Below are 54,986 nucleotides of genomic sequence, written 5' to 3'. Positions count from 1 at the left end.
TCCTGGCTTGCCGGCAGCCGCCGCCTGCACCGGCGCTACGAACGGAAACCCGAGCACTTCCTCGCGTTCACAGCCATCGCCACCAGCCTCATCAACTACCGACGACTCACCAAATGAAACGACGTCTAACCGGGGCAACACCTGAAAGGCACCGGCGTCCACGCGAAACCGGGCCGGCGTCCAGGTCACGGCGACCCGGGTGCCGCGCACGGTGGTCATTCCGGACGCTCACTCATTCAGCCGACGGGTGGAATCACCGTAAGGCAATTTCCGGCACTTACTCTGCGAAAACCCCCGTCGGTGCCCACTCCATCGGAGACCGAAATGCCTGACCAGCAGAATGCGAAGGAAGTCCCCCGGCGTCAATTCGTCGCGCTGTCCGGTGCCCTCGGTGCCGCGACGGTCCTGACGGGCGCGGCCGCGACGGTCGGCGCACCCGCTGCGGCGGCGAGCGGTGTCGACGCTGGTCCGGCCCCCGACTCGTGCCCCACCACGCCTCCCCCGGGCGGCACCAGCTCATGCCCGCCCACCAGCCTCCAGGGCATCTGCGGCAGGCCCACCGACAACGACCCGCTGTGGCACGACGTCCAGTACTGCACCAGCGGGATCGTCCCCCCGCCGCCGCAGACAAAGCCGGACTGCCTGAAGATGACCCCGAATTACGTCGTGCTGCACGGAAAGCCGGAGACGACGCACAACTATCTCCTGCTGCCGTCGTGCCGCGTCACGGGCATCGAATGTCCGTTTCTCGTGACCAGCGGGCCGCCGAACTACTGGCACGAGGCGTGGGAGAACGCCCGCGGCGGCGGCGACGTCCCCGTGCAGTACCCGAACATCGGCCTGGGCATCAACTCGCAGAGCGCCCGCCGCTACAACCAGCTCCACATCCACATGGCCGGCGTCCGGGCGAGCACGCAGCGGCGCCTCCAGGAACTGGAATCGCAGGGCCGCATGGCCACGTCCCCCGCACAGTGGGCCAACCCGGCCAACCAGGCCGCGGTCACGGGCTCCGCGGGCGACCGCGTGTACCGCGTCCTCCGGCTCCCCAACCTCCGGGACAACCTCTTCAACCTGCTCTACACGAACGTCGTCCGCCCCAACTCGCTGAACATGGCCGACCAGACGATGATCGTGGTCCCGAAGACGACCGCCGCCGGGTTCGCCGGTGCCTTCTACGTCCTCAACAGCGACACGTCGATCCACGACGGCACGAGCACATGCGACTACCTGCTCGTGTACAGCTGACACCCATGTGCATGGGCGACCACTACGGGTCGTCCAGCACCTCGCCGGCCCGCTCCTCCAGCACGCCCGCCAGGGCCGATGCGACGAGGGCGACCGTGCGGTCCTCGTCGCGGGCGAGTTGGCGCAGGATCTCCAGCGGGGTGGTTCCCTCCAGTTCGACGAGCGCCTGGATCAGACGGATTCGGGTCGCGGAGTCGGCGGTGGGGGCGGCCAGCTGTTCGGCCAGGAGGCCCGTGATGCGAGTCGCGGAGGTGGGGTCCCGGGAGAGGGTGCCCAGGGCTTCGGCCGCGTCCACGTCGTTGGTTCCTTCCACGACCATGCGGACGAGCGTCGGCACGGCCGCCGGCACTCCGTGTCCGCCCAGCGCGAGGGCGGCCTGTCGGCGGACGAGGGCATCCGGGTCCTCCAGCCGGTCCGTGAGCACCCGAATCGCGCCCGGCACCTCGGCCATCCCGGCGATCGCCAGTACCGCGCGCCGCCGGATGTCGACGTCCTCGGAACACGCGGCGGCCGCCAGCGCCGTCACGCCGTCGTCGCCGGTCCGGGCCAGGGCCCAGCGCAGCGCGCCCGCGACATGGGGGTCCGACTCGGTGAGTACCGCCCCGGCCAACAGCTCCGCCGGAACCGGCACGCCCTCCGGCCGGGTGAGGACGGCCTGCTGTCTGCGGGCGGCGCTGGTCGAGTCGAGTTCCCGCATGAGTTCGACGACGCGGAGGACGTCCTGCCAGCCGGTGGGCGCGGAGGCATTGATCACCCGAAGCCGTTCGAGCAGTTCCCGCTCGCGCGCCAGGCGGTCCTCCGTCCACTGGATGAGGTCGCCGACCAGGGCGGACGGCGTGAAGGCCGGGTCCTCCAGCGCGCGCCCGATCTGCTTGAGCGACAGCCCGAGAGACCGCAGGCTCTCGACATGGAAGATCCTTCGGACATCGTCGGCCGAGTACTCGCGATACCCGCCGACGGTCCGCCCGGTCGGCCGCACCAGACCCAGGGCGTCATAGTGCCGCAGCATCCGCGCGCTCACCCCGGACCGCCGAGCCACCTCCCCGATGAGCAACGTACGCCCTCCTATGCCTCGGCCACCCTGCGCTCCGGACCGAGCACGACCGTACGCTTCGCTTCCTCGACCGCCGCGTCGAAACCGGCCTCCGGGTTCTGCCTCAGCACCTCGGTGGCCCGTGCGTGCGCCGCGACGACCGGGTCCGGGTGCTCGGCGGCCTCCGCCAGCGCGGGCCGGCTCTCCTCGCCGAGGTCGACGAGTGCCCGGCTCAGGCTCAACCGCATGTCACGATCACCACGCCCGAGCTGTCGGACCAGCTCGTCGGCCAAGGTCCGCTCCTCCCCGTCGGGCACGAGCACGACGGCCACCCGCCAAGCGGTCCGCGCCACTTCGTCGTCGGCGTCGCGCAGGAGGTCACGGGTGATCCAGCCCCACGTGCTCTTGTCGTCGACCTTGGAGAGCGTGTGCAACGCCTGGCTACGGGCCTGACCGCACTCGGAGCCCAGTTCCTTGTGGAGCCGAGGCAAGGTGATGTCGGACGGCAGACGCGTCAACGCCCAGGAAAGCATGTCTCGCACGAAGAAGTCGGGCTCGACGGCACAGCGCTCGACGAGCGTCTCCAGGAAGACGGGATCGGCACGCGAACCGACCGCCATGGCCGCCTGAAGCCGAACGGATGTGTCCTCGGCACCCATGGCCTTGACCAAATGAGTGTGCTGAGCGGTCATGTCGATGGGGACCACCTCCAGCACCCCAGTGGAAACCCTCCCACTGTGTCAGGGTCAAGCCGGGCGTGCTCCGGGCAGCGCACGGGTCGGTACACGCGGCGCAGCGGCGCTGGAGCCGCACGTCCGCGGGGGCGGCGCCCCGGTGGACGCCGCCCCCGTACCGGACCGGTCGGGTCAGACCCGGTCGACCACGATGAGCAGGTACTGGAAGCTGCCGTTGCGGTAGGCGTCCAGGAAGGCGTCCTCGATCCCCGTGACCAGGTGGTCCGCCTCCTTGCGCAGTTCCCAGTAGGGGATGGTCGCCGCGGTGAGGTCCTCGACGTGGACCGGCACAAGGCGGTTGCGGGCCATCGCCTTGAAGTACTCCGAGCGCGGATGGATGTCGCAGATGTAGTGCGCGTTGATCAGTGACACCTCGCGCGAGGCCTGCCCGTAGGTGTTGTTGTAGCAGCCGGTGATCGTCACATACCGTCCGCCGCGGCGCAGCAGCCGGGCGTGCTCGGCGAAGAGCAGGTCCAGCTCGACGTACATCGTGGACTCGTTGTTCCACGACGCCGCGTACGCGCCCGTCTCGAAGCCGGTGTCGAGCATGTTGCGGTGGTGGTAGCGCACCTTGGCGTCGATGCCCCGGGCGCGGGCCTGCTCGTTGGCGAAGTCGCACTGCTTGGCGGAGATGGTGACGCCGTCGGCGTGGCAGCCGTAGCGCAGATGTGCCGTGACGCTGCCGCCGCCGCGCCCGCAGCCCGCGTCGAAGACCCGGTCGGCCGGGGAGAGCGGCCCGAGGTGCGCGGCGAGCAGCTCGGCCTGGGCGTGCTCCAGGCGGTGCAACTCGGCGGTGATCCGCTCCCTGCGCCGGCCCGGGTCGGGCTCGTCGAGGACCGACAGGTCGGCGGCACCGATGCCGTAGTGGTGGTGGTAGAGGTCGTCCACCTTTCCGAGTTCGAGGTTGACCGGGTTCTCCTCGGCGTTCCAGTACTCCGCGACTCGGTGCTGGTACGTGGACTGCGCCGGCACGGCGACGGCCGGTGCGGTCGGGGCGGGGACGGTCGTCAAGGGTGACTCCTTGGTGCACAGGTGACGGTGTTCAGGGACAGCGGTGACGGTTGCCCTTGAGGGGCCGTCACCAGTAGTCCGGCAGGTGGTAGCGATGGGTGTTGGTGGCATGCCACTCGTGGTTGCCGGACACCCAGGCGGCGAGACCCTGGACGTAGCGCTCCACGAGGGGCGAGCCGGCGGAGAGGAGCGCCGACTCCTCCTCGAAGGCCGCCATGATCCGGTTGTGGATCTCGACGGACTTCAGATAGGCGGCCTTCAGTCCGCGCCGGTCGTTGGCCGCGACCACCTGGGGCAGATTGAGATGGTCGGGGTCGCCGGCCAGCTCCTTGGTGAAGGAGTACAGGTCGTTGACGATCGTCGTGGCGTTGCAGGCCAGGGCGGTGACCCGCTGGATCTCGGGACGGGCGTAGATCTGCTCGGGCAGTTCGTAGCCGTCCACCGCGTCGACGATCGACAGACAGGGGCGGAAGTTGTTGAACTGCCGCATCACGAGGTACTCCCAGACCTGGGGCACGTACCGGGTCTCGGCCCAGGCGGCCTCCGCGAGGTAACCCATGTGCAGCCGGGCGATGTCGTGCACGAACCGGTCCGTCTGGCTGGAGGTGGCGAAGCCGGCGTAGTCGGCGAGGGCGAAGTGGTACGAGCGCAGGGGGCCGTCGGCCCGCATGCCCGCACGCCACTCCTCTTCCAGTTCCGGGACGCCGTGGTAGGGGTCGATCGCCGACTGGGCCATGATCAGCCGGGCCCCGAGCCCGCGCCGCGCGCCGCCGCGGCCCTCGTCCTCCTCGCAGTAGCAGGAGTCGACGACGTTCTCCGCGGGCAGCAGCTTTCCCGCGACCGTCAGCCGGTCCAGGTCCAGGGCGCCCGGATGCTGGAGCGCGACGGCCCGCCCGAACTGGAAGCCCGAGAAGTCGCCCTTCCAGGCTTCGGGGAACAGGTCCAGGCCGCGCGCCCAGGTCTCCAGCCGGCGGTCGATCTCGGCCGCCTTGACCGGGTCGGCGGGTGCGGCCGGGCGGTGGTGCAGTCCGGGGACCACCCCTGTGCGCCGCTCCCGGCGCAGGCTCCGGGCGATGTCGGGCGGGCCGGGCAGCGCGTAGGAGTCGGTGGATGTGCTCATGGCGTGCTCCAGACCGTCACTCGGCCGTCCGGCCGATCTGTACGTTCTCCAGGACTCCCGCCGCGTCGGGGACGAGGATGGCGAGCGAGTAGTAGGCCGTGACGAGGTAGTTGACGATCGCGGCGCGGTCGATCCCCATGAAGCGCACGTTCAGACCCGGCTGGTACTCCTCGGGGATGCCGGTCTGGTACAGGCCGATGACCCCTTGGTTGGCCTCACCGGTGCGCAGCGCGATGATGCTGCTGGTGTGGTCCTCGGCGACGGGGATCTTGCCGCACGGGAGGATGGGCACACCGCGCCAGGCCGGCACCTCGCGCCCGTCGACGTTCGCCGTGCCCGGCACCAGCCCGCGCCGGTTGCACTGCCGGAAGAACGCCGCGATCGCCTTCGGATGCGCGAGGAACACCTTGGTGCTGCGACGCATCGTCAGCAGCTCGTCCAGGTCGTCCGGCGTCGGCGCGCCGCTGTGGGTGCTGATCCGCTGGCCGTAGTCGATGTTGTGGAGCAGCCCGAACTCGCGGTTGTTGACCAGCTCCCACTCCTGCCGTTCGCGGATCTCCTCCACGGTCAGCCGCAACTGCTCCGCGGTCTGGTCCATCGGCTCGTTGTAGAGGTCGGCGACGCGGGTGTGGACCCGCAGTACGGTCTGGGTGAGCGACAACTCGTATTCACGGGGCGCGAGTTCGTAGTCCACGAAGCCGCCTCGCAGCGTCTCCTCGCCCACGTGACCGGCCTGGACGGGCACCTCGGCCTCGCCCTTGCGGTTCATGGGCCTGGCCTCCCGCTCGGCGTACGCCCGCAGATGGCTGTCGAGGGACGGCACCCGGTCGGTCAGCTCCCGCACGGCCGCCCAGGGCAGCACCAGTACGACGCCGGCGGTCTCCGCCCGGACCGAGGTCGGCCACAGCGGGTCGGACTGCCCGACCGCCTCGTCCCCCAGCTGCCCGCCGTCGGTGACGACCCCGAGGATCTCCTCCTCCCCGTACTTGCCCGCCGTGTACCGCGTGAAGCGGCCGTGCACCACCAGGTACACCTCGGTGACCGGCTGCCCGGCCTCGAACAGCACCTGTCCGGGCCGCACCTCCCGCGGCCGGAAACGGGAGGCCAGCTCCCGCAGTACGTCGAGGTCCGGGTAACCGCGCAGGACCGGCAGCTCGGTCAGCGTCTGCGGGACGACCCGGATGTCGTCCGCGCCGTTCTGCGCGAAGTGCACGCGCCCCCGGCCGGTGCGCAGTTGGAGGCGTCGGTTGACCCGGTAGGTACCGCCCCGCACGTCCACCCACGGCAGCGACTTCAGCAGCCACCGCGAGGAGATGCCCTGCATCTGCGGTCGCGACTTGGTGGTGGTGGCGAGCTGGCGGGCCGCCCGGGTGCCCAGGCTGGTGGCCGGCCTGCCGGCCGGGGGGCCGGGTTCGGGCCCGTCGACGGCGGAAGCGGTGACGATGTCCGGTGTGGACACTTTCCTCCCATCACAGAGGTGAGCAGGTGGCGGCGAACGGCTGTGGCGGACGGTGGCGGATGACGGCGCCGGAGAACACTGCGGGCGACGGTGAACGGATCGGCCGGTGGTGCTCCGGATACCGGTGTGCTGTGCCAAGCGAACCAGCGCGCGTGATCTACGGATACAGCGCGCAGGGGGCGGATTCGATCTTGGCGTTGCGCAAACCTGCTGTTGGAAGCACTCGGGGTAGCGCCAGTGATCACGCGCCGGTCTTCCGCCGCGGAGCGTGGAGGGGGCGTCGTGGCGGGGGCCTTCATCGGCAAGGGCGAGCGCGCGGGCTCGTTGGCGACGCTGCGTCTGCTCCCTGCCAGCCCGAGCGTCACGACCCGCTGAGCCGGGTCAAGGCTCGGTCCCCAACTGGCCCCCCGACAACGGACGGGGGCCGGTTGCGGATTTCTCCGTACCCGGCCCTCACCAGCGACTTCGTAAAGCCGGGACGACAGGATTTGAACCTGCGACCCCTTGACCCCCAGTAGACGACCGTCAGACGACGCAGCCCCGGCTCGGTGGAGTTCACCGACCGGGGCTTCGCCGCGCCTTGGGGCGGTCAGTTCTGCTCGTGGTCCTCGGCCTCTCCGCCGACGGCGGGCGGCCCGGGTTCAGCAGGGGCCGTACTGATCCGCAGGCATCCGTCCGTACCGAACAGCTCGATCAACTGCGACAGATGGGCGCGCGCCGCGCTGCGGGCGGGGGCCTCTCCCGTGGTCACCCGCGCCCCTCCAGGTCTGCCCACACGATCTTGCCCCAGCGCCGTTCGTCGGTGCCCCAGTCGGCGGCCAGCGCCGCCACGAGACGCAGACCACGCCCGCCCTCGTTGTTTTCGTCGGCTTCTTGCTGCACCGGCCGCGCCCGGGAGAGATCGGCGACGCCGACACGCACCCGCGCGGCGTCGGGGCGATCGATGACAACCCGGATGGACTCCCGCCGGGCGTGCTGCACGGCGTTGGCCACCAACTCGGAGACGATCAGCGCCCCGTCCTCGGCCAATGCGTCCAGCCCCCAGACGGCACAGGCAGCACGAAGCAGGCGCCGCGCGGTGGCTGCGCTCTCGGGCTGCCTCGGCAGGGTCTCGCTGTACCCGGGGTGCCCGGTCTGGCGGGCGCGGGTTGTAGGTTGCGGCATGTCGGTCTGCTTCCTTCAGATCGGCCAGCCCCGGGGCCGGTCGCACGGCCGCCGGGGCGCTGTCCGCTCATGTAAGCGACATGCCTGGAACGCTGACAGGGGCGCAACGTCCCACTTTCACCACGCTATTCGCAGATCCCCAGGAACTCCGCCAACGATCGCAGGCCGGGAGGGTGATTGGGGAGCGCCCACAGGTCGCGCACGATCGCCACGGCCAAGGTGTGGTGCTGCATCCACGTCGGCGCCACACGACGCAGGGACTCCAGGGTCTTCACCGCTCCGGCCGCATCCCCAGTGTCCGTGTGTGCTCGGGCCACGTCCAGCAGCAGCCAGGTGCGCCACGACGGAGGCGTGTCCTTGCTGAGCCGCATCCCCTTTGCCAGAGCCAGGGCCTCTTGCGGGTGCCCGTACTGCACGGCGAGCCGGACGCGTTCGATGCGGACCGACGACGGGCTGAAGACGCTGACCATGCGGTTGTCTCCGCCGTCCGGCAACTTCGAGACGCGGGCGGCTTCCTTCTCGGCCGTCTCCATCATCGCGGCTGCGCGCTCGTAGTCGCCGCTGCGCGCGGCGGATGTGGCGGCGCTCATGGTCAGCGCACCCCACACCCTCAGACCATCGGCCGTATCCGTATGGCCCGCGTTCGCCATGTCGGCGGCGGCCCGGAGGGCGATACCCAACGCGTCTTCCAGACGGCCTTGCCGCTGGTACGTCCACGCCGTGGAGTTGACGATCATTGGCAGTAGCAGCGGATCGGAAGACTGTCCGGCAGCGTCTATGGCGCGTTCGAGGCTGATCAGAGCGAGGTCTGTCTTGCCCATCCGTACGGCTACGTGCCCGGCGAGCTGAAGTGCCTTCCCCAGAGCGGCGAAACCGGCCCTGCGCGCGTCGTCGCTGCCGAATGCGGTGGCGGAGCGCGCATCCGAGATCAGGTCCGGCAGCGCCTTCATCACCGGGTCGAACTCGGCAGAGTGGTACTGCGTCCAGCCGTCCGCGATCTCCTCACGCAGGCTGTTCATGGAGAAGTCGGGCCCGGGCGGCTCGGGCGCCGGTCCCCAAAGCGCGGGCATGATGGCACGGCGCACCGCCACGAAGCGGGGACCGTCGTTCTCCCCGGAGGTGGACACGGCAGGCGGGTCCCCGAGAAGCGTGGTCAGCTCCACACCGAGACCATTCGCCAGGGCGTGCAGCGTGGGCAGACGCGCCGAATGCTTCCGGCCCTGTTCGAGCTGACGGATCACGTCAACGGATACGCCGGAGCGCTCGGCCAGCTCTTCTTGGGTGAGGGAGGCCAGACGGCGCAGGCGGCGCAGAGTCTTCCCCAGGTCTTCGTTCGCCACGCTGCCACGGTACGCCCGCCGTGCGCAGGACAGGGTGCTGATGGCGCCACCGTTCGCGCGCTAGGCAGGGCCGTCCGCGTAGAGCCCTCGGAGATGGCGGCTCAGCCGGTCCTGAAGCGCATCGAGCGCCGCCCGTGCTGCTGCCGCATTCCGGTGCGTCAGCAGCCACTCCAGCACACTGGCGGCAAGTTCGCGGTCTTGAAGCCGGGCGGTGTGGGCAGGGAGATGCAGCGCGGATTCCGTTGCCGCTGCCCGGAATTGCTCACTCGTCCTGGCCACGGGCGGCAGCTCGTCGGCGGCCATCCGCTGTGAAGCCGCCCCGGCGGACGGCGCCTCCGCCCGAGGTGGGCGAGCCCCGACGGTCGGCAGTGGCGTGCGCCGCGGCGCATAGCCTCGGGGCCAGTACCGCGCGCAGCGCCGGGGTCAGGCTGTGACGGATCTCGGACGGGGTGAGGGCGGCGGGGGTGGGGAGGGGGTTGAGGTAGCGGGTGTAGATGAGGCCGCCGAGGATCGTCACTACGGCCGTGGCGCGGGCGGTCGCGTCCCGGCCGCCGAGAAATTCAACAAGCCGGGCCAGCAGCTCGCGTTCCAGGTATTCGCGGATCACCTCGGCGGCTTCGTCGCCCTGGGTGGTGAGCTGCTGGAAGTCGGCGTCCTCCCACAGGCCGGTCACCGCGTCGATCAGGCGGTCGGGGAGGGTGGCCGGATCGCCGCCGAGGACCTCGTCCCTCGCCAGCGCATTGGCGCACTGGAACTGCATCACGTCCGCGAACAGGCCCTTTTTCGAGCCGAAGTGGTACACGATCAGCGCCGGGTCGACTCCGACGGCCCCCGCCACCGCGCGCAGGGTGGTGCTCCGGTAGCCGTGCTCCAGGAACAGCGAACGGGCCGCCGAGACGATCGACTCACGGGTCGGCGGGTTGCCGCGGGGGCGGCCTCGGGTGCGGGCGGGGGCAGGTAAGGCGTTATTCATCAGCATTGAGCCTGCGTTGAGTGAGCAGCACAGTCAAGGGCGTTCCCGCTACCCCACGAAGGGATGACCCGACACCGTGCGTATCGCAGTCTTCGGCGCCAACGGACCGACCGGCCGCCGCCTCATCGAACAGGCCCTTGCCGCCGGCCACGAGGTCGTCGCCGTGACCCGCAGACCCGGCTCCCTGTCCGCGCGGCCCGGCCTTGCCGTGGCCGTCGCCGACGCCACCGACCCGGCGGCTGTCGACGCCGCGATCGACGGCACGGACGCCGTCCTCTCCGCGCTGGGCGCGCGCTTCAGCAAGGGGACCATCACCACGTACTCCGCGAGCGCCACCGTCATCACCGGGGCCATGGCCCGCCACGGCATCAAGCGGCTGCTCGCCGTCAGCTCCAGCGTCGCCGACCCGAACTGGCGCCCTACCGGCGCGCATTTCTTCAACCATGTGCTCGACCCGCTGGTGAACCGACGTCTCGGCCGTACCCTCCACGAGGACATGCGCCGTATGGAGGCCGTGATCCGTCAGACGGGCCTCGACTGGACCTTCGTCCGGCCTTCGGGCCTGTTCGAGCACCCCGTCGTCACGGACTACCACACTGCCGAGACCAGCGCCGACGGCGTCTTCACCGCCCGTGCCGACCTCGCCGCGAGCATGCTGCGCGAAATGACGGAGCGGCGGTACGTCCGTACGGCCATGGGCGTCATCACCACGGCCGTGAAGCCGAACATCGCCAAGCTGGTCTGGAACGAGGGCGTGAAGAAGAAGTGAGCCGCCCCACCTTCCAACTTTCGTCCGTCACACGAGCGTTCCTCACTCTCCCGCACACGGCCACCCTCACCACCCTCCGTCCCGACGGCACTCCGCACGTCACCCCCGTCCGCTTCACCTTCGACGCGGCCACCGGCCTGGTCCGGGTGACCACCCGGGCGGGGTCCCGCAAGGCCCGGAACGTGAAGGCGGCCGGGCCGGCGGCCCGTGTAGCGCTCTGTCAGGCGGAGGGCATCCGCTGGATCACACTCGAAGGCCGGGCCGCCGTCACCCATGCCCCCGCTCATCTGGCCGAGGCGGTCCGCCGCTATACCGTCCGCTACCGCGCGGACCCGCCCACCCCGCTGGACCTGGTGTCGTCGAGATCGCCGTCGACCGCGTCCTGGACCTCAACCTCTGAATCCCCGGTACCGAAAGCGGAGTGACACCGCCATGCCCACCCTCCCCGTCCTCGATTCCACCCTCTACTACCGCGAGTCCGGCGACCCCGACGGGCTGCCCTTCGTCTTCCTTCACGGCAACCCCACCTCCTCCCACCTGTGGCGGAACGTCCTGCCTGGGGTGGCCGCGCCCGGCCGCCGCCTTCTGGCCCCCGACCTCATCGGCATGGGTGACTCGGGCAAGCCCGACCTCGCCTACTCCTTCGACGACCACGCCCGCTACCTCGACGCATGGTTCGACGCCCTCGGCCTTGCCGACGCCGTCCTCGTCGGCCATGACTGGGGCGGCGCGCTCGCTTTCGACCGCGCCGCCCGCCTCCCGGGCACCGTCCGCGGCCTCGCCTTCACGGAGACCATCATCAAGCCGCTGGTCGGCGACGAATTCCCGGAAGCCGGGCGGAAGTTGTTCGCTCTCCTACGCACCCCCGGGGTAGGCGAGGAGATGATCCTGGAGAAGTCGCTGTTCATCGAGGGGCTCCCGGACACACTCGTCACCCCGCTCGACCCTGCCGACCTGGATGTCTACCGCCGCCCCTTCCCGACCCCGCACAGCCGCCGCCCGGTACTGGCGTGGACGCGCATGATGCCGCTGGACGCCGAGCCCGCCGACGTCGTGGCCCGCATCGAGCGGTACGACGCCTGGCTGGCCGCCAGCCCCGAAGTCCCCAAACTGCTCGCCGCGTTCGAGCCGGGACCGGGCTCGATGACCGACCAGGGGACCGTGGCCTGGTGCGAGGAGAACATCGCGTGCCTGGAGGTCTCCCGCCACGGCCTGGCCGGCCACCACTCCCCGGAGGACCGCCCCGAGGAGCTGGCCTCGGCGATCAACGACTGGGCCGACCGTCACGGGCTGGCACGCCCGTAGGCGTCCTCGGTCACGGCGGTGCCGATCCGCGCCGCCCGCGACCTCCTGCCCGACCCCGGCAACCCTCTACAACCACATCCCGTCCCGGACGTGCGCGAACTACGCGCCGGCGTCGCCCTCCCCGCTCGAAGCCTCCACGCAGCGCACCTCGACCGGGTCAAGGTGCGCCACAGCCCCTTCAATACGCACCGGTTCCCAAGCGGTCCCCAGGAATGATCAAGGGGCCGCTTCAGATATCCTCTGAAACAGCCCCTGACCTGCGACTTCGAAAAGTCGGGACGACAGGATTTGAACCTGCGACCCCTTGACCCCCAGTCAAGTGCGCTACCAAGCTGCGCCACGTCCCGAGGTGATCCGGCGGAGTGTTCCGCGTGATCACGCAGGTCAACCCTACCGCACCCGCGCCGGTGCCCGGTCACTTGATGAGGGCGTTGGCGATGACGACGACGAAGCCGAGGAGGGCGTCGGCGAGACCGATGAGGAGGGCGGAGGGCCAGCGGCGGGAGGCCCAGCGGGCGGTGAGGACGCCGAGGGCGAAGAGGATGGCGATGTTGAGGTAGAGGGCGGGGTACTCGACCTCCCCGGGCGGCCACCACCCCCACCCCGCCCCGGCCAGCAGGAACACGGTCGGCAGGACGGCCGCGACGAGCGGCCACTCGTCGCGGAGGGCGCGCAGCACCTCGCCCCGGCGCCGGGGGCCGCGTTCGGCGATGTGGTGGGCGTAGCCGTGGGCGAAGGCGGACGCGAACGCGGTGACCAGCACCCACAGCGCGTCGTAGCGCCGGCTGGCCGCCGAGCTGTGCCCGTGCTGGGTGAGCGCGGCGACCAGGGAGCTGGCCAGGACGGCGCCGTACACCCCGCCGAACAGGACGGATTCGCGGGTGGAGCGCCGCGGCCGGGGTGGGCCGGTCTCCGCGGTCGGGTCAGCAGCCATGCCTCCCACGATCACCCGCTCCCCACGCCCCCGCACGCCGGTGTGCACCGGTCGGGGCTGCGCACCAGGGTTGACACCCGGTATTTGTCCGCACAAAGGTGGGGCCCGGCAGATGTGGATCTGGTCCCGGGAAGGGCTGTCATCGTGGATGCGCTGGGTGTCGCCGTCGTCGGTTTCGGCTGGATGGGCCGGGTGCACACCCGGGCGTACGCCCGCCTCCCGCACCACTACCCCCGGCTCCCCCTGCGCCCCGAGCTGGTGACGGTCGCCGAGGAGGTACCGGGTCTCGCGCAGGAGGCGGCCGCGCAGTACGGCTTCGCCACCGCCACCCGCGACTGGCGCGAGGTCGCCGCCGACCCCCGCGTGCGCGCGGTCAGCATCACCGCGCCCAACTTCCTGCACCGCGAGATCGGCGTGGCGATGGCGGAGGCGGGCAAGCACCTCTGGATCGAGAAGCCGGTCGGGCTGAGCGGGGCGGACGCCCGCGCGGTCGCGGACGCGGTCGCCGCGGCCGGTGTCCAGGCCGCGGTCGGGTTCAACTACCGCAACGCGCCCGCCGTGGAGTCCGCCCGCGAGCTGATCGCCTCCGGCGGGCTCGGCCGGATCACACATGCCCGCATCCGGCTGCTCAGCGACTACGCCGCGCACCCCGATGGCGCCCTGACCTGGCGGTACGAGCGGAGTCGGGGCGGCAGCGGAGTGCTGGGCGACCTGGCCTCGCACGGCGCCGACCTCGCGTACTTCCTGCTCGGGGACATCGCGTCGCTGGCCGCCGACACGGCGGTGTTCGTCCCGGAGCGCTCGCGGCCCACCGGCGCGACCGCCGGGCACACCCTCGCAGCGGGCGGCGAGCGGGGCCCGGTGGAGAACGAGGACTACGTGAGCTGTCTGCTGCGCTTCGCCTCGGGCGCCCGTGGCGTGCTGGAGGCGTGCCGGGTGTCGGTCGGCGAGCAGAACAACTACGGCTTCGAGGCGCACGGCACCGAGGGCGCGGTGTCCTGGGACTTCCGCCGGATGAACGAACTCCGCGTCAGCCGGGGCGGGTTGTACCAGGACCAGCCGGTGAGCACGGTGTACGTCGGCCCGGGCGACGGCGAGTTCGCCGCGTTCCAGCCCGGCGCGGCCAACGCGATGGGGTACGACGACCTCAAGGTCATCGAGGCGTACCGCTTCCTCCGCTCGGTCGCGGAGAACAAGCCGTACGGCGCCACGCTCGCGGACGCGGTGCGTGCGGCCGGTGTGCTGGACGCGATGGCGGTGTCGGCAGAGAGCCGGGGGTGGGTCGATCTGCCGGTGAGCTGAAGCGCGGCCCCTGTCCCAGCACACGCGAGGAGCACTCGAGCACATGCGTATCGGAATTCTCGGCCTCGGCCGCATCGGCGCCTTCCACACGGAAACCCTGTCCGCGCTGGACGCCGTCACCTCCCTCGTCGTCGCCGACCCGGTCGCGGACGCGGCGAAGGCGGCCGCCGAACGGTACGGGGCCCAGGTCGCGGACTCCCCCGAGGCGCTGCTGGCAGGCGGGGTGGACGGCCTGGTGATCGCGGCCGCCACCGACGCCCACCCGGCGCTGATCCGGGCCGGGGTCGCGGCGGGCGTGCCGGTGTTCTGCGAGAAGCCGGTGGCCCGCACCATCGCGGAGGGCGTGGCGGTGCTGGACGGCGTGCGGGAGAGCGGGGTGCCGGTCCAGATCGGCTTCAACCGCCGTTTCGACGCCGGCTTCATGGCCGCCCGCGCCGCCGTCCGCTCCGGCGAGCTGGGCAAACTGCACACGGTGCGCTCCACCACGCTTGACCCGGCGCCGCCGCCCGCCGCGTACGTCGCCGCGTCCGGTGGCATCTTCCGCGACTGCTCCGTGCACGATTTCGACATGATCCGCTGGGTGACCGGCCGCGAGGTGACCGAGGTGTACGCGGTGGGCGGCAACCGGGGGGCCGCGTACATCGGGGAGGCGGGCGACGCCGACACCACGAGCGCGGTCCTCACGCTGGATGACGGCACGATCGCGGTGGTCTCCAACTCCCGCCACAACGCCCGGGGTCACGACGTGCGGATGGAGCTGCTCGGGTTCGCGGACTCCCTCGCGGTGGGTCTGGACGACCGGCTGCCGCTCCGCTCGGCGGAGCCCGGCGTCACCTTCCCCTCGGGCACCCCGCACGACTTCTTCATGGACCGCTTCACCGACGCCTACCGCGCCGAACTCACCGCCTTCACCGAGGTGGTGGCCGGTACCCGGCACTCCCCCTGCACTGTCGAGGAGGCACTGGAGGCGGGCTGGATCGCGGAGGCGTGCACGCTTTCGCTGCGCGAACACCGGCCGGTGACCCTGACGGAGGTCCGCACCGGCTGAGGGCTCAGGCACGGTCTGCGGCGGCGGAGTCGAAGCCTCAGCGGTCGACGGGCGGTATCCGGTCCAGCCCGGATTCGCGCATGATGCGCGTCACCGTGTCCGCCAGGGCACTGCTCGCGTCGATGACGGTCTCGAGTCCGCCGGGGAGCAGGTCCCGTTCGCGGTACCAGTCGCGCAGGTGGTCGTCGGTGACCTGGGCCAGATAGGCCGCGTCGCCCTTCGTCGCGTGCCGGGCGACGGTCTCGGTGAGTGGCACGTCCAGGTAGTAGCAGCGGGACACGCCCCGGTGCTCGCGTACGAGGTCCGTCAGCATCGTGGCGTAGCGGTCGGCGTAGAGGATGCCCTCGACGACCGTGTGGAATCCCGCGTCCAGCGCGTAGCGGGCCGTCAGACCGATCAGGCCGATGTTGGCGGCGCCGGGGCGGTCGTGTTCGCGGAGTACGTCCCGGCGGAGGTTGTCCTGGCCGACGACGGCGAGGTTGCGGCCGAACCGTTGACGGAGCCCGGCCGCGATCGAGGACTTGCCCGAGGCGCTGTTGCCCCGGATGACGATCAGCCGGGTTTCTTCGGTGCCGGCCGTCATGACGAGGCATGCGCGTGCTGGGGCGCGGTCATGTCGAGCAGGAGGAGCGCGTCGTGTTCGGGGGTGCCGGGTTCGGCGGTGTAGACGCCGACGCGCTGGCCGGGGGTGGCTTCGACATGCAGGACCTGGGAGGTGAGGGTGAGAGTGCCGACCTGGGGGTGGTGGAACGTCTTGGTGGCGGGTTTGCGCCGGGTGACCTCGTAGCGCTCCCACAGACCGGCGAACTCCGGGCTCTTGAGAAGGAGTTCACCGACGAGCCGGGTGAGATCGGGGGCGTCCGGGGCGGTTCCGGCGACGGCGCGCAGGCGGGAGACGCAGCCGGCGATCTGCTGCTCCCAGTCGGTGAAGAGGTCGCGGGACGCGGGGTGCAGGAAGAAGTAGCGGGCGAGGTTGCGCTGGGTGGCGGGCCAGTCGGCGATGCCCGCGTAGAGGGCGAGGCCGCCGGGGTTCCAGGCGAGCAGGTCCATGCTGCGGCTGATCACGTAGGCCGGGTACGGGCGCAGCGATTCGAGCAGCAGCTTGAGGTGCGGGCGTACCGTGCGGCTGGGTGCGGGCGGCGGCCCGGGGGTGTAGCGGGCGGCACGGGCGGCGAGTTCGCGCAGGTGGTGGTGCTCCTGGTCGCCCATGCGCAGGGCACGCGCCAGCGAGTCGAGCACGGCGGGGCCGGGCCGGGTCTCCTTGCCGCGTTCCAGGCGTACGTAGTAGTCGATGCTGATGCCGGCGAGCGTGGCGAGCTCCTCGCGGCGCAGGCCGGGGGTACGGCGGATGCCGGGGCCGACGGTGAGGCCGACGTGCTGGGGGCTGGTCCGGGTGCGGCGGGCGCGCAGGAAGCGGCCCAGTTCGGCGCTCTCGCTGTCTGATGCCATTCCCCCAGTCTCCCCCGGCGCGGCGCGTACGAGAGGGGCCCTGTCGTTACCCCCGAAGATCCCGCCCTGCCACCCGGACGGCGACCGGGTGAAGGTGGAGTCCCCCTCCCCAAGGAGCACTCATGCGTGCAGCAGTGATGTACGGAGCCGGAGACGTCCGCGTCGAGGACCGGCCCGACCCGAAGATCGCCGAGCCCACCGACGCCGTGATCCGGACGGTCGCCGCGTGCGTCTGCGGCAGCGACCTGTGGCCCTACGGCTCGATGCCCGCCACCGACAACGGTCGCCCCATGGGCCACGAGTTCCTCGGCGTGGTCGAGGAGACCGGCGCGGAGGTGACCGGGCTGCAGGCGGGCGACCTGGTCGTCGCCCCCTTCACCTATTGCGACAACACCTGCGACTACTGCGCCAGGGGCCTGCACATCGCATGCCGCGCCGGCGGCCGGTACGGTTTCGACGGCGTCGACGGCGGCCAGGGCGAAGCGGTCCGCGTCCCCTACGCGGACGGCACCCTGGTGAAGCTGCCCGTGGCCGCCGACTCCGCCCTGGTGCCCTCGCTGCTGGCCCTCTCGGACGTGATGACCACCGGCCACCACGGCGCGGTCACCGCGGGCGTCGGACGCGGTGACACGGTGCTGGTCATCGGGGACGGCGCGGTCGGGCTCTGCGCGGTGATCGCCGCCAGGCGGCTGGGCGCCGAGCGGATCGTCCTCGCCGGCCGTCACGGACAACGTACGGACCTGGGCAAGGAGTTCGGCGCCACCGACGTCGTCGCCGAGCGCGGCGCGGAGGGTGTCGCCCGCATCCGCGACCTCACCGGCGGAGTCGGCAAGGTGATCGAGGCCGTCGGCACCCGTGAGGCCCTCGACACCGCCCTCGGTACGGTCCTGGACGGCGGCGTGATCAGCCGCCTCGGCGTACCCCAGTACGAGCAAGGGCCCCTCGGACGGACGGAGTTCCGGCGCAACATCACCCTGACCGGCGGAGCGAGCCCCGCCCGCGCCTACATCGAGCACCTGCTGCCCGACGTCCTGGACGGCACGATCGACCCCGGCCGTGTCTTCGACCGCCGGTTCGCCCTTGACCAGGCACCCGACGCCTACCGGGCCATGGCCGAACGCCGGGTCCTCAAGGCGCTCATCCACCCATGAGCCGGCGTCACGGCAGCTCCGCCACGTCCACCCCCCGCACCTGAGCCAGCTCATGCTTGAGCGCCGCGAGTTCCGCGCCGCCCGCCATGTGGTTGGTCAGGTCCTCCAGCGTGATGTCCCCCCGTGCCGCGCTGAGTTCGAGCGTACCGAGGCGCAGGACGCTGAAGTGGTCGCCGACCATGTAGGCGTGGTGGGGGTTGTGGGTGATGAAGATGACCCCGAGACCCCGGTCGCGGGCGGCGGCGATGTACTTGAGGACCACCCCGGACTGCTTGACGCCGAGCGCGGCGGTCGGCTCGTCCAGGATCAGCACGCGGGCGCCGAAGTGGACGGCGCGGGCGATGGCCACGCACTGCCGCTGGCCGCCGGAGAGGGTGCCGATGGGCTGTTCCAGGTCGTCCAGGGCGATGCCCATCTCCCGGAGTTCGCGGTCGGCGGTCTCCTTCATCCGGGCGATGTCCAGTCGGCGCAACGGCCAGGGTCCCTTGGTGAGTTCCGAGCCGAGGAAGAAGTTCCGCCAGACCGGCATCAGCGGGATGGTGGCGAGGTCCTGGTAGACGGCGGCGATTCCCTTGGCGAGGGCGTCGCGCGGGCTGTCGAACCGCACCGGCTCGCCGTCCACCAGGAACTCGCCTTCGGTGTGCCGGTGCAGGCCCGAAATGATTTTGATCAGGGTGGACTTGCCCGCACCGTTGTCGCCGAGCACACAGGTGACCCGGCCCGCGTGCACGGTCAGGTCGACGCCGTGCAGGGCGCGTACATTGCCGTACGACTTGCCCGCGTCACGCAACTCCACCAGCGGGGCGGTGCTCTGGTCGGTCATCTCACTCACCTCCGGGTCGCCGTGCGCTGGACCCACAGATTGATCAGGACGGCGCCGAGCAGCATCACGCCGAGGAACGCCTTGAACCAGTCGGGGTTCCAGCCCGCGAAGACGATCCCCTGGTTGACCATGCCGAACATGAAGGCCCCGAAGACGGGCCCGATCGCGGAGCCCGAGCCGCCGGTGAGCAGACAGCCGCCGATCACCGCGGCCGCGATGTAGATCAGCTCCTGGCCCACACCCTCGCCGGACTGCACGGTGTTGAAGGCGAACAGGTTGTGCATCCCGACGAACCACGCGCCGAAGCTCACCAGCATGAACAGCGTGATCTTGGTGAAGTCCACCCGGACACCGACCGCGCGGGCGCTCTCCTTGCTGCCGCCGACGGCGAAGATCCAGTTGCCGTACTTGGTGCGCAGCAGCACCCAGGTGGCGAGCGCGGCGAAGGCCAGCCAGTAGAAGACGGTGATCTTCACCTGGACGCCACCGATGTCGACCGAGGACGCGAAGACCGCCTTGGCCTGCCCGAAGCCGTCCATGTCGCTGATGTCGTCGGTGGCGACATTGCCGGTGACCAGCTTGGTGACCGCGAGGTTGACGCCCTGGAGGATCAGGAAGGTGCCGAGGGTGACGAGGAAGCTGGGCAGCCCGGTGCGCACCACCATCCAGCCGTTGAACGCGCCGATGGCCAGGGACAGGACGAGGGAGACGAGGACGCCGGTCCAGACGTTCACCGTCAGTTGGTAGCTGAGCATGCTCGCGGTGAGCGCCGAGGTGATGACGGCGACACCGGAGGACAGGTCGAACTCCCCGCCGATCATCAGCAGGGCGACCGGCAGCGCCATCAGCCCGATGGTGGAGCACTGGTAGAGCACGGTGGCCATCGAGTCGCCCTGGCGCAGCGTGGGCGCCGCGACGAGGAAGAACACCATGACCGCCAAGGCGCCCAGGAAGACGCCCACTTCGGGCCGGGCCACCAGCCGCAGCGCGAGCGGGCGCCCGGCGCCCCGCACCGGGCCGGACACCGGGGGCGGCCCGGAGGCCGGTTCCGTCCGCTGGGCAGTGCTCATCAGCGGGTGCCCTTCGCCGCGAACTCGGCGACCCGGTCCACGTTGGACTTGTCCACGAAGGCCGGACCGGTGAGCACCGGCTGCTCGCCGCCGCCGCTGTAGTTGCCGTTGTTCTTGTACAGCCACAGCGAATCCACGGCCAGGTAGCCCTGGAGGTACGGCTGCTGGTCGACGGCGAACTCGATGGTGCCCTTCTTGACGGCGCCGGTGAGGTCCTTGTTGAGGTCGAAGGTGGCGACCTTGGCCTTGCCGCCCGCGTCGGCGACGGACTGCACGGCGGTCAGCGCGAAGGGCGCGCCGAGGGTGACGACATGGTCGAGGGAGCTGTCCTGCTTCAGCTTGGCGGTGATGGTGGACTGCACGGAGGGCCGGTCGGTGCCGTTGACGTACAGCGTCTCGGTCTTGCCGGAGAAGGTCTTCCTCACCCCGTCGCAGCGCTGGGTGAGACCGACGTTGCCCTGCTCGTGGATCACACAGACGATCCTCTTGGCGCCGACCTCGTTCAGCTTCTTGCCGAGCGCCTCGCCCGCGACGCTCTCGTCCTGCCCGAAGAACTGGAGCAGTCCGAGCTTCTTCCAGTCGCTGAGCCCGGAGTTGAGGCCGACCACGGGTATCTTCGCCAGGTTCGCCCTGGCGACGACGTCCTTCATCGCGCCGGGCTTGGCCAGGGTGAGCGCGATGCCGTCGACCTTCTGGTCGACGGCGTTCTGCACCAGGTTGGCCTGGGTGCCCGCGCTGGGGTCGGCGGAGTAGACGAGCTTGATGTTGTCCTTGGCGGCGGCGGCCTCGGCGCCCTTGCGGACGATGTCCCAGAAGGTGTCGCCGGGTGCCTGGTGGGTGACCAGGGCGACCGTCATCCGGGGAGTGCCGGCCTTGCCGGCCGGTGCCCCCGACCCGCCCTCCGCCGCCTTCTTCCCGCCGGAGTCGCTGGAGCAGCCGGCGAGGGTGAGGGCCGCGGCGGCGGCCACCGCGACGACGGGGGCCAGTCGGCGCGAGCGCGAGCGAGAAGAGCGGTCCATCTGTCCTGCACCTCACTGTGCTGGGGAGGGTGAGCGCTGTTGCGTCGGGACGGGATACAAGCCCCTGCCGGGTCCGGTGTCAATGGTTTGTCCAGACATGACGGCCGGGGGCGGCCGGGTCGTCGGCACAAAGGGGTGTTTCCCCGGTCAGCCGGTGAGAGCGGCGAGTTCACCGAGGACGCGGGCGGCCGGTGCCGGGTCGACCAGCCACTTCAGATGGCTGCCCGCGAGCGTGCGTACGTCGTAGGGGTTGTCCGGGGTCAGCGCGTCGCCCTCGCGGATGAGCCGGTCCTGAAGGGCGGGCGGCAGGCTCGCGTCGTCGGCCAGGCGGACGTAGGTCCTCGGTACGCGGCCCCAGGTCTCCGCCCGGGCGCGGTCGGCCGGGGTGCCCGTGTCCAGGCTCTCGTCGGGCTGGAAGGTGCTGAGGAAGACGAGGAACTCGTCGTCGGTGCCGTCCGCGAAGAAGGCGGCCTTGAACGTGGCGAGGGCTTCCGGGTCCGCGGTGCGGAAGTTGACGCGGAGCAGGCCCAGTTCGGCCGGGTTTCCGACCAGGGCGCTGGCGAGCGAGGCGGGGTCGACCGTCGCCATCTCCGGCTCGGCGTAGTACTGGCCGGGTTCCAGCTCGACCGGCGCCCAGGCCGAGACGTACACCAGCCGGTCGATCAGGTCCGGCCGCGCGTTGGCGGCGGCGGTGGCGGTGATGCCGCCCCGGCTGTGCGCGACGAGAAGGACGGGACCGTTCGCCCTGGCCCGCTCCAGCACCCCGATCAGCTGGGCCACGTTGTCGGCGAGCGTGATGCCCTTCATCACACCGGGCGCGGCGGCGAGTCCTTCGGGGTCCTGCGGTGCCTGGTAGGCGTGCGGACACGTGGCGGCGAAGCCGTGGCCGGGCAGGTCGACGGCGACCGAGCGGTGCCCGAGCAGGCCCAGCTCGGCCTGGAGCGGCGCGAAGCAGAAGGAGTTGGCGAAGGCGCCATGCACCAGTACGAACGTCGGCTGCACCGTCTGATCACTCCTGCCCGTGAGACCGGTCATCGGTGGGCCACCGTACGCAGCCGAAGATCACCGGCACCAGCGGTAGGAGGTGTTCCGCTTGTGCGTGTGGCGGGGACGCCGAAGCCCGGCGGCCCCTGGGGGGAGGCCGCCGGGCTCGGGGGGAGTGGATCAGCCTTCGGCGCGGCGCCGCCGTCCGGCCATCACGGCGTAGACCAGGATGCCGACGAACAGGAACAGCACGCCCTGGTAGACCGCCGCGTATCCCGCGCCCGCGACCAGCCAGATGGAGAAGCCCGCGGCGACGGCGGCGATCACCGCGTCGCGCACCAGCCTGCGGCCGTCGACCTCGTCGCGGCGGCCGGAGGCGAGGTGGTGGAGCTGCGCGGCCGTGGCCAGCAGGTACGGCACGGTCGCGGTGAAGGTGGTGACCAGCACCAGGACCTCGAAGACGTGTGCCGAGCCCGCCATGAAGTTGTAGACGGTCAGCAGCGAGGAGAGGACGACCGTCACACCGACGCCCACGGTCGGCACCCCGCGCCGGCGCCGGGTGAAGGCGGCCGGGAAGAGCCCGTCGCGCGCGGCGGCGTACGGGGTCTGGGCGCTGAGCAGGGTCCAGCCGTTGAGGCAGCCGGTCATCGAGACCAGCGCGGCCAGCGCCACGGCCCAGCCGCCCCAGGTGCCGCCGAACATGGCGTTCACGGCGTCGGAGAAGGGCGCGGTCGACTTGACCAGGCTGTTGTGGGCGACGGTGCCGAAGACGGAGACGGTGCCGAGCAGGTAGACGAGCGCGGCGCCGGCGGTGCCGATCACGGTGGCCCGGCCGACGTTGCGACGGGCGTCGCGGACCTCGCCCGCGCTGACGGCGGCGGACTCCACGCCGAGGTAGGAGTACAGCAGCAGCGCGGCGGACGCGGAGATCGCGCCGATCGGGCTGCCCCCGCCCGCGTTGAACGGGCCCATCTTGTGCGGGTCGAAGAAGAACAGCCCGCCGACCGCCACGAGCAGCAGCGGTACGAACTTCAGCACCGTGGAGACGAGCTGCACGGCGCCCACCCAGCGGGTGCCCGCGAAGTTGGCGAGGGCCGGGAGCCACTGGATGACCAGGGCCGCGAGGCACGCGGTCCAGCGGTGGTGGCTGACCGGGATCAATACGTCGAGGTAGCCCACGGCGGCGACGGCGAGCGCCGCGTTGGACACCCAGGTGGTGATCCAGTAGGCCCAGGCCGCGAGGAACCCGGCGAAGTCACCGAACGCCTCGCGGGCGTAGACGTACGGGCCGCCGGTGCGCGGGTCGCGCTGGGCGAGCCGGCCGAAGACCAGGGCGAGCGTGATGGCGCCGACGGTGAGGACGCCGAGGGCGACCAGGCTGACCGTGCCGTAGGGGGCGACGGAGGCGGGGAGCAGGAAGATGCCTCCGCCGATGATGTTGCCCATGACCAGGGCGGTCGCCACGGGCAGCCCGAAGCGGCGGGCGTGCTTGGTCGCGCTGCCGCCCGGTTCCTCGGCCGGGGCGCCGAGGGGACCCGTCGCGGCCTGCGTCGTGGCGGTCCCGGTGACCTGCATGGGGGGTTACCTCTCGCGGAACTGGCCGTGACCGGCACAGAGGGGGGACGGGCGGTGACCTGGCTCACGAGAAAAGGCCAGGTGAACGGCCTTCCCGGAGCACCGGGCCAGACCCAATGGTCGGGGATGCCCCGAGTCGTCGCCAAATCGCCGCTTCTTGTCCCGTCCCGTCCATGCGATCACGCAAAAACCGCGCTTATGGGGGCTTGATACCGACAGATGTTCGCCCATTCCGGTGACCCCCGCAGTCCGCCTCAGGCCCGCCTCGGCCCTCTCTCAGGTCGCCGTCGCCGCGGCCGCCGCCCGGCCCGCCTGGCGTCCGGAGAAGAGGCAGCCGCCGAGGAAGGTGCCCTCCAGCGAGCGGTAGCCGTGCACTCCTCCGCCACCGAAGCCCGCGACCTCCCCGGCCGCGTACAGCCCCGGCACCGGTTCCCCGGAGGCGCCGAGCACGCGCCCGGAGAGGTCGGTCTGGAGCCCGCCGAGGGTCTTGCGGGTGAGCACGTTGAGCCGTACGGCGATCAGCGGGCCGGCCGACGGATCGAGGATCTTGTGCGCGGGCGCGGTCCGGCTGAGCGAGTCCCCGATGTAGGAGAGGGCGTTGCGAATGCCCATGACCTGCACGTCCTTGGTGTACGGGTTGTCCATCTCCCGGTCGCGCGCCTCGATCTGCGCCTTCAGCCGGGCCAGGTCGATCAGGTTGTCGCCGGTCAGTTTGTTCATCCCGGCCACCAGCTCGGACAGTGTGGTGGCGACCACGAAGTCGGCGCCGTTCTTCTTGAACTTCTCGATCGGCTCGGGCGTCTGCCAGATGCGGGAGAGGAGCTGCCAGACGTTCTTGTTGGTGAGGTCCGGGTTCTGCTCCGAGCCGGAGAGCGCGAACTCCTTGGCAATGATCTTCTGTGTGGTCACGAACCATGAGTAGTCGTGGCCGGACGCGGTGATCGAGCCGAGGGTGTGCAGGGTGTCGTAACCGGGGATGTCGGGGGTGCCGAACCGCTTGCCTGTGGCGTCGAACCACATGGAGGACGGTCCGGGCAGGATGCGGATGCCATGACCGGGCCAGATCGGGTCGTAGTTGCGCAGGCCCTCGGTGTAGTGCCACATCCGGTCGGGGTTGACGATGCGGCCGCCCGCCCGCTCGGTGATGGCGAGCATGCGCCCGTCCACATGCGCGGGCACGCCGGTGACCATGGTCCTGGGCGGTGTACCGAGCCGCGCGGGCCAGTTCTGGCGTACGAGGTCGTGGTTGGCGCCGATGCCGCCGGAGGTGACGACCACGACCGGCGCGCGCAGCTCGAACTCGCCGATCACGGTACGGGAGCTGGGCTTGCCGCGGGCCGCACTGCTGGGTTCGAGGACGGCACCGCGTACGCCGGTCACGGCGCCGCCCGTGGTGACGATGCCGTCGACGCGGTGCCGGAATCTGAAGCCGGCCTTCCCGGCCGCCACCGCCGCCCGCACCTTCTTCTCGAACGGCTCGACCACCGCCGGACCGGTGCCCCAGGTCACATGGAAGCGCGGTACCGAGTTGCCGTGCCCGTCCGCGAGGCCCCCGCCGCGCTCGGCCCAGCCGACGATCGGGAACCACTGCACACCCAGCCCGGCGAGCCAGGACCGCTTCTCCCCGGACGCGAAGTCGACGTACGCCTCGGCCCACTTGTACGCCCAGTGGTCCTGGCCCGCCGGATCGGCCACGCCCCGGTCGAACCCGGCGCTGCCCAGCCAGTCCTGCCAGGCGAGGTCGTGGGTGTCCTTGACGCCCATCAGCCGCTGCTCCTCGGAGTTGACGAAGAACAGCCCGCCGAACGACCAGAACGCCTGCCCGCCGAGACTCGCCTCCGGTTCCTGGTCCAGCAGCAGCACCTTCCGTCCGGCGGCGGCCAGTTCGGCCGTGGCGACCAGCCCCGCGAGGCCGTGCCCGACGACGATGGCGTCCGCGTCCTGCGACTCCCCGGCGAAGGCCGGGAAGGCATGGCCGGCCAGTGCTGCCCCGGCGAGCATCCCACCGGTGACGGTGAGGGCGCGGCGACGGGTGATCCCTGCGGGAGCGATGGGGTGGTCCATGGCTGCCTTTCGTCAAAGGAGTACCGGCGGTGCGGGGTGACGAACGAAGGCTGCCGAGGCAGGGAGGAGGTGCTGACGATCGCCGTCGGCAGGTGTTACCGACGGTAGCCCAGGGGCTGCGGGGCGACCAGAGTCGTGCCTCAACTCTGTTGTGCTGTAAGCGAGTTACGGCCTACGCGGCAAGGTCGGAGGCGTACAGATCGAGGAGGCCCTCGGTGGCGTCGGGGTCGTTGACGAGGCCGAGCCGGACCGGGCACCCCCGGGCCGCTGGAACGTCAGTGCCGCCCCGGCTCGTTGGTGGACCGGAGCCTCGACCCCGCTTATGCTTCTACAGACTTGTAGAAGCAGGAAAGGGAGTGGACGCCGCATGGTGTTCAAGAGGCTGCTCGGCTCGCTCGGTGTGGGAGGGCCCACGGTGGACACCGTCCTGGACCCCGGTGCCGTGCTGCCCGGCGGCACGCTGTCGGGAGAGGTCCGCCTCGCGGGCGGTTCCGCCACGGTCGACGTCGACCACATCACGCTGGAACTGGTCGCCCGGGTGGAGGCCGAGCACGAGGACGGCGAGAGCGAGGGCTCGGTCGTCTTCGAACGGTTCACCGTGGGCGGCGGGTTCCGCCTCAACGAGGGCGAGCAGCGCGCGGTGCGGTTCGACGTTCCGCTGCCGTGGGAGACCCCGGTCACCGAGCTGTACGGGCAGCCGCTCGGCATCGCGCTGGGCGTACGGACCGAACTGGCGGTCACGGGAGCGCGGGACAAGGGCGACCTGGACCCACTGGCCGTACGTCCGCTGCCGGTCCAGGAGGCCGTCCTGGAGGCGCTGGGCCAACTGGGCTTCGGCTTCCGGTCGGCCGACCTGGAGTACGGCCGCATCGGTGGTACGGGTCAGCAACTCCCCTTCTACCAGGAGATCGAACTGACCCCGGCTCCGCAGTACGCCTACGGGGCAAGCGAGTTCGAGCTGACCTTCCTCGCCCACCCCGGTGGCATGGAGGTCGTGGTGGAGGCCGACAAGCGGGGCGGTTTCCTGGGCGGCGGGCATGACGCGCTCGGCCGGTTCACCGTCTCGCACGACGTGACCGGCGTGGACTGGAACACGCTGGTCGACGGCTGGTTCCGGCAGTTGCTGGAGAGCCGTACGGCAGCGGTGTACGCCGGGCCGCACCACGGTTCACGCCCCGGCACGGGAATGGGCTCCACCGTCGCGGCGGGCGCGGCCGGGCTGGCCGTCGGTGTGGTCGGCGGCATGGTCGCGGCCGAAGTCGTGGACGAGGTGGGCGACTTCTTCGAGGACGACGAAGAAGAGGACTGAGGAACCCCTTCCCTCCGAGGGACACTTGGGAGCCGGGCAGCGGCGCGGCTCCTTCTGATTCGAGATCTGGAGTGCTCATGGCCCTGTGGGACCGCATCAAGGAATCCGCCGCCACCATGCAGACGCAGTTGGTGGCGCGGAAGAACGACCTCAAGAGCGGCGCCTTCCGTGACGCGTCGATGGCGATGTGCGCGCTGGTGGCGGCGGCCGACGGCACGGTGGACCCGTCCGAGCGGCGCCGGGTCGCCCAGCTCATCGCCGGCAACGAGGTGTTGCAGAACTTCGACGCGATGGACCTCCAGCGCCGGTTCGAGGACAACCTCGGCAAGCTGACCGCCGACTACGACTTCGGCAAGGTCAGCGTCCTCCAGGAGATCGCCAAGGCGAAGAAGAAGCCCGCCGAGGCGCGTGCCGTCATCCAGATCGGCATCGTGATCGGCGGCGCGGACGGCGACTTCGACAAGGACGAGCAGGCGGTGGTCCGCGAGGCGTGCTTCGCCCTCGACCTGCCGCCGCACGAGTTCGACCTCTGATACACGTCCGAGGCTCGGGGGCGGCCACCGCTACAGCGGGGTGGCCGCCTTCAGCACGAGGAAGAGCGTCACCGCCGAAGTGGCCGAGGACAGCGCCGAGATCATCGTCCCGGCCGCGGCAGTCCAGGCAGCCACTCCCACGGCGGTGAACAGCGAGGGCCAGACGTGTACGGCGGGTGCGGGCCCCAACAGCGCGGCGACCCGGCGCGGTACGGGTCCCGGCGCCGCGAACCCGGCCAGGACGGGGTGCGGCCGCGAGACCAGCGCCGCCTTGCCGATGGCGCGGGCCACCGTCTGCCGGCTGCGCACCACCCCGGCCGCCTCCTCGTCGGCCCACCGCTCCACGGTGTACGAAACGGCGGTACGCAGTGGACGCAGAAACGGATTGGCTCGCGCGGCCAGTTGGACCAGCAGCAGGAACCGGTGGTGGCCGCCCGCGAGATGCGCCTTCTCGTGCGCGAACAGCGCCCGGCGCTCGCGTGCGGCCAGCCGGATCAGCATGCCGGTCGACACCACCACCCGCCCCCGGTCCCGGCCGGGCAGGGCGTACGCATAGGGCTCCGGGTCGGACAGCACGGCGACCGTACGCCGGGGCAGACCCGCGAGGCTCCGCTCGGCGCGCCGCCGTACCCGTAGATGCCGCCAGAGCACGCGCGAGCAGCCCGCGAGCACGGCGAGCAGGGCGGGAATCGCGGCCTGGCCCGCGACCTCGTCGTACGGGACGGCGTCGCGCACCTCGTCGTCCGACCAGGCGTCCGGCAGGGGGTTGCCGGGGAGTTGGGCGGTGCCGACCACCATGAGCAGGGTCAGGCAGAGTGTGCTGCACAGGGCCAGCGCGCAGGCGGTGACGGTGAGCAGCCACGTCGCGGCGCGGGGGTGCAGCCGTTGTTCGGCCAGCCGGGCGACCGGCCATGCCGTCAGGGGGAGCACCAGCGGCAGCAGGACGAACACGCCCATCGGTCTCTCAGCCTTCTCCGTCCGGGCCCGACTCGCCCAGCAGGTGCCGCAGGAGCCGTTCGTCGTCCGGTTCGAGGGAGGTGACGAAGCGGGACAGCACCGCCTCGCGGTCGCTCTCGCCGTCCAGCACCTTGCGCATCCGGTGCGCGGCGAGGCCGGCCTGGTCGGAGACCGGGGTCCATACGAAGGAGCGGCCGGCGCGTTCGCGGGTGACGGCGCCCTTGGCCAGGAGGCGGGTGAGGATGGTGATGACGGTGGTGTAGGCGAGGTCGCCGCCGAGGCGTTCCTGCACCCACCCGGCGGACGCGGGCATGCGGGCCTCGCGCAGGGCGGAGAGCACCAGCCCCTCCAGCTCGCCCTGTCCCCGTCGCCGGGTACGCCGCTGGTCGTTCACGCCCCCTCCTTTCCCTTCCGCCGTGGGTGGATCGTAGGCCGCGCTCGGGCCGGCTCAGCTCCGTTCGTCGCGGGGCAGGACGGTGCCCTCGATGACGGGGCCCGTGGCGGGCGGGGCGTCCTGGGTACGCAGGGCGCGGGCCTCGCTCTTGAAGATGCGGGTGGCCTGGCCGGCCGAGCGGACGAGTCCGGGCAGCTTCCGTACGCCGAGAAGGACGATCAACACGATGAGGAGCAGGGCGACTTCACTCAGGCCGAACATCGGGGGCGGTTCCTCCCAGCGGGGGTGGTGGGCGGGACCGGCCGGTCCCGCCCACCATCATTGTCTACATTGCTGTAGAAGTCTCCTACAGAGCCCCGCCGGGAACGGCAGCAGGGCCCGGCGGTCGCTCCCCCGGACCGCCGGGCCCTGCTCCTGCGCCTCCCCGCGAAAGCCCCGCTCAGTGCCCCGAGCCGTGCCCGCCGTAGTGGCCGCTGATCTGGTCCCGGTACGCCGGGTCGCCCAGATGCTTGTCCTTGTCGAACTCGGGCGCGTCCTTGATCTGCTCCTTGGTCCGCGCCACGTGCAGCGTCCGCTCCTCGTGGTCGATCCCGGTGATCGTCCCGGCCGGCAGCAGGACCTCCTTGCCGAAGATCCACACCCCCGTGTCCACGACGATGTACTGCTCCCCCACGTCGTTCGAGTGCTTGTCCACCTTGCCGATGTGCCCGTCGAGCGCCTCGACCTTGTACCCGCTCAGATCCGCGTCCGGCGTGTGCCCAGCGGTCGGGCCGTAGCTCCAGATGTTCTCGGCGGTCATAGACGACACCTCCATACTCCCGCCCCAAGAGGTGGATGCGGTCCACATCCCTTCTTCCCCCAGGGGCTCAACGGGCGGGTGTCCGGCCTGAGGGTGAACAAACCCGAGGTACCTCTCTGGGAGCACCTCGGCGTCAGCGGCCTTTACGGCGCTCCACGTCGAAGCGGTACAGGACATGTATCAGACGCCACAGTCCGGCCGCCGCTCCACCCGAGACTCCTCCCATCAGCACGCCTCTGGACGCCGAACCTGAGAGGCCGAAGAGATGAGTGACGGCCAGAGCCACGGCGAAGACCACCGCGGCAAGGACGCCGGCGGTGACCACGGCGAAGCCGATCTCCACCGTCATCGCGTCCTTCTCCCACCGCGACTCCCGCCCCTTGTCCATGACGGAAGTCTCGCATCGCGGTCAAGCACCGCCGCCACCTTCGTCGCGGCCTCGTTGACCGAATTCTCGCCGGTGGCACGGCTGGTGTTCACGGTGGTCGGCCCGATGGTCGAACTGAAGCTGATCCCCCATCAGGCACGGACATCGGCCGAGCCTTCGAATCATGTGTGCCTGCAACCGGACGAAGACGGAGCAGCGGGGGCCGGTGGCCACGTCATCGGCGAGGTGACGGAGACGGCCGCGGGGGTCGCCGACCGGACGAGCCGGCGCGCCGTCACCGGCCTCCGCCCGGGACACCCATCAAGCGGAAGCGGGCGGAGCAGCGAGCGCTGATTCACCAGGTCACGGGCAGCTCCAGGGGGAACCGTCGGATCGTCTCGGTGTCCCAGCGCACTTCCTCCGGGGCTACGGCCAGCCGCAGTCCGGGGAAGCGCTCCAGGAGCCGCCTGATGGCCACTTCGAGTTCTGCCATGGCCAGGGGCACGGCGATGCAGCGGTGTCCGCCCCAGCCGAACGTCATGTGGGGACGGCTGGGCCGGTGGATGTCGATGACGTCCGGGTTCGGATAGCGCTCCGGATCGCGGTTGGCCGCGAGGTACGACACGTGGACGAAGTCTCCCGCCCGGATCTGCGCGCCGCCCAGCTCCAGGTCCTCGAGAGCCAGCCGGGGGATTCCGACGCCGTTGCGGAACGGGATGTAGCGGAGCATCTCGTTCAGTACGTCTGTCAGGTCCTCGGGCCGTTGCCTGAGGTGGTCCGCGAGTTCGGGACGGGTGAGGAGCAGGTAGACGATGTTGCCGATCTGGCAGGTCGCCGTGTCCTGCCCGCTGAGTGCCAGGGTCAGGGCGGTGACCGCCAGTTCCCGGTCGCTGAGGCAGTCCTCGCCGTCCCGGGCTTCGGCCATCAGGCTGATGAGGTCCTCGCCCGGTGACTTCCGGCGCTGTTGGACGAGTTCACCGAAGTAGGACGTGAGGTCGGCCTTGGCCGCCATGGCGGCCTCCTTGGTGCCGGCGCCGACGACCAGCAGCCGGCGCACGGAATCCTGCATGCGCGCCCAGTCCTCGCGCGGGACGCCGAGAAGGTCCATGACGGTGTGCTGGGGAAGCGTGTCGGCCAGCGACTCCACCACGTCGGCCGGCGGACCGTGCTCCTCCATCGCGTCCAGCAGACTGTCCGCGAGCCGGACGATCCGGGGCCGCATCTCATCGGCCCGCTGCTGGGTGAACGCCTGCGAGGCCAGTTGGCGGACACGGCTGCTGTGCGGCGGGTCCATGACGTTGATCGACTCGGGCGAGACGATGGGCTCCGGCGTGAGCCGGGGGTAGTCGTGGGCGATGATGCCCGCCCGGCTCAGCCGGGGGTCCGTGGTCACCCTCTTGACGGCGTCGAAGCCGGTGACGATCCAGGCGTCGGCGTCGCCGTAGGGAAGCCTGATACGGGCCGGGGTATCCCGTCGCATCAGGTCGGCGAGCGCGGGATCGAACTCGAGTGCCTCGCTGAAGTCGAACGGGCACTCGACGGCCCTTTTGTCGCTGGGCACCAGGGGACTCCTCCGAGTTCGGAACGGGTAGGGGAACGGCGGCGTCGACTGCGTGACAGGGCCTCAGGCGATACGCACAGTCACCGGGAGCCCGTTGATTACGCAGAGTAGGCGCGATCAGAGTGTGGCCGGGTGCCGGGGAACTCCGAAGCCGCCACGCCACGCTGGTGAGCCAGGTTCTGCCGGACGGCCCCGTGTCGTGCGTCAAGGCAGGCCCTCCCCCGAAGGGCTCTGCGTGCACGCCCCCCGTCGGCTGAGCCACCCAAGTTCGCCCGAACGCCGGGGTGCCGTCGGGTCAGCCCCCTCCTTCACCCTCGTCCCGCTTCTCCGGCGTATCCACCTCCGCCCAGATCGTCTTCCCGCCCCCGTTCTCGTATCGAGTCCCCCACCGATCCGCGAGCTGCGAGACGATGAACAGACCCCGCCCACCCTCGTCCCCTTCCTGCGCGTGTCGCAGCAGCGGCGCGTTGCCGCCTGTGTCCGAGACCTCGATCGTCAGGGCCTGGTCGAGGATGAGGCGGAGGCGGGCCGGCGGGGAGCCGTGGCGGACGGCGTTGCCGGCGAACTCGCTGACGATGAGCTGGCCATTGAAGCGGATGTCCTCGCCCAACCCCCATTCGCGCAGGTGTTGCTCGCAGCAGGCACGGGCCGCCTCGGCGGCCTGGGGGCCGTCGGGGAGGGCGAGAGTGGCGACGCGTTCGCGGGGGAAGGCCGTGACCCGGCAGACGAGGACCTGCGCCTCGATCGCCCGCGGGTGGGAGGTGAGCAGGTCGGACAGTTCGTCGCACAGGGCCCGTGGGTCCACGCCGCCGGAGTCGGGGAGCCGGTCCAGCGCCCGTCGCAGCAGGCCGGGTACGTCGGCGGGGTCGTCGGTGAGGCCGGGGGTGTGCAGGATCAGCAGCGACTCGGGCGGGACGGCGGCGGTGACGGACGGGATCGGTTCGGCCGGACCGCCGAGGGACGGCCCCTCGGGCGTGGTGACGGGGTCGATCGTGCCGTCGGGACGCACGAGCAGGACCTCGGGCCCGCCCGCCCGCGCCACCGTGACCTCGCACGACAACGGGTCCCACTCCGCGTAGGTGCACCCGGCACACAGGCGCCCGGACTCCTGCGGCGCCGCGCCCCGGTCGCGGGCCAGCGTGGCGGTCGTACGGCTCAGCCGCGCCAGCAGCTCCCCCGGCTGGAGGTCGAGCGTGGCGAGGGAACGCCCGGCGGTCCGCAGCTCGCCCATCGTGGTGGCCGTCCGTACGCCGAACCCGGTGACCTGCCCGACGGCGAGCCCCGTACGCGCCCCCGACAGCGGCATCACGTCGAACCAGCCGCCCCCGCTCTCGTCGCCGGGCAGCCGCAGGTCGGCGATGTCGAGAGCGGCCCCGGTCGGTGGATGCCTCGGCAGCAGGGAGTTCTGGATGGCGAGCGCGACGGTGTGCTCCCGGTGGAAGCGGCTGGCGTGGTCCAGGCACCGCGCGGTGTGCGCGCAGACCTTCTCGACGAGGGCGATGTCCTCACGGGAGAACGGGGCCGGCGTCTCGCCCCGGTAGAGCAGGAGCAGGCCGAGTACCGTCCCCTCGCGCATGATCGGGGCCGCGAGCAGTGCGTGCGCCCCGGCCGCGCGCAGCAGGCGTTTCAGCGCGGGTTCGGCGTCCAGCCAGCGGGTGTCGGCCTCGATGTCGGTGGCGCGCGGGGCGTGGGCGGCGAGGAGCGGCGCGAAGGGGCGCTGGTCCGCGGGCCACACGTGGCTGCCCTCGGGGGCTCCGCTGCACGCGATCGGGCAGAGCGGCTCGGGGTGGTGCCGGGTCAGCGGAGGGGGTTCGCCCTTGGTCATGTGCTCGGCGAGGGCGATGACGACGGTGTCGGCGGCGCCTGGGACGAGCGCGTCGGCGAGTTCGGCGCAGGTGGTGTCATGATCGAGGGTCTCCCCGACCTCGCCCTGGATGGCCGCCAGCCGCCGCAGGGGGTCTGTGCCGGAGTCCGCCTCTTCCGGGGTGATGTCCGCGATGGTGCAGATGAGCCCGGACTCCTCCTGTCCGGGCGGCAGCGGGAAGAACGAGAGGCACAGGGTACGGGGGCCCTGCCGGGGCGTTGGCCGGGTGCGGACCAGCCGGTTCAGCGAGGCCACACCGCTGGTCCGTACGTCGCGCGCGTCGGCCGTCTCGGTCTCGGGGTCGCGCAGCGGGAGTACGTCGGTGATCACCTTGCCGGTCGGATCGGTGCCGGCCAGCAGGTGGTGCGCGGCCTTGTTGCACTCGGTGACACGCAGCTCGTCGTCGAGGACGAGAATCGCCAGCGGCGAGGCCGCCAGCGCCTCACAGGCCATACGCATGGCCTCCGGGCAGGTCTCAAGGGTCCGCTCGCGTCGGGCGTCGCCTTCCATGGCACCTCCCTAACCAGCATGCGCAACACGCTGGCGGGGCGCATTACGGGGGCACGGCTCCGCCCCGGCGATCACCTCTCGCCGGGGCGGAGCCGGGTTCCGGGTCCGGCTGTGCGGGGATTCCGGACACGCCAAGGCGCCTCCGGCGGCGAGGCCACCGGTGACCCGGACGAGCCCGCCGAGCCGTTCAGCCACCTCAGCGCGCGGGACTTGCACCTCGCCCCCGCGACACAGTGATCGGGGTTCCGTCCGGGGTGAACGCCTGGTGGAAAGTGAAGGCTTGCGGCGCGGGGCCGTGGTCCCGGAGGTGTTCCAGCCTGGAGACCCCGTCCTGCCAGGTGGGTGTCACGTCGCCGGGCACCCACCAGAAGACGTAATTGGGATGCCCCGTCCGCTCGAACCAGTCGTAACGCCTGTTCAGCGCTTCGCGGTGCAGGCCGGAGTAGACGGCGTCGGAGGCGGGCCCCAGGTCGGCCCAGAGGGAGAGGGTGGCGGCGAGGGCGGTGGTCTTTGCCGTACGGCCCTTGTCGTACCAGGCCGGCACGGCGAAGTCCCCCCACACACCCCAGTCGGCGCCGAACAGCTCACCCTGGTCGCCGTCCGCCGGTTCGGCATGAGCGAGGTATCCGGGGTGCCGGCTGATCTTCCGGTAGACGGCCGCACCGGTCTCGTAGAACTCGCGCGTGAGTGGGGTGGCGTCGGCGAGAGGTGACCTCAGGACGCCGAAGGTATACAGGGCCAGCTGGGACATGCGTCTCTCCCTGGGTCGAAGACCAGGTGAAGGTAGCGGCCGCTGGGGGCCCTGTCGAAGTTGCGCTTTTCCTGCCCAAGTGGCCTTCTGCCGACACCGGGGAGCGGCCACGGTTCGCCGCGTCGCCGGTCACCAACTCACCCGCCCTGTACGGCGCTTGGCTGTCCGACCGGCTTTCCGAGCGGCTTGGTTCCACTCCGCCGGGGCGAGGCTGAGCGGTCCGTAGTCGACGATGTGGGCGCACATGGGGCCGGAGCACACCCCGACCGCAAGGTCTGGCAACCTTCGGATGACCCCGTGGACCCATACAGCCGACCGGGACACCCCCCGGCCGAGGCCCTGCGGCAGGCTGGTGGTGCGGGGCGGGCCGAGATCCACCGGGAGGACGTCATGGGCGGGGCACGAACGGCGCGGTTCCGGGCGGGGCTGGCCGCCCGGCTGCTCGCGCGGTGCGCCGTGGTGGCGGCGATCGGCGCCGCGGTGGTGCTGCTGCTCGCGGTCGGCGGGGGCGGGCTGTTCGTGGCCCTGGCCGGGGTGGTCGGGCTGGTGCTCTTCGCCGCCGGCATCTGGTGGTTCCTGGCCCGGCGTGGCGTGGTGCGGCTGCTGGGTGCGCTCGTGGCCGTCGCCGCACCGGTCGGCTTCCTGGTGTTCATCACGCGGAGCGGTCTCTGGGTGGTCGCGCTGATCTCCGCCGTGTGCTGGTCGGTCGCGGGCTTCACGGGTCGCGCGGCGCTGCGCGAGGCGCGACCGCACCGGCCCCAGCGGCCCACCCGTGCGCGTCGGCCGAGACGTCCGGTCCTGATCATGAACCCGAAGTCCGGTGACGGCAAGGTCGGCCGCTTCGACCTGGTGGAACGGGCGGAGAAGCTGGGCGCTCGGGTGATCCTGCTGGACCCCTCGGACCCCGCCGACGTGACCAAGCTGGCCGAGGAAGCCGTGACCAAGGGTGCCGATCTGCTGGGGGTGGCGGGCGGCGACGGCACGCAGGCGCTGGTCGCCGCGGTCGCCGCCGAGCACCACCTGCCGTTCCTCGTGATCTCGGCGGGCACCCGCAACCACTTCGCCATGGACCTCGGCCTCGACCGCGCCGACCCGGCCCGCTGCCTCGACGCCCTGACCGACGGCGAGGAGATCCGCGTCGACCTCGGCGACGTCTCCGGCCGCCCCTTCGTCAACACGGTGTCCTTCGGGGTCTACGCGGACATCGTGCAGAGCCCCGAGTACCGCGACAACAAGACCGGCACCGCCCTCAGCCTGATGCCGGACCTGCTGGCCAGGGAAGGCGTACAACGGCTGGAGGCGATCGTGGACGGCAACCGCCTCGCCGAGCAGCAGGCGCTGCTGATCAGCAACAACCCCTACGTCTCCCCCGAGGAACTGAGCGGCGGCGGGCGGCGGCCCCGGCTCGACACCGGTGAGCTGGGCGTGATCGGGATCAGGGTGGAGAACGCGGCCCAGGCGGCGGAGCTGGCCGTACGGGGTCCGCAGGCAACGGGGCTGACCGTGACGACCGCGCACCTGGTCGAGGTGACGGCCGGGGAGGAACAGATCCCGGTGGCGGTGGACGGCGAGGCGCTGTGGCTGCGCACACCGGTCACCTGCTCGGTACGGCCGGGCGCGCTGCGGGTGCTGCTGCCGCGCGACCGTCCCGGCGTGCCGCAGCCCGCGCCGCCCATCGACTGGCGGAAACTGCTCGACCTCGCGTTCGGTCCCGCCGAGCGCACGGCACCGGGAGAGAACCATGCCTGACCGCGACACCGTCTCCGCCGTCCTCGGTGACCTGCGCGCGGTCGACGGCGCGCTGTACGCCGCCGTGGCCGCCACGCCGACGCCCGCGCTGGACCGGGCGCTGCGGCTGCTGTCGCACGCGGCCGACCACTCGAAGATCTCGATCGGGGTCGCGGCGGGGCTCGCCCTGCTGCCGGGCCGGCCGCGCCGCGCGGCACTGGCCGGGGTCACCTCGGTCACCCTGGCGTCGGCGGCGGCGAACCTGTTCGGCAAGCGGATGGTGCGCCGCCGCCGGCCCGACCGGGAGGAGGCGCAGGTGGCGGTGGCGCGGCACGTGCGCATGCCCGAGTCGGCGTCCTTCCCCTCCGGGCACACGGCATCGGCCACCGCCTTCGCCACGGCCGTCGGGGTCGTGCTGCCTCCGGCCGCGGTCCCGCTGGGGTCGTTGGCGGTCGCCGTCGGGTACTCCCGCGTCCACACCGGGGTGCACTATCCGGGGGATGTCGCGGCGGGCGCGGTGCTGGGGTTCACGGCGGCCGCGGTGTCGCTGGCCGTGGTGCGGGGGCTGGGGTACGGGGTGAGGTGAGGGACGGGTTGAGCCCACATGTGGGGAGACTACATATGGTGAGGCCACGTGGGGTGAGGCCACATCCGGGTCTCAACACACAGTCAGCAGATGGTTCCTGTTGATGACCTCAAGAGACAGCGTGCGATACCCCACCGTCTCGAACAGCACCGTCAGCCGCTCGTTCTCCTCGCTCATGACCGACCCCTGCCCCCACTGCTCGTGCCGTACGAGAGTGCCGGGCGGGAAGGGGTGCTCGTCCCCGGCGGGCGCCGAAGGGGCCGGTTCGGGTATCGGCCCACCCGTACCGGCCAGCACGGCGGGCCCGCCCTCGGCGCCACCCTCCTCCGCCAGTTCGGCCGCCTCACACCGGTCACACGCACCGCAGGACTCTTCCTGCTCGCCGCCCTGCCCGAAGTACCCCAGCAGGAACCGCCGGCGGCAGCCGGTGGCCTCCGCGTAGCCCCGCATCATGTCGACGCGGGAGCGCTCCAACTGCTGATGAGCGTCGCCCAGTTCGATCGCCTGCTGCGCGGCGTCGGCCGGACCGGCCGTACCGGTCGCCTCCAGTTCGCCGTCCTCGGTGGTGTACACGGCGTCGACCTGCTCCAGGAGGTTGACGACGGCCGTAAGACGGCTCGCCGTCAGGTTGGTCTCCTCGCGCAGCTCGGTCGGCGGGACGGGCCCGTCGTGTTCCTCCAGCGTGCTCACGACCCGGGTGACGGTGTCCGGGTCCGGCCGCCCGGCCGCGAAGAAGCGCTGCATGCCGAGGTCCTGCGGCCGGTAGGCGAGTATCGCGCGGGCCTCCTCACCGTCGCGTCCGGCGCGGCCGATCTCCTGGTAGTAGGCGTCCAGCGAGCCGGGGACGGAGGCGTGCAGCACGAAGCGGACGTCCGGCTTGTCGATGCCCATCCCGAAGGCGGAGGTCGCCACGACCACGTCCAGCTCGCCCGCCATGAACCGGTCGTGCACGTCGCCCCGCTCCCGTGCGGGCAGCCCCGCGTGGTACGCGGCCGCGTCCAGCCCGAGCAGGCTCAGCTCCTCGGCGTACTCCTCGGCCTCCCGGCGCGTACCCGCGTACACGAGGCCGGGCTTGGGCTCCGCGGCGGCGCGTTCCACGACGGCGCGCTTCTTGGCGGCGGCGTCCTGGAAGGGGACGACCTCCAGGTGAATGTTGGGCCGGTCGAAGCCGGTGACCACCTCGTGCACGTCCCGCATGCCGAGCCGGCTGACGATCTCGGCCCGTACGGGTGCGGCCGCGCTCGCGGTCAGGGCCAGCACGGGTGGCCGGCCGAGCCGGTCGATGACCTGGCCGAGCCGCAGGTAGTCGGGGCGGAAGTCGTGCCCCCACGACGACACGCACTGAGCCTCGTCGACGACGAACAGCGCGGGCTCGGCGGCGGCGAGCTGCTCGACCACCTCGTCCTTGGCGAGCTGCTCGGGCGCCAGGAACAGGAAGTCGACGTCACCCTCGCTGATCCGGTCCCACACCGCCGCGTTCTCGCTGCCGCTCTGGGAGGAGTTCACGGCGGCCGCCTCCGCGCCCTCCCGGCTCAACAGCCCGCGAACCTGATCCCGCTGGAGAGCGACGAGCGGCGACACCACGACGGTCGGCCCCGGCAGCAGCAGCCCCGGCACCTGGTAGACGGCCGACTTCCCGGCCCCGGTGGGCATCACGACCAGCGTGTCCCGCCGCTCCATCACCGCCTCCATCGCCACCAACTGCTCCGGCCGCAGTTCCTCCCACCCGAACACGTCCAACGCGCTCTTCCGCAGCCGCTTCGCATGCGCGGTACTCATCATGCTCTCCCTGTGTTCCGGGCCCTGCTCAGATCACCGGAATCGGCGCCTGGGTGAGCACCCGGTACCCCGGGGACGGCGGAGTACCGCGCCGGCGGCTCGGGAATCGGCATCTGAGAGATGGGACACCCAGGGGACCTACGACGGCTCTTCCCCGAAGAAGTCCGCAAGGGAAGACGCGAGCGCTTCCGGAGCCTCTTCGGCCACGTGATGCCCGGAGTCGATGCCGTGGCCGCGTACGTCCGGTGCCCACTGCCGCCAGATCTTCACCGGGTCCCCGTACAGGTCCTCGATGTCGTCCCGGAGCGACCAGAGGATCAGCGCCGGGCACCGGATCTGTGTCCCGGCCGCGCGGTCCTCCTCCTCGTGCCGCGGGTCGATGGTGAGGCCGGCCCGGTAGTCCTCCAGCATCGCCCGCACCACGTCCGGGTTTCTCGTGGCCGCGCGCCACTCGTCATGGTTCTCCTGCCCCATGCTCTCGGGGTCACCGTGGTACCAGCTGTCCGGATCGGCGTTGATGACCCGCTCGGGGATGTCCGGCTGGGCGAAGAAGAACCAGTGCCACCACTGCGTGGCGAACTCGGTCGTGATGCGGGACAGGTGCTCGGTGAGGGGCAGACCGTCGATCAGCGCCACCCGCGAGACCGCGTCGGGATGATCAAGTGCGAGACGTAGCGCGACACTGCTTCCACGGTCGTGCCCGGCGAGCGCGAACCGGGCATGGCCGAGGGAGCGCATCACCTCGACCACATCACCGGCGACGGCACGCTTGGAGTACCCGGAGTGGTCGGCGGTGGGCACCGGTCCGGTGGACCGGCCGTATCCCCGGAGGTCCGGACAGACGACGGTGAACCCGCGCCGGACGAGGAGCGGGGCGACGCGGTGCCAGGTCGCGGAGGTGCGGGGGTGGCCGTGCAGGAGTACGACGGGCGGTCCGTCCCCTCCGTGCCGGACGAAAATCGACGCCTCGCCAACCTGGACCCGGCTGGTCTCGAAGTCCTCGAACACGACGCGGCCCTCCCTCGGGGTGTCTCCCCCGCCTACCCCACAGACCCGTCGGCCAACTCCGCCCACCCTTCCCGCAACGCCCGGCAGCGTGCGCGGATCGTCCCCGCCGGGCAGCGGTGGAGCGATCAAGGTCCCGGTCCCGGCACGAAAGTCGTGAATCAGGGGTTCCGCTTCATCCCCGGTTTCCTGGGGAATGCCACAACTCCCCTTGGGCACACGGAGTCCAGACACACAAAGTCCCGGCATTCCCCATTCATGGAACGGGAGTTCTCATGACCAGTTACGGTGGCCAGCCGGCCGCTCGATCCGGTTCGCGGACCAATGGTCTCGCCATCGCGGGCCTGGTGTGCGGCGTTGTCGGCTTCTTCTTCCTCAACGTCATTCTCGGCCCGCTGGCGATCATCTTCGGTATGGTCGCAACGCGGCAGTCGGGCGCCAAGGGCGGTCGCGGAATGGCGAAGGCGGCCGTCATTCTCGGCATCGTCGACCTCGTGGTCTTCGCCATTCTCATGATCGTCGCAGCGAACAATGGCGGATTCCACTGGTACGTCGGAAGCTGACGCCGAATTGAATTCCGGACGCGTACGAAAACGGGCTGCGGGCAGGGATGGACCATGACGACACTGCTCGCAGCCTTCGTGCTCGGCACCCCCGATCCCCCCGCGCTGGCCGACTTCTATCGCGCCCTCTTGGGCTGGGACGAGGTCGAACGGGAGCCCGACTGGGTCCGGCTCAAGGCCCCGGAGCGTGAACGCCCCGGCCTCAGCTTCCAGTTGGAGAAGGACCACCGCCCGCCGTCCTGGCCGTCCGGCCCCGGCGAGCAGCAGATGCAGGCCCATCTCGACATCCAGGTGGACGACCTCGCCGCCGAGACCGAGCGCGCGTGCGCCCTGGGCGCGACGGTGGAGGAGCACCAGCCCCAGGACGACGTCCGCGTGCTGCGCGACCCCCACGGCCATCTGTTCTGCCTCTTCCTCCCCGGCGCCTGAGCGAGCGCACGGCTCAGCCCTGCGCCCCCAGTTCCAGACTCCCCTGGCCCTGCGCGGCGTTGCCCGGGGGCGACGCGCGTGATTGGCTCGGCCGATGGAACTTCTGCTGACGTCGGCCGGTCTGCGCAACGAGAGCCTGAAGGATGCCCTGCGGGACATGCTGGGAAAGCCGTTCGGGTCGGCCAACATCGTGTATGTCCCCACGGCCTCCATGGCCGAGTCCGGCGACCACGGATGGCTCCTCGCCGACATGACCCGCGTGCACGGCCTCGGCTGGCGGGAGTTCGACATCCTGGAACTGAACGGCCTGCCCGGACGGTTGGTGCTCGACCGGCTGCTGCGGGCCGACGTCATCTACGTCGGCGGCGGCAACCACTACCACCTCGCCCGCAGCATCACCGGCAACGGCCTGGCCGACGGCTTCCTGGAAGCACTGACCGACCGGGTCTACGTGGGGCTGAGCGCCGGCTCGATGATCCTCAGCCGGCATCTCACCGGACACTCCGCCGACGTCATCGGGGACACGGCGGACCTCCGTCTGCTCGGCGCGACCACCGTGACCCCGCCCTTCGGCCTGCTCGACTCGTACCTGAAGCCCCATCTGTACTCGCCGGACTTCCCGGAACGCGACGACGCCTGGGCCGATCGCATCGTCGCGCGGGCGGACTTCCCGATCTACTTCATCGACGACGACACGGCGCTCCGCGTGCGCGACGACAAGGTGGAGGTCGTCTCGGAGGGCCGGTGGCGCTTCCACCCGTGACCGGCCCCCGCTAGCGCGAGGCGCCCAGCAGGCGCAGCAGGCCGTCCGCGCTGTCCGCCGTGCCGTCCCGGCGGAAGCCGTCGGCGGTGCCCTCGGCGAGGGCCCGGCCGGAGGTGAGGCACCAGTCCCACCACCAGTCCAGTGCGGGGGTGTCGAGCCGTTCGGCGGGCAGCAGCGCGGGCCAGCCGCAGGCGCGCGCCTGAGCGGTGACCTTGGCCCCGCCCGCCACGGGGTCGACGGCGAGGGCGGGCACCCCGCCGCGCAGGGCGAGCACCAGGCCGTGCAGCCGGTCGGTGACGACCAGGTCGCAGCGCGCCAGCACGCTCTCCAGTTGCCCGGAGGTCGTGCACAGCCGCCAGTCGTGCGGGTCCAGCCGGGTCTCCAGTTCGAGACGGGCGCAGTCCCGGCCGTTCAGCCAGCGCGTGACGAACCCGGCCACCCGCTCGTGCTGCCTGCGGGGGCCGTACTCGTGCTGGCCGTGCGTGAGGACGACGCCCACCACGGGACGCGCCGGCGGGCCGGGCGCGCGGGCGGCCAGGTCGAGGGTGGGGACGGTGTCCGGGGCGTCCCGTGCGAGGACATGGTGGAAGCCGTGCACGGCGGCGTCCTCGGCGTCGAGGACGGAGTTCCCCACGGCGATCCGGACGCAGTCGGGGTACCGGCGGTGCAGATCCTCGACCTGGGGGCCGTGCGCGGGGCCGCAGACGAAGAGCAGGTGGGAGTAGTCCCCGGGACGGGTGTCGTCCAGGGACGGTCCCTCCGGCCGGAAGCCGGGGCTCCAGGCGACGTCGTGGGGGACGGCCGCGCCGCGCAGCAACTCCCGTACCCGGTCCAGCGCGAGCAGGTCACCGGCGGTCGCCTCCCCGTGCAGGAAGCTGAACCAGCCGGTGACGAGAACCCGCCGCGGGCCGGTGTCAGCCGTTGTCGAAGACCGCCTTCTGCACGTCGTTGGGGCCGTCGAACCGTTGCTTCCCGGCGTGCTCCAGCTTGTCGACGACCTTGTCGTCGGCGCCGTTGCTCCGGGCCACGGAGACGAGATCGTCACGGCTGGCGGGGTAGTCGGCGCCCTTGAGGGCCTTCTGAAGATCGATCGGGCTCAGGTCGGCCATGGTGTCCTCCTGTCCGGGCCGGCGCAGTCGTCCTGCGCGTCCTGGCGCCGAGTACCCCCCGACGGCGACGGAGACCCGCCGCGCCCGCAGTTTCCGTGAACAGCGGAAGGCCGGTTGCGGATTTCTCCGTAACCGGCCTTCACCTGCGACTTCGTAAAGTCGGGACGACAGGATTTGAACCTGCGACCCCTTGACCCCCAGTCAAGTGCGCTACCAAGCTGCGCCACGTCCCGATGCACTCACTCGCGGTGACCCGCGTGATCGCGCGAACAGCACTTTACCCCACGTACGGGACTCCTCCGAAGCGGGTTGTGGGCGGGGAGGGGCAGAATCGGCCGCATGACAGACGCGGAGACGGGCGGAGACATCGGCGGACGCGACCGGGACACCGAGGGGCGGGCGCGGAACGCCCGGCCCCGCGACGGGCTGGGGCGTCCCCTGCCGTACGGGTCCGAGGGGGTCGAGCGGCAGCCCGAGGGGGTCGTACGGAGCCCTGGGGAGACGGTCGCGGAGGCGCAGAAGCTGCTGGACGCCGGAAAGCCGTTCCACGCGCACGAGGTGTTCGAGGACGCCTGGAAGTCCGGCCCCGCCGCCGAGCGCGAGCTGTGGCGCGGCCTCGCCCAGATCGCCGTGGGCCTCACCCACTCCGCCCGCGGCAACACCACGGGCGGCCCCCGCCTCCTCCGCCGGGGCGCCGGGGCGGTGACGGCCTGGTCCGAGCAGAACCGGCCCCACCCCTACGACCTGGACCTCCCCGGCCTCGCGACCTGGGCCGTGAACCTCGCCGGGCGGGTGGAGCAGACCTCCACCCCCATCGACGCCGGCGCCGAGGGACCCCGTCTGCGACGGGGCTGACGGACGCGGCCGGCCCGGCAGGACGCACCTCGCCCTCGCGACCTGACCGCCCGAGCCTGCGGACGGGGGCCAGCGTGTCACGTGGTGCCTACGTGACCTCAGGGGCATGCTGTGGGGCACTCGCGATCGCGGGGCAGCCGACGAGAAGGAGTCACGCGGGTGTCGTCTCAGGGCGTTACGGTCGTGGCTCTCCTGGCGGACCCCGACGCGCCGACGGAGATCGCGCGGCGCCTGGCCCGGACCCTCCCCGACCGCCTCGCCGAAAAAGCGGGCCAGGGACGGCGGTTCGAGGTCCGCGTGGTCAGCGAGCCCTTCACCGCGGGGACGGAGGACCCGCCCACCCTGGTACGCCGGATCATGGACCGCGCCAGGACGGAGGACTGGGACATCGTCGTGGCCATCACCGACCTTCCGCTGCACGTCCACGGGCGCAAACTCGTCGTGGAACTCAGCCACGAACACGGCATCGCGCTGCTCTCCCTGCCCACGCTGGGCGCCCTGCGCCTGCAGACGAGGGCAAGACGGGCCGTCGAAGAAGCCGTCCTCGCCCTGGCCGCCCCGCAGACCACCGGAACCGATGGACATCCGCGGAGCCGGCCGCTGGGACGCTTCGTCAGCCGTCTCGCCCCCATCCATCCCGGCCCGGTCGACGAGGAAGAGGCCGCCGACCTCCGGTACGTCGTCGGCGGGCCGCGCGGCTACCTGAGAGTGCTTCTCGGCATGGTCCGCGCCAACCGGCCGTGGCGCCTGGTGCCGGGTCTGTCCAAGGCCCTGGCGGCCGCACTCGCCACCGGGGCCGTGGCCACCGTGAACTCCACCGTCTGGAGCCTGTCGCAGGCCCTGAGCACCCCCCGCCTCGTGATCGCCACGGTCGGGTCCGTCGCCATCATGATCGGCTGGCTGATCGTGGACGCGGAACTGTGGCATCGATCGGCGAATGCGCGGCCGGAGGAGAGGAAGAGGACGACCCTCTACAACGCCTCGACCGTCTTGACCGTGGGTATCGGGGTGATCGTGTGTTATGTGGGGTTGCTGGCCGTCAACTTGGTCTGGGCGCTGTTCATCCTCAACGACAAGGTCTTCTCCACCACGACCCAGAACCCGCTGGACGCCACCGACTACTGGACGCTGTCCTGGTTCGTCGCTTCGATCGCCACGGTGGGTGGCGCGCTGGGATCGGGCCTGGAGAGCGACGAGGCGATCCGGGCAGCCGCCTTCTCCAAGCGGGAACAGGAACGTCGGGACATGCTTCAGGACGAGGACGACCAGTCGAAGTCCTGAGCCGGAGATTCGTCGGCGGTCGGCGGGTCGGCAGGGCCCGAAAATTCAGCCGACCGGGCGGTGAGTGGCTGTTTCGCGCCGGAGGCCGACGGGGACCCGGACGGCACGCCGCCGGGACGCCGAAGCTCCCTCTGGCGGCTCCACGGCGGCACCGCCGTTCCACCCGATCCGGATGAACGGCCCGCAGCGACGTGCCGCGGTCGTACCGCGGCCGAGAGAAGTCATCATGAAAGCAGCGGTATATGAAGGACCACGAACGGTAGCGGTGAAGGACGTACCGGACGCGAAGATCGAACACCCCTGCGACATCATCGTCAAGATCACCACTACCAACATCTGCGGTTCGGATCTCCACATGTACGAGGGCCGCACCTCGTTCGAGCCCGGCCGCACCTTCGGACACGAGAACATGGGCCAGGTCGTGGAGGTCGGCTCGGCGGTCCGCAAGGTCCAGGTCGGCGAGTACGTGGTGCTGCCCTTCAACATCGCCTGCGGCTTCTGCAAGCAGTGCGAGCGAGGACTCACCAACTACTGCCTGACCATGCAGCCGGAACCGGCTCTCGCCGGAGCCGCCTACGGATTCGCCGACATGGGTCCCTACCAGGGCGGCCAGGCGGAGCTGCTGCGCGTGCCCTACGGGGACTTCAACGCCCTGCGCCTCGGCGAGGACGCCGCCGAGCGGCAGACCGACTACGTCATGCTCGCCGACATCTTCCCCACCGGGTATCACGCCACTGAGATGGCCCACGTCAAACCGGGCGACCAGACCGTCATCTTCGGGTCCGGTCCCGTCGGGCTGATGGCGGCCTACTCCGCCCTCCTCAAGGGCGCCGGGCGCGTCTGGGTGGTCGATCACCAGCCCGACCGGCTGCGCAAGGCGGAGGAGATCGGGGCCATCCCGGTCAACACCGCCGAACAGGACCCGGCGGAGGTCGTCAAGGACGCCACCCTGGGTCTGGGCGCCGACAACGGCTGTGAGTGCGTCGGCTACCAGGCCCATGACGCCCAGGGACACGAGGACGCCAGCCTCACGCTCAACGGGCTGATCAACTCGGTCAGGTTCACGGGCGACATCGGCGTGGTGGGCGTGTTCCTGCCCGAGGACCCCGGCGGCGAGAAGGCCCAGAACGAGCTGGAGGCGCACGGCAAGGTCCCGATCGACTTCGGCCTGATGTGGTTCAAGGGCCAGCACATGGGCACCGGGCAGGCGCCGGTCAAGAGGTACAACCGAGCGTTGCGCGACCTGATCGCCGGCGGGAAGGCGAAGCCGAGCTTCGTCGTCAGCCACGAACTCGGCCTGGATCAGGCCCCCACCGGCTACGAGCACTTCGACGCCCGTGACGAGGGCTGGACCAAGGTCGTCCTGCATCCGGACGGACATGGCAACGGTCACCGGGGCTGAGGTACCCGTGGACCGCCGGCCGCCTGCCGGCCGGCGGGTCCGTCTCACGGGCTGCGGCCGGCTGACGAGGCGACCGCCTGTCCGACCACCGCCCACCTCCTCAGGCCCGCCCTTCCCGCCGCACTTCGTCCGCCACTCCCCCCGCCCCCAGCAACCCCGTAGGGGGCAGCGCGCGCTCGCCCTGCAAGCGCGGCAGCGTCCGGCTGGAGACGTGCCGTACGACCGGCGGAAGGACGGCGCGCCCCCACTGGGCGAGCCGTAGCCAGGCCGGTACGTACACCGACGTGCGCCGGTGTTCCACCGCACGGACCAGGCGTTCCGCGACCACCTCCGCCGGGTACACCTTGCGGGCCGGGCCCGGCATGTGGGCGCGGAGTTCGCGGAGGACGGGGTGGTGGTCGGCGTCGCGGGTCATGTCGGTGTCGGTCCAGTTGATGTAGGCGATGCCCACGCCGACGGACTCGTGGGCCACCTCCGCCTGGAGGGAGCGGGCGAACGACTCGACACCCGCCTTGGACGCGCAGTAGGCGCTCATCATCGGTGAGGTGCCGAACGCGGCCAGCGACGCCACCTGGAGGAAGTAGCCGGACGTGACCAGCAGATCGGCGAGGAACGCCCGCGCGGTCAGGGCGCTGCCGACCAGGTTGACGTCGATCACCCGCCGCCAGGTCTCGGGGGCGGACCCGGCGAAGGGTCCGCCCTCGGCGATCCCGGCGTTGGCCACGACGACGGACGGCCGCCCCAGCCGCTCCCGTACCTCCGCCGCCGCGCGCTCCAAGGCGCCGAAGTCGGTGATGTCGGCCTCCAGGGCGATCACCGGCGGCGGAAGCGATGCCGCCACTCCGTCCAGCTGCGGCCCTTCCAGGCCGAGCAACGCGAGCCGCGCGCCTCGCTCGGCGAACGCGTGGGCCAGGGCCGCACCCAGGCCGCGCGCGGCCCCGGTCACGACGACGGTACGGCCTGCAAGGGGGCTGTCGTACATGGCGGCTGCCTCCGTCCGCGGGACCCGGCACGTCCGGGCTCACCGGAAGAGCCGAGTACCCATGTGCGCCCCGAAGCGACTCCTCGCCGGGAGCTAGTGCACCTGGTACTGCCCCACCGCGATGAAGTACCGCAGCTCCTCCAGCGTGCCGTCCAGCGCCGCGGAGGCGGCGGCGCGGAGGGCCGGACCGGACTTGGGGTCGGCGAGGATGCGGAGGGCGGCCACCCGGTCGTCCTCGCCCTGCGCCAGCCGGTAACCGGTCTCCAGGAACGCCCGCTGGTCGTCCATCGTCCCGTCCAGCGCCCTGCTCGCCTCCCGGATCACTGCCTTCCCGCTCTTCGGGTCCGCGAGGATGCGAGTGATGGCCACCCGGTCGTCCTCGGCCTGCGCCAGCCGGTAACCCGTCTCCAGGAACGCCCGCTGGTCCGCGATCGTGCCGTCCAGTGCCTCGTTGGCCTCGCGGAGGACCGCCTTGCCGCTCGCCGGGTCCGCGAGTATGCGGGAGATGGCGACCCGGACGTCGTCGTCGGACATCTGGTCCACCGGGGTGGACGCCGTGGCCGAGACCGTCGTGGCCGCGACGGCGGCGGACGCGGGGGTGGAGAGGAGGAGGGCCGGGGTGAGGGCCGTGGCCGCGAGGAGCAGTGCCGCACGGGTCGTTCTCGTCATGCTGAGCCTCCGTCATCAGGTGGGCGGAAGATCGCTGTCGATCCCGCCGTGATCATTACCACGACCCCGCGGGCCTCCCGGTTCCCGTCACCGCCCCCGTATCCGGCGCGCTTCACGCCGTGCGGCAGACTCGGTGGGTGCGAAAGATTCATGTCATCGGTATCGGTGCGGGCGACCCCGACCAGCTCACGTTGCAGGCGGTCAAGGCGATGCGCGGGACGGACGTGTTCTTCCTGCTCGACAAGGGCGAGGTGAAGAGTGATCTGACGCGGCTGCGCCGGGACATCCTGGACGCGCATCTGCCCGAGGGGTCGTACCGGGTGGTGGCGGCCCGGGACCCGGAGCGGGACCGGCGGGCGGGCGGTGCGGCCTACTCGCCGGCCGTCGAGGACTGGCGGACCGCCCGCGCGGGGATCTACGAGCGGCTCATCTCGGAAGAGGTCGCGGAGGACGGCACGGGCGCGTTCCTGGTGTGGGGCGACCCCTCGCTGTACGACAGCACGCTCGGCATCCTGCAGGAGGTGCTGGCCAAGGGCGCGGTGGAGTTCACGTACGACGTGGTGCCCGGCATCAGCAGCGTCTCCGCGCTGGTCGCCCGGCACCGGACCGGCCTGAACCGGGTGGCGCGGCCGGTGCAGATCACCACCGGGCGGCGGCTGGCGGAGGGGCTCCCGGAGGGGGTGGACGACGTGGTGGTGATGCTCGACGCCCACCAGGCGTTCCGGGAGTACGCCGGGGAGGAAATCGACATCTACTGGGGCGCGTACATCGGCACCCCGGACGAGATCCTGGTCTCCGGTCCGCTCGCGGAGGCCGGTCCGGAGATCGAGCGGGTGCGGGCGGAGGCGCGGGAGCGCAAGGGCTGGATCATGGACACCTATCTGCTGCGCAGGCACCCTCGGGGGGAATGACCCCGGCCAGCCAGTCCAGCACACCCTCCACGTCCGGCAACGCCCGCAAGCCGGAGGGGAGTCCGGGGCGGCGTACGACGACCACCGGCAACGACAGCGAGCGGGCGGCGGCCAGTTTCGGCGCCGTCGCCGCTCCCCCGCTGTCCTTCGTCACCAGGACGTCGATGCGGTGCGTGCGGAGCAGGTCCAGCTCGTCCGAGAGGCTGAACGGACCTCGCGCCAGCAGAATTTCACAGTGCGGAGGCAGCGGCGGCTCCGGTGGCTCCACCGAACGCACCACGAACCGAGTGGCCGTCAGGCCCGCGAAGGCGGTGAGCCCGAGCCGGCCCGTGCTGAGGAACACCCGTCGCCCCAGGCGGGGCACGAGGCGCGCCGCCTCCTCCAGGGAGGCCACCGGATGCCAGTCGTCGTCGAGGTCCCAGCCGGGGCGGCGCAGGACCGCGTGCGGGACCCCGGCCACGCGTGCCGCCTCCGCCGCGTTCGCCGTGATGCGCTCCGCGAAGGGATGGGTCGCGTCCACCAGCGCGGTCACCCGGTGGGCGCGCAGCCAGCCGGCCAGCCCCGCCACGCCCCCGAACCCGCCGACCCGCACCTCGCCGTCGACCGCCCCCGGCCGGCTCACGCGCCCCGCGAGGGAGGTGGTGACCCGGAGGCCGGGGCGGGCGGCGAGGGCGGTGGCGAGGCGGCGGGACTCGGTGGTGCCGCCGAGGATCAGGACGTGCGCGGGCATGGGGTGAGCGTACGCATCGGGTCAGGTCAGGAGGAGTTCGACCGCCCCGACGACGGTCGCCACGATGACGATGCGGTCGAACAGCCGCTGGTTGATCTTGTGGACGGCCCACCGGCCGAGGAACGCGCCCGGCACGACGAAGACCAGCAGGGCCGCGTCCAGCAGCAGCGAGTTGCCGTCGATCAGGCCGAGGGCGGCGCTGAAGGGGATCTTGGCGACGTTGACGATGAGGAAGAAGAAGGCGGAGGTGCCGAGGAAGCCCATCTTGCGGAAGCCCGCGGAGAGGAGATACATCGACATCACCGGTCCGCCCGCGTTGGCGACCATGGTGGTGAAGCCGCCCGTCACGCCGTACGCCCCCGCCGTCACCCGGCCGGTCCGCGTGCTGACGTCCTCCGTCGCCTCCTGACGCCGTCGCCACAGGGTGATGCCGGTCATCATCAGCAGGATCACGCCGATGGAGATCCGTACGATCCCGTCGCCGGCGCGGGCGAGGAACAGGGTGCCCGCCACCACTCCGGCCGCGACGGCGGGGAACAGCCGCCACAGGGTCGGCCAGTGGGCGTGGCGCCGGTAGGTGAGGACGGCGAAGGTGTCGCCCGCGATGAGGAGCGGGAGGAGAACGCCGGTGGAGGCGCGGGCGGGCAGGACGGCCGCGAAGACGGCGAGGCTGACCGTGTTGGCCCCGCTGACGGCCGTCTTGGAGAAGCCGACCAGGAGGGCGGCGAGGGCGAGGGCGGCGAACTCCCAGCCGGATATGTGCCAGAGCGTCATCATGTTCATGCGGAGACTGATGCTATGTGCACACGTCCGGCCGGGCGCCGGCGGCTCAGCGGGCGGTGTACCGCGTACGCAGTTCCCGCTTGAGCACCTTCATGCTGGGGCCGAGCGGGAGGACGTCCGTGAACTCCATACGGCGGGGGTACTTGTGCTTGCCGAGGTGCTCCTTGGACCACGCGGTGATCGCGGCGGCGTCGGGCGTGTGGCCCGGTGCGGGGACGACGACCGCGCAGATCTCCTCGCCGTGCAGCTCGTCGGGGAGCCCGATGACGGCGACCTGGGCGATCTCCGGGTGCCGGGCGAGCACCTCCTCGACCTCGCGGGGGTAGACGTTGTAGCCGCCGCGGATGATGACGTCCTTCTTGCGGTCGACGATCCGCAGGAATCCGTCCTCGTCCTTGGTGCCGAGGTCGCCGGTGCGGAACCAGCCGTCGACCAGCGCCTCGGCGGTGGCCTCCGGGCGGCCGAGGTAGCCGGAGAAGACGTTGTGGCCCCGGATGACGACCTCGCCCAGCTCGCCGGGTGCGAGGAGTTCGACCCGGTCCTCGACGTCCGCCCGGGCGATCTCGGCGTCCACGCCCCACAGCGGGTGGCCGATGGTGCCGGCGCGGGTGCCGAAGACGGGCTGGTTGACGGTGGCGGCCGGGGAGGTCTCCGAGAGGCCGTACCCCTCGTAGATCCGGGCGCCGAACGCCGACTCGAACCTCTCCAGCACGGCCACCGGCAGCGAGGCGCCGCCGGAGATGCACAGCCGCAGCCCGGGCAGGGCGGCGGCCTCGGCCGCGACGGCGGCGAGGGAGACGAACATGGTGGGGACGCCGTGGAAGGTGTTGACGCGCTCGGCGACCATGATCTCGATCGCGCGGGCGGCGTCGAAGCGGGGCAGCAGGACGAGCGTCGCGCCCGCGCGCCAGGTGGAGTTGAGGGAGACCGTCTGTCCGAAGGCGTGGAAGAGCGGGAGCGCGCCGAGGACGATGTCGTCGGGGCGGATGTCGTTGGCGTCGAAGGCGTTGACGGTCGCGTTCATCACGATGTTGAAGTGAGTGAGCACGGCCCCCTTCGGGACGCCGGTGGTGCCGCTGGTGTAGAAGACGACGGCCGGGTCGTCGGCGGACCGGGTGACGTACGAGTGCGGCGGCTCGGCGTCGACCGCCAGCTTCTCCAGCTCCTCGCCGAGGACGACCACGCGGATGCCGAGGGAGTCGGCGGCCGCGCGGGCGGTGGCCTCCTGGGCCGGATGGGCGAGCAGCAGGGTGGCGCCGCTGTCCTTGAGGACGTGCTCCACCTCGGTGGCCGAGAGCAGCAGGTGGACGGGGACGACGACACCGCCCACCGCCATGGCCGCGTAGTAGGCGAGCGGGAACTCGGCCGTGTTGGGGGCCATCAGGGCGACCCGGTCACCCGGCCGCACGCCGAGGGCGGTGAGCGCGCCGGCCTGGGCGAGGGAGCGCCGCCAGGCTTCGGCGAAGGTGAGGCGCAGGTCGCCCTCGACGAGGGCCGTCCGGTCGGGGCGGCGGCGGGCGTTCTCGGCCAGGATGGCGGCGACGGACAGGGTTGCCATGAGGTGCGGCTCCGTTTCCTGCGGTGCGACTCGTGCTGCGGAACTCCCTTGCCAGGAAGGCCCGTCGGGGTGGTTCAGGGGCGCTCCACCAGGACCGCGCTGCCCTGCCCGACGCCGACGCACATGGTGGCGAGGCCGCGTCCGGCGCCGGTTCGGCGCATGCGGTGCAGCAGGGTGGTGAGGATGCGGGCGCCGGAGCAGCCGAGGGGGTGGCCGAGGGCGATGGCGCCGCCGGTCGGGTTCACCAGGCCGGGGTCGATGCCCAGCTGGTCGACGGAGGCGAGGGCCTGGGCGGCGAACGCCTCGTTGAACTCCGCCTCCTGGAGGTCTTCGACGCTCCAGCCGACGCGGGCGAGCGCCTTGCGGGTGGCGGGTACCGGGCCGATGCCCATGACGTCGGGGTGGACGCCGGCCGAGGCGCCGGCGACGTACCGGCCGAGGGATTCGAGGCCGAGTTCCTCGAGCGCGTCCTCGCTGACCAGCAGGAGTCCGGCGGCGCCGTCGTTCATGGGCGAGGCGTTGCCCGCGGTGACCGTGCCGTCCTTGCGGAAGACCGGCTTGAGGCGGGCGAGCTTCTCCGGGGAGGTGTCCTCGCGTACGCATTCGTCGCGGTCGACGGTGATGCCGTCCGGGCGCTCCACGGGGAGGAGTTCGGCGTCGAAGTGGCCGTTCTTCCGTGCGGTGGCGGCGAGTTGGTGGCTGCGCAGGGCGAACTCGTCCTGCCGTTCGCGGGAGATGCCGTACCGCTGGGCGACCTCCTCGGCGGTCTCGCCCATGGCCAGGACGCCGTGCAGGTCCTTCATCGCCGGGTTGGTGAGGCGCCAGCCGAGGCGGGTGTCGTAGGTCTCGATGCGGTGCGGGAGGGCCTCGTCGGGGCGGGGCAGCACGAAGGGGGCGCGGCTCATGGACTCGGAGCCGCCCGCGACGACGATGTCCGCCTCACCGGCCGCGATGGTGCGGGCGGCGGTGGTGACGGCTTCCAGGCCCGAGGCGCAGAGCCGGTTGACGGTGGCGCCGGGCACGGAGTCGGGGAGCCCGGCGAGCAGCACGGCCATGCGGGCGATGTTGCGGTTGTCCTCGCCTGCCTGGTTGGCGGCGCCCCAGTACACGTCGTCGATCCGGGCCGGGTCGAGGGCGGGCACGCCGCCCACCAGGTCGCGGACGACGGCCGCCGCGAGGTCGTCGGGCCGCACGGAGGACAGGGCGCCGCGCAGCTTGCCGATGGGCGTGCGGCGGGCGGCCGCGAAGTGGACGGGACGCAACTCGGGACTCCTGACCGACGACGTTGTGGATCAGCGTGAACCTACGCCCCGCCGGGACGGAGCGACTTAATTAGCACTGCTAGTTTTGGGCTCTACCGGACTATAGACCTCCCACCGGGCCCCTGGGAAGATCCCCCGGAGTGACCCACGCGACCACGCCGGAGGAGAGCCGCATGACCGACGTACGCGCCCACATCCGCCAGGGCGTCCACGGTGCGCTGCACGTACGCGCCTGGCCGCACCCGGCGCCCCGCTATCTCGCCCTGCTGGTGCACGGGTACGGCGAGCACGCGGGCCGGTACGACGAGGTCGCCGGGGTGCTCACCGGCCACGGCGCGGCGGTGTACGCCCCCGACCACCTCGGGCACGGCAGGTCGGCCGGCGAGCGGGCGGTGATCGGGGACTTCGAGGACGTGGTGACCGACCTCCACACGGCGGCGGACCTGGCCCGCGCCGAACACACAGGTCTGCCGCTGGTCATGGTGGGCCACTCCATGGGCGGCCTGATCGCGGCCCGTTACGCCCAGCGGTACGGGTCCGAGCTGAGCGCGCTGGTGCTGTCGGGGCCGGTGGTCGGCACATGGGCGCTGCCCGGGCGGCTGCTCGCGCTGGACGAGATCCCGGACGTGCCGATCAGCCCGGCCGCGCTCTCCCGCGACCCGGCGGTGGGCGCGGCCTACGCCGCCGACCCGCTGGTGTGGCACGGCCCCATGAAAAGGCCGACTCTCCTGGCGTTCGAACGGGGGCTGGCGGCCGTGGCCGCGGGCGGCGACCTCGGCGACCTGCCCCTGCTCTGGCTGCACGGCGAAGACGACCGGCTGGTCCCGGTCGAGGGCAGCCGCACCGGCGTGGAGCGCCTCGGCGCCGGCCGCGCCACCGAGCGCGTCTTCCCCGGCGCCCGCCACGAGGTCTTCAACGAGACCGACCGCGCGAAGGTCTTCGCGGAGCTGACGGGCTTCCTGGACTCGGTGCTCGGCTAGAGGCTTATGCCGAGTATCCGCGCGATCGTCCGGGGTACCCCGTGGTCGTTGTTGGAGGGGGCCAGGTGGCGGGCGCGGCTGATGACGTCCGGGTGGGCGTTGGCCATGGCGAAGGACCAGTCGGCGGCGTCCAGCATCTCCAGGTCGTTGAGGTAGTCGCCGAAGACCATGGTCTGGGCCGGGGTGATGCCCAGCTCGCGCTGGAGGCCGCGCAGGGCGGCGCCCTTGTTGGCGGTGCGGTTCATCACGTCCACCCAGTGCTCGCCGGACACCACGACCTGGTGGCTGTCGGCGAAGGGCGCGAGGGCGGGGGCGGCACCCTGCTCGGCGGAGCCGAAGTCGTACACCGCGACCTTGATGATCTCGTCGTCCACCGCGGTCACGTCCTCGACCACGCGGTGCGAGACGTAGTACTTGCGCACCTCCGCGAGGAACGCCTCGTCGCTCCGCTCCACGTACGCGGCCCGCTTGCCGCAGACCACGGCGCCGGCGTCCACGCCCCGCGCGGCCAGCCCCCGTACCGTGCGGGCCAGCTCGGCGGCGGTCGCGTGGTCCAGCGGGTCGGAGCTGAGTTCGACGCCGTCGCGGACCACATAGGTGCCGTTCTCCGCGATGAACACCATGCCCTCGGCCACGTCGGCGAACTCCTCGGCCAGCGTGGCGTACTGGCGGCCGCTCGCGGGGCTGAACAGCACGCCCCGGCGCCGGAGTTCGGCGAGCAGGGGCCGCAGGGTGGCGGGCGGCCGCTTGTCGTCGTCCAGCAGGGTGCCGTCCATGTCGGTCACCACCAGGCGGATGTCGGCGGGTCCCGAGGGCTCGCCGGGGACGTCGAGGAGGGGCGCGGGCGTCGCTGACATGTGCTGCTTCCGGTCGGTTCGCGGGACGCCCCCAGTGTTCCTCATGGCCCGGACGGGCTGGTCCCCGGGCGGGCGGGCGGTCCGGGGATGCCCGTTCGGTGCCCGTTCGCGTACCGTGCGTGATTTTCGGGACACCG

The 54,986-nt window shown here is 71.5% G+C and carries 55 protein-coding genes, 2 tRNA genes and 3 pseudogenes; 21 read left to right on the top strand and 39 right to left on the bottom strand.

Going from position 1 to position 54,986, the window contains the following annotated elements; all coding sequences use genetic code 11:
* Both E5082_RS27945 and E5082_RS27940 read left to right on the top strand, forming a co-directional pair.
* Positions 1-117: pseudogene (locus E5082_RS27945) on the top strand (IS5/IS1182 family transposase); the annotation flags it as partial.
* A 207-nt stretch (positions 118-324) separates the two neighbouring features.
* Positions 325-1,245, top strand: a complete 921-nt coding sequence (locus E5082_RS27940; protein ID WP_135794023.1) for a CDP-diacylglycerol diphosphatase — start codon at positions 325-327, stop codon at positions 1,243-1,245.
* 22 nt (positions 1,246-1,267) lie between these two features.
* Here E5082_RS27940 and E5082_RS27935 read toward each other — a convergent pair whose 3' ends face one another.
* From E5082_RS27935 to E5082_RS27900, 9 genes are all read right to left on the bottom strand, one after another.
* Positions 1,268-2,299: a MerR family transcriptional regulator gene (locus tag E5082_RS27935; protein WP_135794022.1), complete on the bottom strand. Its 1,032-nt coding sequence runs from the start codon at positions 2,297-2,299 to the stop codon at positions 1,268-1,270.
* An 11-nt stretch (positions 2,300-2,310) separates the two neighbouring features.
* Positions 2,311-2,970 (bottom strand): HEAT repeat domain-containing protein, encoded by a 660-nt coding sequence (locus E5082_RS27930; protein ID WP_135794021.1) that lies wholly within the window; start codon positions 2,968-2,970, stop codon positions 2,311-2,313.
* A gap of 174 nt (positions 2,971-3,144) precedes the next feature.
* On the bottom strand, positions 3,145-4,023 hold the full coding sequence (locus tag E5082_RS27925) for a geranyl diphosphate 2-C-methyltransferase (RefSeq protein ID WP_229918973.1): 879 nt from the start codon (positions 4,021-4,023) through the stop codon (positions 3,145-3,147).
* Positions 4,024-4,090: 67 nt separating this feature from the next.
* On the bottom strand, positions 4,091-5,155 hold the full coding sequence (locus E5082_RS27920; protein ID WP_268255645.1) for a family 2 encapsulin nanocompartment cargo protein terpene cyclase: 1,065 nt from the start codon (positions 5,153-5,155) through the stop codon (positions 4,091-4,093).
* Between the two features lie 4 nt (positions 5,156-5,159).
* A complete protein-coding gene (locus E5082_RS27915; RefSeq protein ID WP_373310111.1) occupies positions 5,160-6,602 on the bottom strand; it encodes a family 2B encapsulin nanocompartment shell protein in 1,443 nt (480 codons plus the stop codon).
* Between the two features lie 589 nt (positions 6,603-7,191).
* On the bottom strand, positions 7,192-7,353 hold the full coding sequence (locus E5082_RS32505) for a hypothetical protein (protein ID WP_167514159.1): 162 nt from the start codon (positions 7,351-7,353) through the stop codon (positions 7,192-7,194).
* Positions 7,350-7,766, bottom strand: coding sequence for an ATP-binding protein (locus tag E5082_RS27910; RefSeq protein ID WP_135794018.1), 417 nt, complete (start codon positions 7,764-7,766; stop codon positions 7,350-7,352). The genes E5082_RS32505 and E5082_RS27910 overlap by 4 nt, the downstream gene beginning before the upstream one ends.
* Positions 7,767-7,891: 125 nt before the next feature.
* A complete protein-coding gene (locus E5082_RS27905) occupies positions 7,892-9,106 on the bottom strand; it encodes a helix-turn-helix domain-containing protein (protein WP_135794017.1) in 1,215 nt (404 codons plus the stop codon).
* Positions 9,107-9,368: 262 nt separating this feature from the next.
* The gene (locus E5082_RS27900; protein WP_135794016.1) at positions 9,369-10,079 is read right to left on the bottom strand and encodes a TetR/AcrR family transcriptional regulator; all 711 of its coding nucleotides are present in this window, start codon (positions 10,077-10,079) and stop codon (positions 9,369-9,371) included.
* A 76-nt stretch (positions 10,080-10,155) separates the two neighbouring features.
* Here E5082_RS27900 and E5082_RS27895 point away from each other — a divergent pair, with 76 nt between their 5' ends.
* From E5082_RS27895 to E5082_RS27885, 3 genes and pseudogenes are all read left to right on the top strand, one after another.
* Positions 10,156-10,848 carry an NAD(P)-dependent oxidoreductase gene (locus E5082_RS27895; RefSeq protein WP_135794015.1) on the top strand — a complete coding sequence of 231 codons (693 nt, stop codon included), beginning with the start codon at positions 10,156-10,158 and terminating at the stop codon, positions 10,846-10,848.
* Positions 10,845-11,248: pseudogene (locus E5082_RS27890) on the top strand (pyridoxamine 5'-phosphate oxidase family protein). Before E5082_RS27895 ends, E5082_RS27890 begins: the two are co-directional and overlap by 4 nt.
* Before the next feature lie 32 nt (positions 11,249-11,280).
* Entirely contained in the window at positions 11,281-12,153 is an 873-nt protein-coding gene (locus E5082_RS27885; RefSeq protein ID WP_135794014.1) for a haloalkane dehalogenase, read from the top strand.
* A gap of 273 nt (positions 12,154-12,426) precedes the next feature.
* Here E5082_RS27885 and E5082_RS27880 read toward each other — a convergent pair.
* Positions 12,427-12,500: transfer RNA gene (locus E5082_RS27880), tRNA-Pro, on the bottom strand.
* Positions 12,501-12,568: 68 nt separating this feature from the next.
* Positions 12,569-13,087 (bottom strand): hypothetical protein, encoded by a 519-nt coding sequence (locus E5082_RS27875; RefSeq protein WP_135794013.1) that lies wholly within the window; start codon positions 13,085-13,087, stop codon positions 12,569-12,571.
* Positions 13,088-13,228: 141 nt separating this feature from the next.
* Between E5082_RS27875 and E5082_RS27870 the strand changes: the two genes are divergently transcribed.
* Together E5082_RS27870 and E5082_RS27865 are read left to right on the top strand one after the other, a co-directional pair.
* On the top strand, positions 13,229-14,389 hold the full coding sequence (locus E5082_RS27870; RefSeq protein ID WP_135794039.1) for a Gfo/Idh/MocA family protein: 1,161 nt from the start codon (positions 13,229-13,231) through the stop codon (positions 14,387-14,389).
* Positions 14,390-14,432: 43 nt separating this feature from the next.
* On the top strand, positions 14,433-15,437 hold the full coding sequence (locus E5082_RS27865; protein ID WP_135794012.1) for a Gfo/Idh/MocA family protein: 1,005 nt from the start codon (positions 14,433-14,435) through the stop codon (positions 15,435-15,437).
* Positions 15,438-15,474: 37 nt separating this feature from the next.
* Here E5082_RS27865 and E5082_RS27860 read toward each other — a convergent pair whose 3' ends face one another.
* Both E5082_RS27860 and E5082_RS27855 read right to left on the bottom strand, forming a co-directional pair.
* The gene (locus tag E5082_RS27860) at positions 15,475-16,020 is read right to left on the bottom strand and encodes an AAA family ATPase (RefSeq protein WP_135794011.1); all 546 of its coding nucleotides are present in this window, start codon (positions 16,018-16,020) and stop codon (positions 15,475-15,477) included.
* Positions 16,017-16,886, bottom strand: coding sequence for a helix-turn-helix transcriptional regulator (locus E5082_RS27855; protein ID WP_135794010.1), 870 nt, complete (start codon positions 16,884-16,886; stop codon positions 16,017-16,019). Before E5082_RS27855 ends, E5082_RS27860 begins: the two co-directional genes overlap by 4 nt.
* Before the next feature lie 122 nt (positions 16,887-17,008).
* Here E5082_RS27855 and E5082_RS27850 point away from each other — a divergent pair, with 122 nt between their 5' ends.
* A complete protein-coding gene (locus tag E5082_RS27850) occupies positions 17,009-18,037 on the top strand; it encodes an alcohol dehydrogenase catalytic domain-containing protein (RefSeq protein WP_190045397.1) in 1,029 nt (342 codons plus the stop codon).
* 7 nt (positions 18,038-18,044) lie between these two features.
* Here the strand turns inward: E5082_RS27850 and E5082_RS27845 are convergent, their stop codons facing one another.
* The 6 genes from E5082_RS27845 to E5082_RS27820 all read right to left on the bottom strand — a co-directional run bounded on the left by E5082_RS27845 (position 18,045) and on the right by E5082_RS27820 (position 25,572).
* On the bottom strand, positions 18,045-18,860 hold the full coding sequence (locus E5082_RS27845; RefSeq protein ID WP_229918974.1) for an ATP-binding cassette domain-containing protein: 816 nt from the start codon (positions 18,858-18,860) through the stop codon (positions 18,045-18,047).
* Between the two features lie 5 nt (positions 18,861-18,865).
* The gene (locus E5082_RS27840; RefSeq protein WP_167514158.1) at positions 18,866-19,930 is read right to left on the bottom strand and encodes an ABC transporter permease; all 1,065 of its coding nucleotides are present in this window, start codon (positions 19,928-19,930) and stop codon (positions 18,866-18,868) included.
* Complete coding sequence (locus E5082_RS27835; protein WP_135794008.1) at positions 19,930-20,949, bottom strand: sugar ABC transporter substrate-binding protein; 1,020 nt, start codon at positions 20,947-20,949, stop codon at positions 19,930-19,932. Before E5082_RS27835 ends, E5082_RS27840 begins: the two co-directional genes overlap by 1 nt.
* Positions 20,950-21,096: 147 nt before the next feature.
* Positions 21,097-21,984 carry an alpha/beta hydrolase gene (locus E5082_RS27830; RefSeq protein WP_135794007.1) on the bottom strand — a complete coding sequence of 296 codons (888 nt, stop codon included), beginning with the start codon at positions 21,982-21,984 and terminating at the stop codon, positions 21,097-21,099.
* Between the two features lie 129 nt (positions 21,985-22,113).
* Positions 22,114-23,508, bottom strand: coding sequence for an amino acid permease (locus E5082_RS27825; protein WP_135794006.1), 1,395 nt, complete (start codon positions 23,506-23,508; stop codon positions 22,114-22,116).
* A 276-nt stretch (positions 23,509-23,784) separates the two neighbouring features.
* Positions 23,785-25,572 (bottom strand): FAD-binding dehydrogenase, encoded by a 1,788-nt coding sequence (locus tag E5082_RS27820; RefSeq protein ID WP_135794005.1) that lies wholly within the window; start codon positions 25,570-25,572, stop codon positions 23,785-23,787.
* 367 nt (positions 25,573-25,939) lie between these two features.
* Here E5082_RS27820 and E5082_RS27815 point away from each other — a divergent pair, with 367 nt between their 5' ends.
* Complete coding sequence (locus E5082_RS27815; RefSeq protein WP_135794004.1) at positions 25,940-26,881, top strand: sporulation protein; 942 nt, start codon at positions 25,940-25,942, stop codon at positions 26,879-26,881.
* A gap of 77 nt (positions 26,882-26,958) precedes the next feature.
* Positions 26,959-27,414 carry a tellurite resistance TerB family protein gene (locus tag E5082_RS27810; protein WP_086692881.1) on the top strand — a complete coding sequence of 152 codons (456 nt, stop codon included), beginning with the start codon at positions 26,959-26,961 and terminating at the stop codon, positions 27,412-27,414.
* 30 nt (positions 27,415-27,444) lie between these two features.
* Here the strand turns inward: E5082_RS27810 and E5082_RS27805 are convergent, their stop codons facing one another.
* The 5 genes from E5082_RS27805 to E5082_RS27785 all read right to left on the bottom strand — a co-directional run bounded on the left by E5082_RS27805 (position 27,445) and on the right by E5082_RS27785 (position 29,952).
* Positions 27,445-28,371 (bottom strand): M56 family metallopeptidase, encoded by a 927-nt coding sequence (locus E5082_RS27805; RefSeq protein WP_135794003.1) that lies wholly within the window; start codon positions 28,369-28,371, stop codon positions 27,445-27,447.
* Between the two features lie 7 nt (positions 28,372-28,378).
* The gene (locus E5082_RS27800; protein WP_135794002.1) at positions 28,379-28,765 is read right to left on the bottom strand and encodes a BlaI/MecI/CopY family transcriptional regulator; all 387 of its coding nucleotides are present in this window, start codon (positions 28,763-28,765) and stop codon (positions 28,379-28,381) included.
* A gap of 54 nt (positions 28,766-28,819) precedes the next feature.
* Complete coding sequence (locus E5082_RS27795; RefSeq protein ID WP_135794001.1) at positions 28,820-29,026, bottom strand: twin-arginine translocase TatA/TatE family subunit; 207 nt, start codon at positions 29,024-29,026, stop codon at positions 28,820-28,822.
* Between the two features lie 178 nt (positions 29,027-29,204).
* Complete coding sequence (locus E5082_RS27790; protein WP_130329299.1) at positions 29,205-29,564, bottom strand: PRC-barrel domain containing protein; 360 nt, start codon at positions 29,562-29,564, stop codon at positions 29,205-29,207.
* A gap of 133 nt (positions 29,565-29,697) precedes the next feature.
* Positions 29,698-29,952 carry a DUF6332 family protein gene (locus E5082_RS27785; protein WP_135794000.1) on the bottom strand — a complete coding sequence of 85 codons (255 nt, stop codon included), beginning with the start codon at positions 29,950-29,952 and terminating at the stop codon, positions 29,698-29,700.
* Positions 29,953-29,976: 24 nt separating this feature from the next.
* Here E5082_RS27785 and E5082_RS33800 point away from each other — a divergent pair.
* Positions 29,977-30,096, top strand: a pseudogene (locus E5082_RS33800) (permease); the annotation flags it as partial.
* Positions 30,097-30,286: 190 nt separating this feature from the next.
* On the opposite strand, the gene E5082_RS27780 reads toward E5082_RS33800, so the two are convergent.
* The 3 genes from E5082_RS27780 to E5082_RS27770 all read right to left on the bottom strand — a co-directional run bounded on the left by E5082_RS27780 (position 30,287) and on the right by E5082_RS27770 (position 34,617).
* Entirely contained in the window at positions 30,287-31,495 is a 1,209-nt protein-coding gene (locus tag E5082_RS27780) for a cytochrome P450 (RefSeq protein WP_373310117.1), read from the bottom strand.
* A 292-nt stretch (positions 31,496-31,787) separates the two neighbouring features.
* Positions 31,788-33,866, bottom strand: a complete 2,079-nt coding sequence (locus tag E5082_RS27775) for an ATP-binding SpoIIE family protein phosphatase (RefSeq protein ID WP_135793998.1) — start codon at positions 33,864-33,866, stop codon at positions 31,788-31,790.
* A gap of 196 nt (positions 33,867-34,062) precedes the next feature.
* Positions 34,063-34,617, bottom strand: a complete 555-nt coding sequence (locus tag E5082_RS27770; protein ID WP_135793997.1) for a DUF3291 domain-containing protein — start codon at positions 34,615-34,617, stop codon at positions 34,063-34,065.
* Positions 34,618-35,007: 390 nt separating this feature from the next.
* On the opposite strand from E5082_RS27770, the gene E5082_RS27765 reads away from it, so the two are divergent.
* On the top strand, positions 35,008-36,366 hold the full coding sequence (locus E5082_RS27765) for a diacylglycerol/lipid kinase family protein (protein WP_135793996.1): 1,359 nt from the start codon (positions 35,008-35,010) through the stop codon (positions 36,364-36,366).
* Positions 36,359-36,931 carry a phosphatase PAP2 family protein gene (locus tag E5082_RS27760; protein ID WP_135793995.1) on the top strand — a complete coding sequence of 191 codons (573 nt, stop codon included), beginning with the start codon at positions 36,359-36,361 and terminating at the stop codon, positions 36,929-36,931. The genes E5082_RS27765 and E5082_RS27760 overlap by 8 nt, the downstream gene beginning before the upstream one ends.
* Before the next feature lie 72 nt (positions 36,932-37,003).
* Here the strand turns inward: E5082_RS27760 and E5082_RS27755 are convergent, their stop codons facing one another.
* Both E5082_RS27755 and E5082_RS27750 read right to left on the bottom strand, forming a co-directional pair.
* Positions 37,004-38,710, bottom strand: coding sequence for a RecQ family ATP-dependent DNA helicase (locus tag E5082_RS27755; protein ID WP_135793994.1), 1,707 nt, complete (start codon positions 38,708-38,710; stop codon positions 37,004-37,006).
* A gap of 138 nt (positions 38,711-38,848) precedes the next feature.
* Entirely contained in the window at positions 38,849-39,718 is an 870-nt protein-coding gene (locus E5082_RS27750; protein ID WP_135793993.1) for an alpha/beta fold hydrolase, read from the bottom strand.
* A 272-nt stretch (positions 39,719-39,990) separates the two neighbouring features.
* Between E5082_RS27750 and E5082_RS27745 the strand changes: the two genes are divergently transcribed.
* The 3 genes from E5082_RS27745 (at position 39,991) to E5082_RS27735 (ending at position 41,470) form a co-directional block, all read left to right on the top strand.
* Positions 39,991-40,278, top strand: coding sequence for a DUF4190 domain-containing protein (locus E5082_RS27745; protein ID WP_135793992.1), 288 nt, complete (start codon positions 39,991-39,993; stop codon positions 40,276-40,278).
* A gap of 54 nt (positions 40,279-40,332) precedes the next feature.
* Positions 40,333-40,707 carry a VOC family protein gene (locus tag E5082_RS27740; RefSeq protein ID WP_135793991.1) on the top strand — a complete coding sequence of 125 codons (375 nt, stop codon included), beginning with the start codon at positions 40,333-40,335 and terminating at the stop codon, positions 40,705-40,707.
* A gap of 94 nt (positions 40,708-40,801) precedes the next feature.
* The gene (locus tag E5082_RS27735; protein WP_135793990.1) at positions 40,802-41,470 is read left to right on the top strand and encodes a Type 1 glutamine amidotransferase-like domain-containing protein; all 669 of its coding nucleotides are present in this window, start codon (positions 40,802-40,804) and stop codon (positions 41,468-41,470) included.
* Between the two features lie 10 nt (positions 41,471-41,480).
* Here E5082_RS27735 and E5082_RS27730 read toward each other — a convergent pair whose 3' ends face one another.
* The 3 genes from E5082_RS27730 to E5082_RS27720 all read right to left on the bottom strand — a co-directional run bounded on the left by E5082_RS27730 (position 41,481) and on the right by E5082_RS27720 (position 42,812).
* On the bottom strand, positions 41,481-42,341 hold the full coding sequence (locus tag E5082_RS27730) for a polysaccharide pyruvyl transferase family protein (protein ID WP_135794036.1): 861 nt from the start codon (positions 42,339-42,341) through the stop codon (positions 41,481-41,483).
* 43 nt (positions 42,342-42,384) lie between these two features.
* Positions 42,385-42,579 carry a DUF2795 domain-containing protein gene (locus tag E5082_RS27725; protein ID WP_135793989.1) on the bottom strand — a complete coding sequence of 65 codons (195 nt, stop codon included), beginning with the start codon at positions 42,577-42,579 and terminating at the stop codon, positions 42,385-42,387.
* 159 nt (positions 42,580-42,738) lie between these two features.
* Positions 42,739-42,812: transfer RNA gene (locus E5082_RS27720), tRNA-Pro, on the bottom strand.
* Between the two features lie 106 nt (positions 42,813-42,918).
* Here E5082_RS27720 and E5082_RS27715 point away from each other — a divergent pair.
* From E5082_RS27715 to E5082_RS27705, 3 genes are all read left to right on the top strand, one after another.
* Positions 42,919-43,434, top strand: coding sequence for a DUF309 domain-containing protein (locus tag E5082_RS27715; protein WP_135793988.1), 516 nt, complete (start codon positions 42,919-42,921; stop codon positions 43,432-43,434).
* 183 nt (positions 43,435-43,617) lie between these two features.
* The gene (locus E5082_RS27710) at positions 43,618-44,715 is read left to right on the top strand and encodes a hypothetical protein (RefSeq protein WP_373310114.1); all 1,098 of its coding nucleotides are present in this window, start codon (positions 43,618-43,620) and stop codon (positions 44,713-44,715) included.
* 226 nt (positions 44,716-44,941) lie between these two features.
* Entirely contained in the window at positions 44,942-46,117 is a 1,176-nt protein-coding gene (locus E5082_RS27705; RefSeq protein ID WP_135793986.1) for a glutathione-independent formaldehyde dehydrogenase, read from the top strand.
* Between the two features lie 100 nt (positions 46,118-46,217).
* On the opposite strand, the gene E5082_RS27700 is transcribed toward E5082_RS27705, so the two are convergent.
* Together E5082_RS27700 and E5082_RS27695 are read right to left on the bottom strand one after the other, a co-directional pair.
* Positions 46,218-47,099 carry an SDR family oxidoreductase gene (locus E5082_RS27700; RefSeq protein WP_135793985.1) on the bottom strand — a complete coding sequence of 294 codons (882 nt, stop codon included), beginning with the start codon at positions 47,097-47,099 and terminating at the stop codon, positions 46,218-46,220.
* A 93-nt stretch (positions 47,100-47,192) separates the two neighbouring features.
* Complete coding sequence (locus E5082_RS27695; protein WP_135793984.1) at positions 47,193-47,768, bottom strand: ALF repeat-containing protein; 576 nt, start codon at positions 47,766-47,768, stop codon at positions 47,193-47,195.
* A 137-nt stretch (positions 47,769-47,905) separates the two neighbouring features.
* Here E5082_RS27695 and cobF point away from each other — a divergent pair, with 137 nt between their 5' ends.
* Positions 47,906-48,679 (top strand): precorrin-6A synthase (deacetylating), encoded by a 774-nt coding sequence (cobF, locus tag E5082_RS27690; protein ID WP_135793983.1) that lies wholly within the window; start codon positions 47,906-47,908, stop codon positions 48,677-48,679.
* Here the strand turns inward: cobF and E5082_RS27685 are convergent.
* From E5082_RS27685 to E5082_RS27670, 4 genes are all read right to left on the bottom strand, one after another.
* A complete protein-coding gene (locus tag E5082_RS27685) occupies positions 48,636-49,409 on the bottom strand; it encodes a cobalt-precorrin-6A reductase (RefSeq protein ID WP_135793982.1) in 774 nt (257 codons plus the stop codon). The genes cobF and E5082_RS27685 overlap by 44 nt on opposite strands.
* A gap of 21 nt (positions 49,410-49,430) precedes the next feature.
* Positions 49,431-50,192, bottom strand: a complete 762-nt coding sequence (locus E5082_RS27680) for a sulfite exporter TauE/SafE family protein (RefSeq protein WP_135793981.1) — start codon at positions 50,190-50,192, stop codon at positions 49,431-49,433.
* Positions 50,193-50,238: 46 nt separating this feature from the next.
* The gene (locus tag E5082_RS27675) at positions 50,239-51,750 is read right to left on the bottom strand and encodes a long-chain-fatty-acid--CoA ligase (protein WP_135793980.1); all 1,512 of its coding nucleotides are present in this window, start codon (positions 51,748-51,750) and stop codon (positions 50,239-50,241) included.
* A 74-nt stretch (positions 51,751-51,824) separates the two neighbouring features.
* On the bottom strand, positions 51,825-53,012 hold the full coding sequence (locus E5082_RS27670) for a thiolase family protein (RefSeq protein WP_135793979.1): 1,188 nt from the start codon (positions 53,010-53,012) through the stop codon (positions 51,825-51,827).
* Between the two features lie 173 nt (positions 53,013-53,185).
* On the opposite strand from E5082_RS27670, the gene E5082_RS27665 reads away from it, so the two are divergent.
* The gene (locus E5082_RS27665; protein WP_135793978.1) at positions 53,186-53,992 is read left to right on the top strand and encodes an alpha/beta hydrolase; all 807 of its coding nucleotides are present in this window, start codon (positions 53,186-53,188) and stop codon (positions 53,990-53,992) included.
* On the opposite strand, the gene E5082_RS27660 is transcribed toward E5082_RS27665, so the two are convergent.
* A complete protein-coding gene (locus E5082_RS27660) occupies positions 53,989-54,849 on the bottom strand; it encodes a Cof-type HAD-IIB family hydrolase (RefSeq protein WP_135793977.1) in 861 nt (286 codons plus the stop codon). The two genes, E5082_RS27665 and E5082_RS27660, sit on opposite strands and share 4 nt — an antisense overlap.
* Positions 54,850-54,986: the final 137 nt, after the last annotated feature.

The organism is Streptomyces griseoluteus (assembly GCF_004784465.1).
Lineage (GTDB): Bacteria > Actinomycetota > Actinomycetes > Streptomycetales > Streptomycetaceae > Streptomyces > Streptomyces griseoluteus.
This window is presented reverse-complemented; position numbering and strand designations above follow the sequence as displayed.

Bases quoted from the DNA above. Each gene is read 5' to 3' on its own strand.
- E5082_RS27860 (WP_135794011.1), bottom strand. From the start codon at position 16,020: ATGACGGCCGGCACCGAAGAAACCCGGCTGATCGTCATCCGGGGCAAC.
- E5082_RS27840 (WP_167514158.1), bottom strand. From the start codon at position 19,930: ATGAGCACTGCCCAGCGGACGGAACCGGCCTCCGGGCCGCCCCCGGTG.
- E5082_RS27725 (WP_135793989.1), bottom strand. From the start codon at position 42,579: ATGGCCGACCTGAGCCCGATCGATCTTCAGAAGGCCCTCAAGGGCGCC.
- E5082_RS27855 (WP_135794010.1), bottom strand. From the start codon at position 16,886: ATGGCATCAGACAGCGAGAGCGCCGAACTGGGCCGCTTCCTGCGCGCC.
- E5082_RS27790 (WP_130329299.1), bottom strand. From the start codon at position 29,564: ATGACCGCCGAGAACATCTGGAGCTACGGCCCGACCGCTGGGCACACG.
- E5082_RS27845 (WP_229918974.1), bottom strand. From the start codon at position 18,860: ATGACCGACCAGAGCACCGCCCCGCTGGTGGAGTTGCGTGACGCGGGC.
- E5082_RS27760 (WP_135793995.1), top strand. From the start codon at position 36,359: ATGCCTGACCGCGACACCGTCTCCGCCGTCCTCGGTGACCTGCGCGCG.
- E5082_RS27770 (WP_135793997.1), bottom strand. From the start codon at position 34,617: ATGTCCCAGCTGGCCCTGTATACCTTCGGCGTCCTGAGGTCACCTCTC.
- E5082_RS27705 (WP_135793986.1), top strand. From the start codon at position 44,942: ATGAAAGCAGCGGTATATGAAGGACCACGAACGGTAGCGGTGAAGGAC.
- E5082_RS27815 (WP_135794004.1), top strand. From the start codon at position 25,940: ATGGTGTTCAAGAGGCTGCTCGGCTCGCTCGGTGTGGGAGGGCCCACG.
- E5082_RS27700 (WP_135793985.1), bottom strand. From the start codon at position 47,099: ATGTACGACAGCCCCCTTGCAGGCCGTACCGTCGTCGTGACCGGGGCC.
- E5082_RS27735 (WP_135793990.1), top strand. From the start codon at position 40,802: ATGGAACTTCTGCTGACGTCGGCCGGTCTGCGCAACGAGAGCCTGAAG.
- E5082_RS27755 (WP_135793994.1), bottom strand. From the start codon at position 38,710: ATGAGTACCGCGCATGCGAAGCGGCTGCGGAAGAGCGCGTTGGACGTG.
- E5082_RS27885 (WP_135794014.1), top strand. From the start codon at position 11,281: ATGCCCACCCTCCCCGTCCTCGATTCCACCCTCTACTACCGCGAGTCC.
- E5082_RS27745 (WP_135793992.1), top strand. From the start codon at position 39,991: ATGACCAGTTACGGTGGCCAGCCGGCCGCTCGATCCGGTTCGCGGACC.
- E5082_RS27775 (WP_135793998.1), bottom strand. From the start codon at position 33,866: ATGGAAGGCGACGCCCGACGCGAGCGGACCCTTGAGACCTGCCCGGAG.
- E5082_RS27930 (WP_135794021.1), bottom strand. From the start codon at position 2,970: ATGACCGCTCAGCACACTCATTTGGTCAAGGCCATGGGTGCCGAGGAC.
- E5082_RS27940 (WP_135794023.1), top strand. From the start codon at position 325: ATGCCTGACCAGCAGAATGCGAAGGAAGTCCCCCGGCGTCAATTCGTC.
- E5082_RS27765 (WP_135793996.1), top strand. From the start codon at position 35,008: ATGGGCGGGGCACGAACGGCGCGGTTCCGGGCGGGGCTGGCCGCCCGG.
- E5082_RS27830 (WP_135794007.1), bottom strand. From the start codon at position 21,984: ATGACCGGTCTCACGGGCAGGAGTGATCAGACGGTGCAGCCGACGTTC.
- E5082_RS27820 (WP_135794005.1), bottom strand. From the start codon at position 25,572: ATGGACCACCCCATCGCTCCCGCAGGGATCACCCGTCGCCGCGCCCTC.
- E5082_RS27900 (WP_135794016.1), bottom strand. From the start codon at position 10,079: ATGAATAACGCCTTACCTGCCCCCGCCCGCACCCGAGGCCGCCCCCGC.
- E5082_RS27825 (WP_135794006.1), bottom strand. From the start codon at position 23,508: ATGCAGGTCACCGGGACCGCCACGACGCAGGCCGCGACGGGTCCCCTC.
- E5082_RS27680 (WP_135793981.1), bottom strand. From the start codon at position 50,192: ATGAACATGATGACGCTCTGGCACATATCCGGCTGGGAGTTCGCCGCC.
- E5082_RS27685 (WP_135793982.1), bottom strand. From the start codon at position 49,409: ATGCCCGCGCACGTCCTGATCCTCGGCGGCACCACCGAGTCCCGCCGC.
- E5082_RS27785 (WP_135794000.1), bottom strand. From the start codon at position 29,952: ATGGACAAGGGGCGGGAGTCGCGGTGGGAGAAGGACGCGATGACGGTG.
- E5082_RS27695 (WP_135793984.1), bottom strand. From the start codon at position 47,768: ATGACGAGAACGACCCGTGCGGCACTGCTCCTCGCGGCCACGGCCCTC.
- E5082_RS27675 (WP_135793980.1), bottom strand. From the start codon at position 51,750: ATGGCAACCCTGTCCGTCGCCGCCATCCTGGCCGAGAACGCCCGCCGC.
- E5082_RS27810 (WP_086692881.1), top strand. From the start codon at position 26,959: ATGGCCCTGTGGGACCGCATCAAGGAATCCGCCGCCACCATGCAGACG.
- E5082_RS27875 (WP_135794013.1), bottom strand. From the start codon at position 13,087: ATGGCTGCTGACCCGACCGCGGAGACCGGCCCACCCCGGCCGCGGCGC.
- E5082_RS27660 (WP_135793977.1), bottom strand. From the start codon at position 54,849: ATGTCAGCGACGCCCGCGCCCCTCCTCGACGTCCCCGGCGAGCCCTCG.
- E5082_RS27740 (WP_135793991.1), top strand. From the start codon at position 40,333: ATGACGACACTGCTCGCAGCCTTCGTGCTCGGCACCCCCGATCCCCCC.
- E5082_RS27795 (WP_135794001.1), bottom strand. From the start codon at position 29,026: ATGTTCGGCCTGAGTGAAGTCGCCCTGCTCCTCATCGTGTTGATCGTC.
- E5082_RS27805 (WP_135794003.1), bottom strand. From the start codon at position 28,371: ATGGGCGTGTTCGTCCTGCTGCCGCTGGTGCTCCCCCTGACGGCATGG.
- E5082_RS27910 (WP_135794018.1), bottom strand. From the start codon at position 7,766: ATGCCGCAACCTACAACCCGCGCCCGCCAGACCGGGCACCCCGGGTAC.
- E5082_RS27865 (WP_135794012.1), top strand. From the start codon at position 14,433: ATGCGTATCGGAATTCTCGGCCTCGGCCGCATCGGCGCCTTCCACACG.
- E5082_RS27835 (WP_135794008.1), bottom strand. From the start codon at position 20,949: ATGGACCGCTCTTCTCGCTCGCGCTCGCGCCGACTGGCCCCCGTCGTC.
- E5082_RS27715 (WP_135793988.1), top strand. From the start codon at position 42,919: ATGACAGACGCGGAGACGGGCGGAGACATCGGCGGACGCGACCGGGAC.
- E5082_RS27850 (WP_190045397.1), top strand. From the start codon at position 17,009: ATGCGTGCAGCAGTGATGTACGGAGCCGGAGACGTCCGCGTCGAGGAC.
- E5082_RS27665 (WP_135793978.1), top strand. From the start codon at position 53,186: ATGACCGACGTACGCGCCCACATCCGCCAGGGCGTCCACGGTGCGCTG.